The organism is Pseudomonas sp. BBP2017, from assembly GCF_003024385.1.
Taxonomy (GTDB): Bacteria; Pseudomonadota; Gammaproteobacteria; order Pseudomonadales; family Pseudomonadaceae; genus Aquipseudomonas.
The window spans coordinates 56,219-112,997 of sequence record NZ_PVZN01000014.1 but is presented as its reverse complement, the minus strand read 5'-3'; the positions used below and the strand labels follow the sequence as shown (position 1 = coordinate 112,997).

The window sequence follows — 56,779 nt, the reverse complement described above, 5'->3', positions numbered from 1 at the left end:
CCTCTTCCACGGCACGACCTGGACCATCTCGGTCAGGAACAATTCCTTACGGGTCTGCTTGCGCTTGCCGACGTGCTCGGCGTCGGCAAAGGACATCTGCTTCATCTGGCGCCTCGGCGATTGAGGTCGAGCATTTTGCCAAATCTGGAAGTCTTCTTCAGAGTTTCCTTAGCGAATGACCAGTAAGACGGAGAAATCGTAGTGTTGGACGGATCGAGACTAATGCATGCCTGCGAGGTAAGGCAACCGCGAGCTGGGCCATTTGCCAGTACTGAGTGCTGTCAGGCCACACGTCAACGCCTCTCCACTGCAAGCCCCACTCAGATCATTGAGATTGGCCAACGAGGTAGCTCGGTGCGGAAGCGATTGAAAAGAAGCGGAAAGGAAGGGAAAGCGCCGGACTCAAAAAACGCCGCCTCAGAAACGCAAAAAGCCCTGAATAGTCAGGGCTTTGAAGATGGCGGAAGCGTAGAGATTCGAACTCTAGGATAGTTGCCCATCACCAGCGGCGATCTTTTCGTCCAGGTCATCCATGATTCAGCTCCCTGTTAATTGGTCAGGGCAGTACAGGTCGCCTCGCACACAGTACCAACCGTGCGAATTTGGTCGACAGACCGCGAGAGGAAATAGCGGAACCTTACTATTAGCACAGTGCGTCTCTTATAAAAAATAGAAGCTCATAAAGAGTATCGTCACCCTTAAATTTATCGCGAAATACAGGAGATTTCGCTCGGCGCACTACCCCCATTAAAGTGCAAAGTGAAACTTCTCCGCCCCATCGCATAAGAAATAAATTGTAACAAAGACTTCTTGAAATACTCCAGACATCAAGAAATCAACATTTACTGACCAAGAATGAGAAACCTTGCCTTTTATAGCTGGATGGAAACCCAGTTCATTAAAGCCCCACCCAATGGTAACGTATGCTTTCGCATTGCTCAGCACAAGAAACAACACGAGCAAACTTGTTGGTTGAATAAAGGATTAACGAATGACTATCGAGCGAGAGATTTTCTCGGCCCTTATCGCGCAGAACGCATTTCAAGGTGAAAAGCCGAGCGTACAAAGCTACGCCCAGCTAGCCGTCGACAAGGGATTTAGAGCGCTTTCGTCAAAGCAACAGGCAGTGGTAAGCCCCTTCCTGCAAAAAAAATGCGAGGGTATGAAAAAACCAAATGAAAAACATAACAACTGCCAAAATATTATAGGCGGCCGTGAATTGCTTACAGCTCTTGAGAAATCCGAGCATTACAAAGGATGGCGCTGTGAGAGCTGCCGAAGTGCATCTTAAAAATAATAAAGCGATCTAGAACGTTATTGGAGCAGGCCGCCATAGGCCTGCTCGCAGGTCTTTCTCTTCTTTAGGCCCTGATCAGTACCCCCATCAAATCGCCGCTCACTCGTCACGCACTTGAGCGCTTCGGAAAAATTTTGCACGACGTAGCCAAATCCTTCTGCGTGTCTAATTTTTTAAGGAGAGAATAGTGCCCATATATCAAATATCACTGCTGGTTGTTTTCGGTATCGCCACACTCTGGTGGGGCTACCGATTGGATAAGAAGAACCGTCAAAAAGAGTTGGCCGCAAAAAGACAAAGCGAAACCCGAGCCTCCTAGGGTCGCTGGCAGACATCCCTGATATACGTCTGCGCCGCTCTCAAGGCTGCTTGGTCGGCGATGAGGTCTCTCCGTAACCAGCCTGAGGCCGTAGTGATCGAGAACGTTCAAGAGTTCATGGATTGGGCTCTGTACCCGGCCTGGCTTGCTGCAGTGCAAGCCCTCGGCTACCAGGTCGCTCCGCATGTGGTTGATTGCGCCGACTTGGGCGTGCCGCAGCACCGCGTGCGGCTATTCCTGGTCCTGACCCGCAGCAAGGCACCATTGATGCTCGAGCTGCACCGGCGCCAGCACGTGCCGGCCACCAGCTTCCTCGACTTCGACGCCGGGCGCTGGTCGCTGATCGAGAGGCCGGGTCGGGCCCAGACCACGCTCGACCGGGTGCGCAATGGCCGCCAGCGCTTCGGCGAACGCTTCATCATGCCGTACTACGGCAAAGGCTCCGGCACTACCGGGCGCGACATCAACCGCCCGATCGGCACCATCACCACCCTGGACCGATGGGCCTTGGTCGACGGCGATCGCATGCGGATGCTCAGCGCCGATGAGGCCCTGGCCGCTCAGTCGTTCCCGGCCGACACCCTGCGCCCGGACAACCACCGGCTGACCATGCACATGGCAGGCAATGCGGTACCGCCGCTGGCTGGGCAGCGAGTGATTGAGGCGCTGCTTAAAGCAGCGTGATCGACGACGCCGATTGGCCAATGTGAGCTGGGTGAACCACCAATCAAGCACGCTTTCAGAACGTAGGAAGATCGGCGATCCGCCTGCCTGGTATGCACTGATCCTCGATCAGGGACCCGTTGCCATCAGGAACAATTGAGCCAGCGAGTGTCCCTGGTGAGCGGAAAAACAAGTGGAAGCTGTCTCCGTCCTCCATCAACCCGAGCACCTCCGAAACGGAAAAATCGCGCACGTCTGTAGATAATTCAGGTAAGGCGGCTGGAGAGCCGTGCGTTTCTTGACCCTGAAGCGCAACCAGCTTTTCGTCCTCGTCATATCTAGCTGCAGTCACCGCGTAAGTAGTCATAGCCATTACCTCCCCATGAATCGTTAACTATAGCTGCCCACGAGGTATCCCCATGCCCACAGAAAACCGATCCAGCAACACAGAACAGATGGTCCGCGTGCCGCGCGAACTGATGCCGTGTCGGTTTTGCGGTGGTAAAGCTGATTCGCGCTGCACTGCCGGACCGTATCCAGACTGGTTCGTCGAATGCGTTGAATGCCTTGCGTCAGCCCCAGTGTTCAGCGAAGAAAAACTGGACGGATGGAATAACCGCGCCCAGCCAGCCGCCCAGCACCAGGAAGACCCGATGGGTATGCGGCTGCGACCAGGCGGGACGATCTCCAATGACATCCCGCCAGGGCAAGCAGGTCATATCGCCATTGGCCTCCTCGACTCCGCCCCACCAACCTCCGACGGCTTCAGCGCCGGTGACATGGCCGACCAGGGTGCCAAGGCGTTTGCTGCGCGGGATGGTGAAGTTCAGGAGTTACGCGCCAAGTTGGCCGAGGCCCAAGAAGTGCTCCGGGATTGCATTGAAGTCGGCGAGCTTGATGCAGAAACACAGTGGAAGGCCGAGCGGGTATCGAAGGGGCGTCGCTTGTACGTCGATGATCGCGCCTTGGCAAACGCGGCGCCAAGCGACCCTGAATGACCAAAGAGTATATTTGTACCCCCTTCATTCTTTGACTATTGAGCAGCCGCTCGGTCAGGCCTCATTTGGGATACGTCGCTTAATCTGCCTGGTATTGGAGGCGGCGAGTTTACGGGCCAACCCGACGCCCCAGCCCAGCGCCCTGGTCATCGACTCACCAGGTCGGGAGTTGTACGCCTCCTCATGCAAGGCCATTCCAGTTGACGCATAGATGCCGATGAACATTTGCGTGCCGCCGGTACGAAAAAGTCGAACTTGCACGTCGATCATTGTCCCGTCGTCAAGCGTTTCATCATGGGACCGGTGCTGTAGAGCTGGGTCAGCCCACCCCCAAAAAGCTTCACCACGTATTCTCATGTCGCCCTCCTACGACTTTAGTCCTATATGTGCAAAAGCCACCATAGACAAAGCCAAGTGACAAGCAACAACTCTCAACTGGTTTGATTGTTGAATCAGACAGCCGGCCGAAAACTCTGTACCGAACTTAATTCCCTGTACAACTTTCAGCCGCGATAGCGGCAAGGACGATGTCATGCCTGAAGAAATCAAACTGATCCAACCGGTGCCGGTCACCCGGGACGAAAGCGGGATGTTCTGGCACCCCGAACTGCCTCCTTTCGAGGAGGGCGAAGGTGAGAAGTGCAAGGCATGGCTTGCCCAGCAGGGACTGGTAGTCGGCATGGTCAGCCTGGAGTCTGCCGACGAGGAAATCGCCGACCGCTACTTCGAAAGCCACGACCCAGACTGCAGTTACTGGGAGCCTGATCGCCCTGAAGGTGAAGGCTGGTTTTGCCTGTCGATCAACGACACAGACGACGGCCCGGTGTGCTGGTGGGCCCGCCGCAAAGAGCCCGAGCAATGTGGCGCCTGCGATGGCTGCAACAACGGTTGCCAGCTCGACAAGGACAGTCCGGAGGACAGGCCATGATCCCCCTACCCATCGCCGCCCCGCTCTACTTTGGCTGGCTCACCTGGGAGGGGCCGAGGCCATGAGCTGTTACACGCTGTACGACGAGAACCGAAAGCCACGCGGCCATGTCTGCGGCGATCTTGGCCCCCATTGCTCTGGTTGCGGCGATGTCGCGGCCAACCTATGCGACTACCCAGTCGGTAACGGCAAGACCTGTGACCGCAACATGTGCGGCTACTGCTCGACTGAGGTCGCGCCTGATGTTCACTACTGCGCCGCGCATCACGCTGGATGGAAAGCCTTCCGCGATGCCGGCGGCGTGAAGCGAGTGCTCGAAAACGTCGTCCCGCTCAAGGGCGCTTAACCACTCCCCACCTCTGCCGCCATGCGCGGCGTGGAGCCTATCCCATGGAAACCGAAATCTTCTCGGACACAGAACTGGCCGAGCTGACCGGCTACAAGGCCAGGGGCTGGCAGCGCCGCTGGCTGGAAGAGCGCCGTTGGCACTTCATCGAGAGCCGCGGGGACCGACCGCTTGTTGGCCGGCAGTACGCCCGGATGAAGCTGGGCGTCACCTTGAAGTTGTGCCCGTGACACCGCCGCCAATGCCAGAGCCGACCTGGACCCCTGACTTTTCCCGAGTGAACTAAATGCGACCGCGAAAAACCGAGAATCGGGACCTGCCCCCGAACATGTACCGCCGCAAGCGGAAGCGCAAGAACGGCAAGGAGTGGGTCCGGTATTACTTCCGTGACCCGCAGGGCAAGGATATTCCCCTGGGCCCAGACCTCGACCAGGCCCGTTTGAAATGGGCTGAACTGGAGGCGAAGGAAAAACCGCAGGATCTACGCCCGATGAAAGCGATCTTCGACAGATACGAGCGGGACATTATTCCGAAGAAGGGGGCGCGCACGCAGAAGGACAACCTCTCGGAGCTGCGACAGCTTCGACCTGTGTTCGATAGCGCGCCAATCGAGGCGCTTACACCAGCAATGATTGCGCAGTACCGCGATGCCAGGTCGGCGAAGGTACGGGCAAATCGCGAGATTGCCACCCTCTCCCACGTATTCAATATGGCCAGGGAGTGGGGGCTTACCGCAAAAGAGAACCCCTGCCAGGGTGTTCGCAAAAACAAGGAGACGCCTCGGGACTTCTACGCCAATGACGCGGTATGGGATGCGGTCTACAAGAAAGCAGTACCGGAGCTGAAAGACGCCATGGACTTGGCGTATCTGACGGGCCAGCGTCCGGCGGACGTACTGGTGATGAGGAAGGATGACATCGAGAATAACGCCCTCGGCGTGACGCAGAAAAAGACCCACAAGAAGCTGCGGATTATGCTTGAAGTGGATGGGGCTGTGAGCGGCCTTGGCGTCCTAATCGGGGAGATCCTGAAGAGAAACGAAGCACACACATCACCGTACCTGATCCTGACGGACGGCGGCCTGCGAGTGACAGCGTCGATGCTTCGGCGGCGCTGGGATGATGCCCGGGAGGAGGCTGTGAAGGAAGCAACAGCCTGCGGCGACCAGGCCCTGGCCGGCCGCATCAGTCAGTTCCAATTCCGTGACATACGCCCCAAGGCTGCATCGGAAATCACTGATGTGGAGCACGCCAGCCTGTTGCTTGGACATACTAAAGGCGACATCACTGAGCGGGTTTACCGCCGCGTAGGAGCGCTGGCGAAGCCCACCAAGTAGCCGAAGTTTTGTCAGCGCTGACAAAATAAACCATTCCCAAGGGTGTTCCCATGGGTGGTTTTCCCATACCCAAAAAACGCAAAAAGCCCTGAATAATCAGGGCTTTGAAGATGGCGGAAGCGTAGAGATTCGAACTCTAGGATAGTTGCCCATCGACGGTTTTCAAGACCGTTGCCTTAAACCACTCGGCCACGCTTCCTCGTATTGCGGGCGCCATAATACCGAAATGAAACAAGCTGTCAAACTCTCTGTGTAGCTGGTTTGCAGACCTCTGTTATGATCTTTGCATCTGAACGTTTCAAACCCACAGGAGTGTCGCCATGCGCGAACAGGATTACGCCGTCAATCACGGTCAGCAGGTCGAGCAGCAGGAGGTCAGCCGGGTCCTGCGCAATACGTACGGGCTGCTGGCGATCACCCTCGCCTTCAGTGGCGTCATGGCTTTCATTGCGCAGCAAATGCGTGTCGGCTACCCGAACATCTTTGTGGTGCTGATCGGCTTCTATGGCCTGTTCTTCCTCACCAACAAGCTGCGTGATTCGGCCTGGGGCCTGGTGTCTACCTTTGCCCTCACCGGTTTCATGGGCTTCATCCTCGGCCCGATCCTCAACCGTTACCTGGGCATGGCCGGTGGCGCTGAGGTGGTCAGCTCGGCTTTCGCCATGACCGCGCTGGTGTTCGGTGGCCTGTCGGCCTATGTGCTGATCACCCGCAAGGACATGAGTTTCCTCGGTGGCTTCATCACCGCCGGTTTCTTCGTCCTGATGGGCGCGGTGCTGGCCAGCCTGTTCTTCCAGATCAGCGGCCTGCAGCTGGCGATCAGCGCCGGTTTCGTGCTGTTCTCGTCGGTCTGCATTCTGTTCCAGACCAGCGCGATCATCCACGGTGGCGAGCGTAACTACATCATGGCAACCATCAGCCTGTATGTATCGATCTACAACCTGTTCGTCAGCCTGCTGCAGCTGTTCGGCCTGATGGGTCGCGATGACTGATCGGATAGCTGGTCGGTTGTGAGAAAGCCCGCTTCGGCGGGCTTTTTTTATGGCTGTGGGGTTGGCAGCAATTGCCGTGCCGTCAGGTTTTGGCAAGGCTTTGCCTTGCATCGCTGGCAAGGACAACGCCTACAGAGACCGTGCTGGTCTGCGGCATCAATCACTACCCCAAATGGCTACAGCCCCGTAGAATGCGCTCCTTTTTTCTTCCGGGGCAGCACTCCCATGAGTTCAATCGAGCAAGGACCCGGCGCACTTGCGCAGGCCAATGAACTGGTCCTCGGCCTTGAAGACCGGCCGCAGCCGCTAATTGCAATGCTGGCAGCACTGCAGCATCTGCTGGCGATCATTGTGCCAATTGTGACGCCGGGCTTGCTGATCTGCCAGGCGCTGGGAGTTTCGCCACGCGATACCAACCTGATTGTGTCGATGTCGCTGGTGATCTCCGGGATCGCCACCTTTGTCCAGTGCCGGCGCTTCGGGCCGTTCGGCGCCGGGCTGCTGATTGTTCAGGGCACCAGTTTCAACTTTGTCGGGCCGCTGATCGCCGGTGGCGCGTTGATGGTCAAGCAAGGTACGCCGGTGGAAGCGGTGATGGCGGCGATTTTCGGTGTGGTGATTGCCGGCTCTTTCGTCGAAATGGGCATTTCGCGCATTTTGCCGTTCGTTAAGCGCCTGATCACCCCGCTGGTGACCGGTATTGTGGTATTGATGATCGGCCTGACCCTGATCAAGGTCGGTCTGATCAGCATGGGCGGTGGTTTTGCCGCCATGAGCAACGGCACCTTCGCCAACGGCGAGAACCTGCTGCTGTCGGGCGTGGTACTGGCCATTATTGTGGTACTCAACCGTATCCCTGTGGTGTGGATGCGCAGTTGCGCCATCGTTATTGCCCTGGCTGCGGGTTACGCCCTGGCTGGCTATCTGGGTCGCCTGGATTTCACCGGCATGCACCAGGCCGAGCTGTTCCAGGTGCCAATGCCACTGCATTTCGGCCTGGGCTTCTCCTGGGCGCTGTTCATTCCGATGCTGGTGATCTACCTGGTGACTTCGCTGGAAGCCATTGGTGATGTCACCGCTACCAGCAAAGTATCGCGCCAGCCGGTTGAAGGCCCGCTGTGGATGCAGCGGATCAAGGGCGGTGTACTGGTCAATGGTGCCAATTCGCTGCTGGCTGGGGTGTTCAATACCTTTCCAAGCTCGGTTTTTGCTCAGAACAACGGGGTGATTCAGCTGACCGGTATCGCCAGCCGGCATATCGGCGTGTGGATCGCAGCCATGCTGGTGATCCTTGGCCTGTTCCCGAGTGTTGCCGGAGTGATCCAGGCAGTGCCTGAGCCGGTGCTCGGCGGTGCGGCGATGGTGATGTTCGGGGCGGTGGCCGCTTCGGGGATCAATATACTGGCCAGCATCAGCCTGGATCGCCGCGCGCTGCTGATTATCGCGGTGTCGCTGGCGTTGGGCCTGGGTGTGGCGCAGGTGCCAGAGTTCCTGGCGCATATGCCGTCGGCACTGAGAAATGTGCTGGAGTCGGGCGTGGCGACCGGAGGGATTTGTGCCTTGGTACTGAATTGGTTCTTGCCGGAGCATAAAGAGAAGGTTTGAGTGAACGGGGGCGGGCCATCGCGGGGCAAGCCCGCTCCCACAATTTGCTTTATTATTGGCGCAGTTTTGCTGAATGAGCCTTCCATGAAGTTCGCCATTGCGGTTTTTTCTCCAGCCCACGCGCCCTCCTCGCGCCGCGCCTTGCTTTTCGCCCAAGCCGCGCTGGCCGGTGGGCACGAAATTATCCGGCTGTTTTTTTATCAGGACGGCGTGCACAGCGCCTCGGGCAATATTGTCATGCCACAGGATGAAGTGGATGTCGCTACCCAATGGCGATCCTTCATCAGTGAGCATCAGCTCGATGCGGTCGTGTGCATTGCCGCCGCCCTGCGCCGTGGCGTGCTCAATGCCGAAGAAGCTCAACGCTATCAGCGCCCGGCGGTGAACCTGCCGGCACCGTGGGAGCTGTCCGGCCTGGGTCAGTTGCATGAAGGCGCACAAAACGCCGAGCGCTTGATCTGTTTTGGAGGCGATTGAAATGGCCAAGTCTTTGCTGATTATCAGTCGCCAAGCGCCCTGGGCCGGCCCTTCTGCCCGCGAAGCGCTGGATATTGCCTTGGCCGGTGGTGCCTTTGATCTGCCGCTGGGCATGCTGTTTCTCGATGACGGAGTGTTCCAGCTTGCGCCCGGGCAACAACCCGGCCAACTGCAACAGAAGAACCTTGCCGCCAATCTGCAAGCCCTGCCGATGTTCGGTGTCGAAGAACTCTTTGTCGCCAGTAGCAGCCTGCAGGAACGTGGCTTAGCCGCAGAGACCCTGAGCTTGCCCGTGCAAGCGCTGGATGACGCCGCGCTGGCCGCGTTGATCGACCGTTTTGACCAGGTGATTACCCTCTGATGAGCACCTTGCACGTAATTTCCCACTCGCCCTTCGGCGACAATCGTCTGAACAGTTGTCTGCGCCTGCTTGGCAGCAAGGATGGCCTGTTGCTCTGCGGCGATGCGGTGTATGCCCTGCAGCCCGGCAGCGCGCCGCTGGCTAGCCTGCACGCCAGCAACCTGCAAGGCCGGCTGTTCGCCCTTGAAGAAGACCTGCAAGCACGCGCCATCGACACTGACGACAACATTCGGGCCATCGACTACCCGGCCTTTGTCGCCCTGTCGCTGGACTACGACAAGGTCAACAGCTGGCTATGAATACCCTGACTGTAGGCGAGCGCAGCATCGCCCTGGACAAGGATGGCTACCTGGTTGAACTCAGCGACTGGTCCGACGAAGTCGCCGCCGCTCTCGCCGCCCACGAGCAGCTGGAGCTGACCCCTGAACACTGGGAAGTGCTGACGCTGTTGCGTGCGTTCTACCGGGAGTTCGAGCTGTCGCCGGCAACCCGTCCGCTGATCAAGTACACCGCGCTCAAGCTGGGCCCGGAAAAAGGCAACAGCATGCACCTGAACCGCCTGTTCAAAGGCACTCCCGCCAAACTCGCCGCGAAGCTTGCGGGCCTGCCGAAGCCAACCAATTGCATATGACCGATCCTCGCCCGCTGATCACCGAAACCCCAGCCGAACACCCCTTTGCCCAGTTCGTGCGCATCCTTGGCAAGGGCAAGCGCGGCGCCCGCGGCCTGAACCGCGAGGAAGCTCGCGAAGCCATGGGCATGCTGCTCGACGGCAAGGTCGAAGAGACCCAATTGGGGGCTTTCCTGATGCTGCTACGACACAAGGAAGAAAGCCCCGAGGAACTGGCCGGTTTCACCGAAGCACTACGTCAGCGCCTGGACGCGCCGCAGATCGCGGTAGACCTCGACTGGCCGAGCTACGCTGGCAAGAAACGCCACCTGCCCTGGTACCTGCTGGCCGCCAAGTGCCTGGCCGCCAACGGTGTGCGCATCCTGCTGCACGGCGGCGGCGCCCATACCGCTGGCCGGCTGTACACCGAACAAGTGCTCGAACTGCTGCAGATCCCGCTGTGCCGTGACTGGAATGCCGTTGCCCAGGCCCTGGACAGCCAGCAGCTGGCGTTTATCCCTCTGCAGGACTGGGCACCACGCCTGCAACGGATGATCGACCTGCGCAACACCCTGGGCCTGCGCTCACCCATCCACTCCCTGGCCCGCGTGCTCAACCCACTGGGCGCTCGCTGCGGCCTGCAGAGTATTTTCCACCCTGGCTATCAGGCGGTGCATCGCGAAGCCAGCCGACTGCTCGGCGACACCGCTATCGTGGTCAAGGGCGATGGTGGTGAAATCGAGATCAACCCGGATACCACTAGCCACCTGTATGGCACAGCGGACGGCATTGAGTGGGACGAGGAATGGCCCGCCCTGGCAGCCCAGCGTCATGTCAAACCCGCTAGCCTTGATCCCGAACATCTGCTGACGGTTTGGCACGCCAAAGCCCATGACAGCTATGGCGAACTCGCCGTGGTTGCAACCATGGCCCTGGCCTTGCGCGGACTGGGTCACAACCGCGAAGAGGCCTTTGCACAGGCGCGAGGTTATTGGAATCAGCGCCAAGCGTAAGACAACCCATCTACAAAGTCGATTAAACAGGCGCATACTTTGCGCTATTCGTTCGAACTCAAGCTCGTACACTGGGCTCTATATTCGAACGAATCGCCAAGGAGCTCAGCATGGGCCTGTTGATCGACGGACGCTGGCATGACCAGTGGTATCAAAGCAGCAAAGACGGTGCGTTTCAGCGCGAAAACGCGCAGCGGCGCAATCAACTGCCTGCCGCTGAGGGCGGCCGCTACCACCTCTATGTCTCCCTGGCCTGCCCCTGGGCCCACCGCACCCTGATCTTTCGCAAGCTCAAGGGCCTGGAAAGCCTGATCGACGTATCGGTGGTCAGCTGGCTGATGGGTGAAAACGGCTGGACCTTCGATCAGAGCAAAGGCTCCACCGGCGATAAGCTCGAGCACCTGGACTTTCTCCATCAGCGCTATACCCGCGACGATCCGCACTACAGCGGCCGGGTCACGGTGCCGGTGCTGTGGGACAAGCAGGAACAACGCATCGTCAACAACGAGTCGGCGGAGATCATTCGCATCTTCAACCATGCTTTCGACGACTTGACCGGCAATCGCCTGGACCTCTATCCCGAGCCGCTACAGGCCGAGATTGATGCGTTGAACGAGCGGATCTACCCGGCCATCAACAATGGCGTATATCGCGCTGGCTTTGCCACCTCGCAGCAGGCGTACGAGCAGGCGTTTGATGAAGTGTTTGCCGAGCTGGACTGCCTGGAACAACACTTGGGCGAACGCCGCTATCTGGCCGGGGAATACCTGACCGAGGCGGATTGGCGGCTGTTTACTACGTTGATTCGTTTCGATGCGGTGTATCACGGGCACTTCAAGTGCAACCTGCGGCGCCTGGCTGATTATCCGAAGCTGTCGAACTGGCTACGGGAGCTGTATCAGTGGCCGGGAGTGGCCGAGACGGTGAATTTCGAGCATATCCAGAAGCATTACTACATGAGCCACAAGACCATCAATCCGAACGGGATTGTGCCTAAAGGGCCGCTGCAGGATTTTGCTGTGGCGCATGATCGGCAGCGTTTGCCGGGGCGGGGAATTTGGAGCCTGGCGGGAAACTAGGGTTGGATTTATCGCGGGGCAAGCCCGCTCCCACCCGGTGGGAGCGGGCTTGCCCCGCGATGATTTTCAGCCTTGAGAGCCTTCGAACCAAGCCAGCTTTTCGCGCAATTGAACCACTTCGCCGACGATCACCAGGGTCGGTGCATGGACTTCATGCTCAGCCACCAGGGTTGGCAGGTCAGCCAATGTACCAGTAAACACCCGCTGATTCGGCGTGGTGCCCTGCTGCACCAGTGCTGCTGGCGTATCAGCCGCACGGCCGTGGCGAATCAGCTCGGCACAGATGGTCGGCAAGCCAACCAGCCCCATGTAGAACACCAGGGTCTGCGCCGGTGCCACCAGGTCATCCCAAGGCAGGTTGCTGGTACCGTCCTTGAGGTGGCCGGTGACAAAGCGCACTGACTGCGCGTAATCACGATGCGTCAGCGGAATCCCGGCATACGCCGAGCAACCACTGGCTGCCGTAATACCCGGCACCACTTGAAACGGAATACCCTGCTCGGCCAACTCCTCGATCTCTTCGCCACCACGGCCGAAGATGAACGGATCACCGCCCTTGAGGCGCAACACCCGTTTGCCCTGACGCGCCAGGGTAACCAGTAACTGATTGATCTGATCCTGGGGAACGGCATGGTCAGCACGACGCTTGCCAACATAGATACGCTCGGCATCACGGCGGCACAACTCAATGATCGCCGGCGCGACCAAGCGGTCGTAGAGCACCACGTCAGCCTGCTGCATCAGGCGCAAGGCGCGGAAGGTCAACAGATCCGGATCACCCGGGCCCGCGCCAACCAGATACACCTCTCCTGGTGCCTGATAGCTGGCGCCGTCGATCTTGGCCTGCAGCAAACGTTCGGCCTCAGCGCCCTGCCCGGCCAGTTGCCGCTCGGCGATCGGGCCCTGGAACACATCTTCCCAGAAGCCGCGACGCTGATTGACGTCCGGATAGAGTGCCTTGACCTTGTCGCGAAAACGCGCGCCCAGCCCGGCCAGCTCGCCGTAGGTGGCAGGAATCCAGGTTTCCAGTTTGGCGCGGATCAACCGCGCCAGCACCGGCGCATCGCCACCGCTGGACACCGCGACTACCAAAGGCGAACGGTCGACGATGGCCGGGAAGATCACCGAGCACAGAGACGGCGCATCGACCACGTTGACCGGCACGCAGCGCTGGTGGGCGTCCGCCGAGACCTGGGCATTGAGCGCCTGGTCATCTGTCGCCGCGATGATCAACTGGCAACCGTCAAGGTCGCCCGGCTGATAACCACGGCTGAGGATTTCACCACCGCTGTGCCGGACGAGTTCCGCCAGTTGCACTTCGATCTCGGGCGCGACCACCCGCAGCACTGCACCGGCATCGGCCAGCAGACGCGATTTGCGCAGGGCAATTTCGCCTCCACCGACAACTAGCACACGGCTGCCGCGCAGTTTGTGGAACAGCGGCAGAAACTCCATTTAGGCGATGACCTCCAGGCCACCCATGTACGGTTTGAGTACTTCCGGCACGCGGATCGAACCGTCGGCCTGCTGGTAGTTTTCCAGTACCGCTACCAGGGTACGGCCTACCGCCAGGCCTGAACCGTTGAGGGTGTGGACCAGCTCCGGCTTGCCGGTTTCCGGGTTGCGCCAGCGCGCCTGCATGCGGCGCGCCTGGAAATCGCCACAATTGGAGCACGAGGAGATCTCGCGGTACTTGTCCTGGCTCGGCACCCAGACTTCCAGGTCGTAGGTCTTGACTGCGCTGAAGCCCATATCGCCGGTGCAAAGTGCCAGTACCCGGTATGGCAGCTCCAGCGCCTGCAACACGCGCTCGGCGTTGGCCGTCAGGCCTTCCAGGGCTTGCATGGACGTGCTCGGTTCGACGATCTGGACCATCTCGACCTTGTCGAACTGGTGCTGACGGATCATGCCGCGGGTATCGCGACCCGAGGCACCGGCTTCACTACGGAAGCATGGGGTGTGAGCGACGAACTTGACCGGCAGTTGCTTGGCATCGAGGATCTCGCCGGCGACGATGTTGGTCAGCGACACTTCGGCCGTCGGGATCAGGTAGAAGTCAGCCTCGCCGTCGCGGCTGATCTTGAACAGGTCTTCTTCGAACTTCGGCAGCTGGCCAGTGCCTTGCAGCGCCGGGGCCTGGACCATGTACGGGGTGTAGGCCTCTTCGTAGCCGTGTTCGCTGGTGTGCAGGTTGATCATGAACTGCGCCAGGGCACGGTGCAGGCGGGCGATCGGGCCGCGCAGCAGGGCGAAACGGGCGCCCGACAGCTTGGCTGCGGTTTCAAAATCCAGGCCGCCGCTCAACTCGCCGAGGGCCACGTGGTCCTTGATCTCGAAGTCGAAGCTGCGCGGAGTGCCCCAGCGGCGCACTTCGACGTTGTGATCTTCATCGGCACCGACCGGCACGCTTTCGTCCGGCAGGTTAGGGATTTCCAGCAGGATCGAATCCAGCTCGGCTTGAATGCCGTCCAGCTCGACCTTGCCGCTGGCCAGCTCATTGGCCATGCGCTCGACGTCAGCCATCAGCGGGGCGATGTCTTCGCCACGGGCCTTGGCCTGGCCGATGGATTTGGAACGGGCGTTACGCTCGGCCTGCAGTTGTTCGGTGCGGGTCTGCACCACCTTGCGGCGTTCTTCCAGTGCCTCGATGCGCGCGACATCCAGGCTGAAGCCACGGGAGGCCAGGCGGTCCGCCACTTCCTGAAGTTGGCCGCGTAACAGTTTGGAATCGAGCATATCGTTCTCTCGTTGGTTCAGAATTTGGTCAAAGACAGGCCGGCCCAGGTTGCGAGCAGCCCGCCGAATACGCTGATCCCGGCATAACCGAAGGCCAGCGGCGCCTGCCCGCTTTCGAGCAGGCGCACGGTATCCAGTGAAAAGGATGAAAATGTGGTCAGACCGCCGAGAAATCCGACGATCAGGCCGCCACGCAGCTCGACCGGCACCAGCGGGCGATGCAGAAACAACCCGTAGAGCAAGCCGATCAGCAGGCAGCCAATCAGATTGACCGCCAGCGTACCGAGATAGAAGTGGCGTGGCCAGTGGGCATTGACCCAATTGGCCGTGGCAAACCGCAACAAGGTTCCGGCAATGCCGCCCGCGCTGACCGCGGCGATCACGGCAATCATGGTTTTCTCCGTTGCCGCGGGCTCTTGCGGTCGAGCTCGGCCAGGTGTTTCAGCTTCTCGCCGATTTTCAGCTCCAGGCCACGCGGTACCGGTTGGTAGTAGTGGCGCGGTTCAAGGTTGTCGGGGAAGTAGTCTTCGCCGGCAGCGTAGGCATCCGGTTCGTCATGGGCGTAACGGTATTCGTCGCCATAACCCAGTTGCTTCATCAGTTTGGTCGGCGCATTGCGCAGGTGTAGCGGCACTTCCAACGAACCATGTTCGCCGGCTTCACGCAGCGCGGTTTTGAAACCCATGTACACCGCATTGCTCTTTGGCGCGCAGGCCAGATAGGTGATCGCCTGGGCTACCGCCAGCTCGCCTTCAGGGCTGCCCAGGCGCTCCTGTACATCCCAGGCCGCCAGGCACAGGCTGAGGGCGCGGGGATCGGCGTTACCGATGTCTTCGCTGGCCATGCGTACCACGCGCCGGGCGATATACAGCGGATCGCAGCCACCATCGAGCATGCGCGCGAACCAGTACAGCGCGCCGTCGGGGTTGGAGCCGCGCACTGACTTGTGCAGCGCCGAAATCTGGTCGTAAAAAGCTTCACCGCCCTTGTCGAAACGACGGCGGCTGTCCCCGAGCAGGCTTTGTAGCAGCTCGACAGCGATTTCGCTGCCGTCTTCGGCCAGGTCCGAGGCGTTCTCAAGGAAGTTGAGCATGCGCCGACCATCGCCATCGGCGGCGGCCATGAGCATCTGGAAGGCTTCATCGCCGACGCGCAACTGGCGCTTGCCCAGGCCACGCTCTTCAGTCAGGGCGCGATTGACCAGCTTGCGCAGTGCGGTTTCGTCGAGACTCTTGAGCACATAAACCCGCGCCCGTGACAGCAACGCGTTGTTCAGCTCGAACGAAGGGTTCTCGGTGGTGGCGCCGATGAAGATCAGCGTGCCGTCTTCCACATACGGCAGGAAAGCATCCTGCTGGGACTTGTTGAAGCAGTGCACTTCATCGACGAACAGTATCGTGCGGCGCCCGTACTGCCCGGCCTGCTGTTTGGCGATTTCCACGGCGTGGCGAATTTCTTTGACGCCGGCGAGCACCGCCGAAACCGTCTCGAAGTGAGCGTCACAGAACTGCGCCAACAGCCGCGCCAAAGTAGTTTTGCCGACCCCGGGCGGACCCCAGAAAATCATCGAATGCAGCGCGCCCTGTTCCAGTGCCTCACGCAGCGGCTTGCCGCGGGCCAGCAGGTGCTCCTGGCCGACGTACTCGTCCAGGTTGGCCGGGCGCAAGCGCGCGGCCAGGGGCTGGGCTACGGGGTCACTACGAAACAGGTCCATGGACGGCGCTACTACCTCTTACTCGGAAATGACATCCGCGCCTTTCGGGATATCGAACTTGAACTTGCTCGCCGGGATCGCCTCGTTGGCTTTGACCCCGGTGAACAGAATGTTAGTACGCTGGCCGACGCTGTCGATCAGCTGCATGTCATTGACCAGACCTTTGCGGAACGAAAGACGCAAGGAGTCGAACAGGGTGTCTTTGGTTTTCGGCTTGAGGGTGAAATCCATGACGTCACCCTGTTCCTTGGAGGTGATATCGAAGCTTTGGCTGATCTTCGACACATCGCCGGACAACAGCAATGCCGGGGTCTCGGTCAGGCGCTGATCAAGCTTCTTGATGGTTGCCTGCTCCAGGTCCGGATCCCACAGGGTGACGGTCTTGCCATCCGAAACCACCACCTGCTCCTGCGGCGCATCGGTATGCCAGTAGAACAGGCCAGGACGCTGTACCGACATCTGCCCTGCCGCTTCCTGAAGGCTGGTGCCACTGGCGTCCAGGGTCAGCTGGGAGAATCGGGCCTCGATGGTTCTGGATTTTTCCAGCAACTGGGTCAAGCGCGCCACATCCTGCTCGCCGGCAAATGCCGAAGCGCTGGACAGGGCCAAAGCGGAAACCAACATCATGCGAATCAGGCGCATGGCAATCCTCGTTGCAGTATGGATGGGCCTGTGGCCGATCGCTGGCCACAGGCTAGAGGGTTCATCAGTCGCGGGACGGCCCGGGGGCAATCACTTCACGCGAGCCGTTGGTGTTCATGGCGGTGACCACGCCGGCCATTTCCATCGCCTCGATCATCCGCGCGGCACGGTTGTAGCCGATCTTCAGCTTGCGCTGTACAGCGGAGATGGAAGCCCGGCGGCTTTCCAGGACGAACTGCACGGCTTCATCGTACAGCGCGTCGGTTTCGGCATCATCGTCGCCGCCACCGCCGCCGCCACCGTCGAAACCGCTACCGGCTTCTTCGACGCCGCTGAGGATATCCTCGTTGTAGTCCGGAGCACCGCGCAGTTTCCACGCCTCGACCACCCGATGGACTTCATCGTCGGACACGAAAGCGCCATGCACACGAATCGGCAGGCTGGTGCCCGGCGGCATGTAGAGCATGTCACCGTGACCGAGCAACTGCTCGGCGCCGCCCTGATCGATGATGGTCCGCGAGTCGATCTTGCTCGACACCTGGAAAGCCATACGGGTCGGAATGTTGGCCTTGATCAGACCGGTAATCACGTCCACCGAGGGCCGCTGGGTCGCGAGAATCAGGTGGATACCGGCGGCACGGGCTTTCTGGGCGATACGCGCGATCAACTCTTCGACCTTCTTGCCGACGATCATCATCATGTCGGCGAATTCGTCGACCACCACGACGATGGTCGGCAAGGTTTTCAGCAGCGGCGGCACGTCGTCCATGCTTTCGCGCTTGAACATCGGGTCGTAGATCGGCTCACCGGCCTCTTCGGCGTCCTTGACCTTGCGGTTGAAGCCCGCCAGGTTACGCACGCCCATGGCCGCCATCAGTTTGTAGCGCCGCTCCATCTCGGCAACGCTCCAGCGCAGCGCGTTGGCCGCGTCTTTCATGTCGGTGACCACAGGGCAAAGCAAGTGCGGGATGCCTTCGTAGATCGACAGCTCGAGCATTTTCGGGTCGATCATGATCAGCTTGGCGTCTTCCGGGCCGGACTTGAACAAGATCGACAGGATCATCGCGTTGACCCCCACCGACTTACCGGAACCAGTGGTACCGGCCACCAGCAGGTGCGGCATCTTGGCCAGGTCGGTAATCACCGGCTTGCCGCCGATGTCGTGCCCCAGGGCCATGGTGACCGGCGATTTGGCTTCGTCGTACTGCGGCGAGGACAGCACTTCGGAGAAGCGCACGATCTGCCGGTCTTCGTTGGGGATCTCGATACCGACAGTGGTCTTGCCGGGGATCACTTCAACCACACGCACGCTGGTCACCGCCAGGGAACGGGCGAGGTCTTTTGCCAGGTTGGCGATACGGCTGACCTTGACGCCAGCGGCTGGCTGGATTTCGTAACGGGTAATCACCGGACCGGGGTGGATAGAGTCAACCGAGACTTCAACACCGAACTCCTTGAGTTTGATTTCCAGCAGGTGGCCGACACCCGCCAGGGATTCGGGCGAGTAATTGACCTGCTTTTTCTCGGCAGGATCAAGGATCGAAATCGGTGGCAAAGTGCCTTCGATGGCGCTGTCGACGAACAGCGGTGCCTGCTTTTCCTTCTGCACACGCTTGCTCGGCTCCGGCACCTTGGCCGGAGCTGGCATGATCACCGGCGCAGGCTGCTGCGCGCGCTCGGCAACATGCTTGCTCAGGGCCTGGTCACGCTCGATGATGCGCTCCTTGGCCTTGGCCTGTTCACGACGATCCGCCACCACCGGGGCCACGACCTCATTGACCTGATCGTCGACTTCGCGCAGCTGCGCTACCAGACGCTTACGCTCGTTGCGCGCGGCCCACCAGCGATTGGCGGCGCCCTGAAACAGTTCAAACAGATCGAGGGTGATCTTGCCGGTCACATCCATGACCTTGAACCAGGACAGATCGGTAAATACCGTCAGGCCGAACAGGAACAAGGCAATGAACATCAGGGTACTGCCCTGCACGTTCAGGGCGTTCTTGGCCAGGTCGCCGAGGCTTTCGCCCAGCGCGCCACCGGCCGAAGCTGGCAGGCTGGCGGCCGAATGGAAGTGAATATGCGCCAGTGCCGCACCCGAGAGCACCAGGAACACCAGGCCGATCAGGCGCCAGGAAAACAGCCAGCCGCTCCACTGCCAGGGCTGGTGACGCTCGCGGAAGATCTGCCAGGTCTTGATCGCCAGCAACAGCGGAAAAATGTAGGCGAAATAACCCAACACCATGAACAGGACATCGGCGAAGTAAGCACCCGCACGCCCGGCGGCGTTCTGCACCTGCTCGACATTGCTGGTGTGGCTGAAGCCCGGGTCGGCCTGGTCGTAGGTCAGCAGCGCCATCCACAGGTACAGGCACAGCGCCCCCATGGCGATCAGCGCGCCTTCCTTGAGGCGATAATGCAACTGCTGGCGCCACTGGGGCACCGGCAAGGGATTCGATGTTGCGGTGGATTTCTTCAAAACGCGTCTATTCCTGCGCTCAATGCGCGTCCAACAGTGATTGACCTATGTGCACAGTCAACAAACCACTACTTTTAACATTACTGCCCGCCTACCGCCATGGCGGCACGCCAGAAACACGCGTAAACGGGGGCCAATTTCCTATATCGCAATTTGAGCACGCATTTTCTTTTGTGACAAAGGCTTATGCGGTGTTTTTATGCAAGTGTGACAACAAAGGCCCATGCAAGTTGCGAAGGCTCCGGAATGGAGCGATGCTGGACACCCTCCCCCACTCCGCCACTGAACGACGATGCTGACCTGGTTGAGCCGCAACTCCCTGACCTTCCCTGCACTGGAAAAAGCCCTGCGAGACCCCAATGGCCTGCTTGCAGCTGGTGGCGACCTCAGCGCCGAGCGCCTGGTGCAAGCCTACCGCCATGGCTGCTTTCCCTGGTACCAGGACGGCCAGCCGATCCTTTGGTGGTCGCCCGACCCGCGCACGGTCCTGTTTCCCGACGAATTGCACGTGTCACGCTCACTGCGAAAATTCATCCGCCAGGGCCATTACCAAGTCAGTTTCGACCAGGATTTTGCTGCCGTGATCAAAGCCTGCGCAGCCCCTCGCGACTACGCTGACGGCACCTGGATCACCGACAGCATGCAAGCGGCCTACCTCAAACTGCATCAACAAGGCTTTGCCCACTCAGTTGAAGTACGCCAGAACGGCGAACTGGTTGGCGGACTGTACGGCTTGGCCATGGGTCGGCTATTTTTCGGCGAGTCGATGTTCAGCCGTGCCGACAATGCCTCCAAGGTAGGCTTCGTGACCCTGGTAGAGCATCTGCAGCAGGCCGGCTTTGTCCTGATCGACTGCCAGATGCCGACTGATCACTTGCACAGCCTGGGGGCCCGAGCTATTGCCCGGGCAACCTTTGCCGACTACCTGCAACGCTACCTGGACCAACCCAGCAGCGCCAACTGGGTTTGCTAGCGAGTTTTTCCAGCTGGCTTACACTTAAATCTAAAGCACCTCCCGAGGGGTTGATCATGACAGAGCTGGCGCGGTTGAAGTTTTATGCCACTCAACCCCATTCCTGCAGCTACCTGCCAGACGAACAGGCCACCACGCTGTTTCTCGACCCGAGCCAGCCGATGGACGTGAATGTCTATGCAGACCTGTCGGAAATGGGCTTCCGGCGCAGCGGCGATCACCTGTATCGCCCGCACTGCCAAAACTGCAACGCCTGCGTACCGGCGCGGATTCCGGCTACACGCTTTGTGCCCAACCGCCAGCAAAAGCGCATCCTCAAACGCAATGCCGACTTGACCGTCAGCGCCGCACGCCCAGCGTTCAAGGAGGAGTATTTCGAGCTGTACCGCCGCTATATCGAGCAACGCCACGCTGACGGCGACATGTATCCGCCCAGCCGTGATCAGTTTGCCACCTTCCTGGTCCGCGACCTGCCGTTTTCACGCTTCTACGAGTTCCGCCTCAGTGGCCGCCTGGTCGCCGTAGCGGTCACCGACCTGCTGCCCAATGGCCTATCGGCGGTTTACACCTTCTACGACCCCGACGAAGAGCGCCGTAGTCTCGGGCGCTTTGCCATCCTCTGGCAGATCACCGAAGCCCTGCGCCAAGGACTCGATGCGGTCTACCTCGGCTACTGGATCAAAAACTGCAAAAAGATGAACTACAAAACACAGTACCGCCCCATAGAGCTGTTGATCAATCAGCGCTGGGTAACCCTGAACTGAAATCATTGGCTTAAAATCCAGTTTTCGGGCACAATGCACGCCACTTTTTTTGCCTGGCGCAGTTGTGCACCGGGCCATTAACTGGACACCGAGGGCTTTACTGCATGTCGAAAGAAGACAGCTTCGAAATGGAAGGCACTGTCGTCGACACCCTGCCCAACACCATGTTCCGTGTGGAGTTGGAAAATGGGCACGTCGTTACCGCGCATATCTCCGGAAAAATGCGCAAGAACTACATTCGTATTCTGACCGGTGACAAGGTCCGCGTCGAACTGACGCCTTACGACCTGAGCAAGGGGCGCATCACCTACCGCGCCCGCTAAGCGACACCAACAAAAACGCCCGGCTATATGCCGGGCGTTTTTGTTGGTACTCAAAAAGCATCGCCGACAAGACCACCCCCACAGCCATGGCATGCACCAACCTGTAGAAGCAGACCTTGCCAGCAAAGGGCTGCCTGGCAGCCCCGATTTGCCTTAGGCCATCTCAGCCGTGGTCTCGAACTCGAACACCAGCTCGCCATCGCGAATGTCGATGTGCACCACACCGCCATGCTCGGCCAGCTCGCCGAACAGGATCTCTTCGGCTAATGGCCGCTTGATCTTGTCCTGGATCAGCCGCGCCATTGGCCGTGCGCCCATCTGCGCATCATAACCACCGGCAGCCAGCCAGCTGCGCGCCGCATCGCTCACCTCCAGCAGGACGCGCTTGTCTTCCAGTTGCGCCTGCAGCTCGATGAGGAACTTGTCCACCACGCTCTTGATCGTCTCGTGACTGAGACGGCCAAACTGGATGATCGTGTCCAGACGGTTGCGAAACTCCGGCGTGAAGCTCTTCTTGATCACTTCCATCGCGTCGGAAGAGTGATCCTGCTGGGTGAAGCCGATCGAGGCTCGCGCAGCAGTTTCAGCACCGGCGTTGGTGGTCATGATCACGATGACGTTGCGGAAGTCCGCTTTACGCCCGTTATTGTCGGTCAGGGTACCGTGGTCCATCACCTGCAGCAGCAGGTTGAAGACTTCCGGATGGGCCTTCTCGATTTCATCGAGCAGCAATACGCAATGCGGCTGCTTGGTGATCGCCTCAGTGAGCAAGCCGCCCTGATCGAAACCGACATAGCCTGGAGGCGCACCGATCAACCGCGATACGGTATGCCGCTCCATGTACTCGGACATGTCGAAACGCACCAGCTCGACGCCCAAGGCCTTGGCCAGCTGACGCGCCGCCTCGGTTTTACCGACACCGGTAGGGCCGGCGAACAGGAACGAGCCCACAGGCTTGTCCGGCGACTTCAAGCCGGCGCGCGACAGCTTGATTGCGGTTGCCAGCGAATCGATCGCCGCGTCCTGACCGAACACGGTCAATTTCAGATCACGCTCAAGGTTACGCAGCAGCTCTTTGTCGGAGCTGGTGACGTGTTTTGGCGGAATCCGCGCGATTTTCGCGACGATGTCCTCGACTTGCGGCACATCGATACGCTTGACGCGCATCTCCACCGGTTGCAGGCGCTGGTAGGCACCGGCTTCATCGATGACATCGATAGCCTTGTCGGGCATGTGCCGATCATTGATATAACGCGCTGCCAGCTCGGCAGCGGCGCGTAGGGCTTCATCACTGTATTCGATATTGTGATGCGACTCGAAACGCCCCTTGAGGCCACGCAGGATACCCACGGTGTCTTCCACCGACGGCTCGCTGACATCGACCTTCTGGAAACGCCGCGCCAGGGCGCGATCCTTCTCGAAGATCCCGCGGAACTCCTGGAAGGTGGTCGAACCGATGCAGCGGATATCACCCGAAGACAGCAACGGCTTGAGCAGATTGGAGGCGTCCATGACGCCACCGGAGGCTGCACCCGCGCCGATAATGGTGTGAATTTCGTCGATAAACAGGATTGCCTGCGGACGCTTGCGCAACTCGTTGAGCAGCGCCTTGAAGCGCTTCTCAAAGTCACCGCGGTACTTGGTACCGGCCAGCAAAGCGCCCAGATCCAGGGAATAGACCACGCTTTGCGCCAGCAGGTCAGGTACCTGACCATCGACGATACGCTTGGCCAGGCCCTCGGCAATGGCGGTCTTGCCGACACCGGCCTCACCGACCAGCAGCGGGTTGTTCTTGCGCCGACGGGCAAGGATCTGCGCCACGCGTTCGACTTCAAGCTCGCGACCGACCAGCGGATCGATACGCCCTTGGCGGGCCTGCTCGTTGAGGTTGCTGGCATAGGCATCCAGCGGATTGCCCGACGATGAAGTTTCGCCGCCATCCTCATCCTGCATATCCTGCTCGCCCTCGGAGTGCTCACCATGGCCCGGCACCTTGGAGATGCCATGGGCGATGTAATTGACCACGTCGATACGCGCCACGCTCTGCTGCTTGAGCAGGAACACGGCCTGGCTTTCCTGTTCGCTGAAAATCGCTACCAGCACATTGGCACCGGTGACTTCACGCTTGCCCGAGCTCTGGACATGAAAGACTGCGCGCTGCAACACCCGCTGGAAGCCCAGGGTTGGCTGGGTTTCACGATCCTCGTCATGCACGGGAATCAACGGCGTGGTGGAGTCAATGAACTCCTGCAGGTCGTGTTTGAGTTTGTCGAGGTTCGCGCCGCAGGCGCGCAGAACGGTCGCGGCGGCCTCATTATCCAATAGTGCCAGCAGCAGGTGCTCGACGGTCATGAACTCATGACGTTTCGAGCGCGCCTCCTTGAAGGCCAGATTGAGGGTGACTTCGAGCTCGCGGTTTAACATAGCTTCACCTCATACCCAAGTGGCCGGCGATTAACCGTCCTTCTCGATTTCACAGAGTAGCGGATGCTGGCTTTCCCTTGCGTATTGGTTGACCTGCATGGCCTTGGTCTCGGCGATGTCACGGGTAAACAATCCGCATACTGCCCGTCCTTCTGTATGGACGGCCAGCATGACCTTGGTCGCCAGCTCGCGATTCAGGTTAAAAAACACCTCGAGCACTTCGACGACGAAATCCATCGGTGTGTAGTCATCGTTGAACAAAACCACCTTGTACATGGGTGGCGCCTGCAGGGCCGGTTTGGCCTCCTGTACCGCCAGGCCAGAACCATCGTCCTCATGCGATTGCGGGCGATCCTGATTGAATGTTAGTCGAATCTGGCTATGTGCATGCATGGAAAGAATTTCATCATTTCGACAGGTTGGATTATGGATTGACCGCACAGGCGACGCGGGATTGCCGTCACCTCACCTTGACTATCGGCAAAACGGTGTTACAACCAATAAGAACCCACCGTGGTCGATTAAGATCCGCGCAGTCAACCAGAATTTTCGCAGGTTCATATGCGGATGGAGTGGATGATACTCCAGTGATGGAGTCCTTTGCAGAGGGATATGAGGATGGCAAGCGGTAAAGTCAAGTGGTTCAACAATGCCAAGGGCTATGGTTTCATCAATGAAGACGGGAAAACAGAGGATCTGTTTGCACACTACTCGGCCATCCAGATGGACGGCTATAAAACATTGAAAGCCGGCCAACCCGTCAGCTTCGACATTATCCAGGGCCCCAAAGGCTTGCACGCGGTGAATATCGCCAGTGCAACCGCTCACCCCACTGCCGCCCCCACCACCAGTTCGGAAACGGCCCAGGCCTGATCCGCAAGACAAAAAAAACCGGCCAGCCCTCAGGGGCTGGCCGGTTTTTTGTGTTGATTACATGTGTTTAATCAGCGCCTCACCAAAACCGGAGCTGCTGACCAGCGTCGCGCCGTCCATCAGGCGCTCGAAATCATAGGTCACCGTCTTGGCAGCGATGGCACCATTGGTACCCTTGATGATCAGATCAGCCGCCTCGGTCCAGCCCAAGTGACGCAGCATCATTTCAGCCGAAAGAATCACCGAGCCCGGGTTGACCTGATCCTTGCCGGCGTATTTCGGCGCGGTACCATGGGTGGCTTCGAACATGGCCACGGTGTCGGACAGGTTGGCACCCGGCGCAATACCGATACCCCCCACTTCTGCCGCCAGGGCATCGGAGAGGTAATCACCGTTGAGGTTGAGAGTGGCAATCACATCGTATTCGGCAGGGCGCAGCAGGATCTGCTGGAGCATGGCGTCAGCGATGGCGTCCTTGACGATGACTTCACGACCGGTTTTCGGGTTCTTGAACTTCATCCACGGCCCGCCATCGAGCAGCTCGGCACCGAATTCGTTCTTGGCCACTTCGTAGCCCCAATCCTTGAAGGCACCTTCGGTGAACTTCATGATGTTGCCCTTGTGCACGATGGTCAGCGACTTGCGGTCGTTGTCCACTACATACTGCAGGGCCTTGCGCACCAGGCGCTGGGTGCCTTCCTTGGAAACCGGCTTGATGCCGATACCGCAATCCTGGTCAAAGCGGATCTTGGTGACGCCCATTTCCTCTTTGAGGAACTTGATGACCTTGGTCGCCTCGGGCGACCCGGCCTTCCATTCGATACCGGCATAAATGTCTTCGGAGTTTTCGCGAAAGATCACCATGTCGACGTCACCCGGCCTTTTCACCGGACTTGGCACACCCTGGAACCACACCACAGGACGCAGGCAGACATACAGGTCCAGTTGCTGGCGCAGGGCAACGTTAAGGGAGCGAATACCTCCGCCGACCGGGGTGGTCAGCGGACCTTTGATGGAGACGACGTAATCTTTGACCGCATCCAGGGTTTCCTGGGGCAGCCAGGTGTCCTGGTCATACACCTGGGTGGCCTTTTCACCGGCGTAGACTTCCATCCAGGAAATCTTGCGCCTACCCCCATAGGCCTTCTCTACAGCAGCATCGACCACTTTGATCATGACGGGACTGACGTCTACGCCGATGCCGTCGCCTTCGATGAACGGGATGATCGGATTATCAGGAACATTGAGAGAATGGTCCGCATTGACGGTGATTTTGTCGCCGACTGCCGGAACCTTGATTTTCTGGTATCCCATGCTGCACTCCGTTTTTTTTGGTGTGGTACGTCATCTGGATGCCCCAGAGCGTACCCCAGTTGCACGGTAACGGGAACCATGGCCGTACATGCACCAAATTGGGGCCATAGCGCCTACATCTTTGGTCTAAAAAAGCCGCTGTTACACGTTGGTCTTGATGATTACGACCAAGGATTTGATATACTCCGCCGGTGACCAAAGGGTCACTGGGGCGAACCGTCTGCAACGCGACCCCGACCTGACTGGGCTGTTACCGCAGTTCAGCCGCTTGACACTCGACTGATGCAATCCACCATCACCGCACAGAACCCTCGACCTTCTGCTCATAGATGTGTCTGAGCGAAGCGCCTACCCTGCGCACTTCGAGATTCTGCGCACGCTCAGCAAAACAGAGAGTTAACCCGAATATGCCCACCCGATCCAAGATCATCTACACCTTCACCGACGAAGCCCCTGCCCTCGCCACCTATTCACTGCTCCCCATCGTCGAAGCCTTCACCGCTTGTGCCGACATCGCCGTAGAAACCCGGGACATCTCTCTGGCCGGCCGCATCCTTTCTGCCTTCCCTGAACAGCTCGGCGCCGACAAGCAAGTGGCCGACCACCTGGCAGAACTGGGCCAACTGGCAACCACGCCAGAAGCCAACATCATCAAGCTGCCGAACATCAGCGCCTCGGTCCCGCAGCTCAAGGCCGCGATCAAGGAACTGCAAGCCAAAGGCTTCAACGTTCCTGACTACCCTGAAGCCGCCGCTACCGATGCCGAGAAAGAAGCCAAGGCTCGCTACGACCGCATCAAGGGCAGCGCCGTAAACCCGGTTCTGCGCGAAGGCAACTCCGACCGCCGCGCACCGCTGTCGGTCAAGAACTACGCACGCAAGCACCCGCACAAAATGGGCGCCTGGGCTGCCGACTCCAAGTCCCACGTGGCACACATGAGCCAGGGCGACTTTTACGGCAGCGAGAAAGCCGCGCTGATCGAAGCCGATGACAGCCTGCGCATCGAACTGCTGGACAAGAACGGCACCACCACCGTTCTGAAAGAAAAAACCTCGGTAAAAGCCGGCGAGATCATCGACTGCGCAGTGATGAGCACCAAAGCCCTGCGCAAGTTCATCGCCGCTGAAATCGAAGATGCCAAGGCCAAGGGCGTACTGCTGTCGGTACACCTGAAAGCCACCATGATGAAGGTCTCCGACCCGATCATGTTCGGCCAGATCGTTGCCGAGTACTACCAGGACGCGCTGAACAAGCACGCCGACGTACTGGAGCAGATTGGTTTCAACCTGAACAACGGTATCGGCGACCTGTATGCCCGTATCAAGGCGCTGCCAGCTGAACAGCAGGCGCAGATCGAAGCTGACGTCAAAGCCGTCTACGACGTGCGTCCGGCGCTGGCCATGGTCAACTCCGACAAGGGCATCACCAACCTGCACGTGCCAAGCGACGTCATCGTCGACGCCTCGATGCCGGCGATGATCCGCGACTCGGGCAAGATGTGGAACACCGAAGGCCAGCTGCAAGACACCAAGGCCGTGATCCCGGATCGTTGCTACGCGACCATCTATCAGGCCGTTATCGACGACTGCAAGCAGCACGGCGCCTTCGATCCGACCACCATGGGCAGCGTACCGAACGTTGGCCTGATGGCGCAGAAAGCCGAAGAGTACGGCTCGCACGACAAGACCTTCCAGGCCAAGGCCGACGGTGTGATCCGTGTGGTTGACGGCAAGGGCAACCTGCTGCTGTCGCAGGAAGTCGAAGCCGGCGACATCTTCCGCATGTGCCAGGTTAAAGACGCGCCGATCCAGGACTGGGTCAAACTGGCCGTCAACCGCGCCCGCGCCAGCAACACCCCGGCGCTGTTCTGGCTCGACCCACAGCGCGCCCACGACGGCGTGCTGATCGAGAAGGTTCAGAAGTACCTGAAAGACCACGACACCGCTGGTCTGGACATCCGTGTCCTGTCGCCTGTCGAGGCCATGAAGGTTTCCCTGCAGCGCATCCGTGCTGGCCAGGACACCATCTCGGTAACCGGTAACGTACTGCGCGACTACCTGACCGACCTGTTCCCGATCATGGAGCTGGGTACCAGCGCCAAGATGCTGTCGATCGTGCCACTGATGAACAACGGCGGCCTGTTCGAAACCGGCGCTGGCGGCTCGGCACCGAAACACGTACAGCAACTGGTCGAAGAGAACTTCCTGCGCTGGGATTCGCTGGGCGAATTCCTGGCCCTGGCCGCCTCCCTGGAGCACCTGGGCACTGCCTACGCCAACCCGAAAGCCAAGGTACTGGCGGCGACCCTGGACCAGGCCACCGGCCAGTTCCTGGACACCAACAAGTCCCCTGCGCGCAAGGTTGGCGGTATCGACAACCGTGGCAGCCACTTCTACCTGACCCTGTACTGGGCCCAGGCACTGGCTGCACAGAGCGACGACGCTGCCCTGCAGGCGCGCTTCGCCCCACTGGCAAAAGCCCTGGCCGAGAACGAAGCGACCATCGTCGCCGAACTCAACGCCGTTCAGGGCAAGCCGGCTGAAATCGGTGGTTACTACTACCCGGATGCCGAGCTGACCAGCAAAGTGATGCGCCCAAGCCAGACCTTCAACAGCGCGGTTGCCGCACTGTAAGGTTCGCTTGAGGTAACAACGGAAGCCCCGGCCACGCACCGGGGCTTCTGCTTTTCCGGGCTTGCCCCGCGATACAAACACAGGACCGACCGCATGACCTGGCAACCGCACATCACCGTCGCCACCATCGTCGAAGACCAGGGCCGCTTCCTCATGGTCGAGGAATTCAAAGCCGGTAAACACGTCTTCAACCAGCCCGCCGGACACCTGGAAGCCAACGAGAGCCTGCTCGACGCCGCCCGCCGTGAAACCCTCGAAGAAACCGCCTGGGAAGTCGAATTGACCGGCATGGTTGGCATCTACCTCTATACCGCCCCGAGCAATGGCGTGACCTACCAGCGCGTGTGCTTCGCCGCCCACACGCTCAAGCACCACCCCGAGCGTACCCTGGACAGCGATATCGTCCGCGCCGTATGGCTAACCCGCGAGGAGCTACTGGCAGACCCCGCACGCTGGCGCAGCGAGCTAGTGCCCCGCTGTATCGACGACTACCTGTCCGGCCCGCTGCACAGCCTGGCCTTGATCCGCGACTGACAGTGACGATGCCTTGAAGGCCACAGCCTGATAGAATCGTTGTCTTTTTCCAGATACACAGCCGGTACCTATGACCAGTCCAGCACTTTACGAACCCGAAAAGACACGCGTTATTGTCGGCATGTCCGGCGGCGTGGACTCTTCCGTCTCCGCCCTCCTGCTGATGGAGCAGGGCTACCAGGTGGAAGGCCTGTTCATGAAGAACTGGGAAGAGGACGACGGCACCGAATACTGCACCGCCCGCGAAGACCTCGCCGACGCTCAGGCCGTGTGCGACCGCATTGGCATCAAGCTGCATACCGCCAACTTTGCTGCCGAATACTGGGACAACGTCTTCGAACATTTCCTGGCCGAGTACAAGGCCGGCCGCACGCCGAACCCGGACATCCTGTGCAACCGCGAAATCAAGTTCAAGGCGTTCCTCGACTACGCCCTGATGCTCGGCGCCGACCTGATCGCCACCGGTCACTATGTGCGCCGCCGCGACACTGACGGTCGCACCGAACTGCTCAAGGGCCTGGACCCGAACAAGGATCAGAGCTACTTCCTGCACGCTGTCGGCGGCAAGGAAATTGCCCGCACCCTGTTCCCGGTTGGTGAACTGGAAAAGCCTGAAGTACGCGCCATTGCCGAGAAACACGGCCTGGCCACAGCGAAGAAGAAAGACTCAACCGGCATCTGCTTTATCGGTGAACGCCGCTTCAGCGATTTCCTCAAGCAGTACCTGCCAGCACAGCCTGGTGAAATCCAGACCACTGAAGGCGAAGTAATCGGTCGCCATCACGGCCTGATGTATCACACCATCGGCCAGCGCCAGGGCCTGGGCATCGGCGGCCTCAAGGACGCCGGCGACGAGCCGTGGTACGTGCTGGAAAAAGACCTCACCCGCAACGTGCTGGTAGTTGGACAGGGCAATGAACATCCGTGGCTGTTTTCCCGCGCCTTGCTCGCGTCGGAGATCTTCTGGGTCAACCCGATCGACCTGTCCAGCCCACTGCGCCTGACCGCCAAGGTGCGTTACCGCCAGAGTGATCAGGACTGCACCCTGGAGCTGACCGCCAGCGGCTACCGCGCCGTATTCGACGAGCCGCAGAGGGCTGTGACCCCAGGCCAGTCGGTGGTGTTTTATGACGGTGAAATCTGCCTGGGCGGCGGCGTGATCGAAACGGCCGAGCCGTGGAGCGCACGCTGATGAGCTCGATTCAAGAGCAGTTGATCGCCCTCGGTGGCGTGTTCCAGGCCGCGGTACTGGTGGATCGCATCGCCCGCACCGGCCAGGCCAGCGAGGCAAACCTGGGCTGCATGCTCGGCAGCCTGCTGGTGCGCGACCCCAAGGACACCCTGGAGGTGTTCGGCGGCGACGACCTGAACCTGCGCGACGGCTACCGCGCCCTGGCCAGCGCCCTGGAGCGCGACCCGGGCAGCCTGCAGCGCGAACCGCTGCGCTACGCGCTGTCGATGCTTGGCCTTGAGCGCCAATTGGCCAAGCGCGGCGATATGCTTGATGTGATCGGCAATCGACTGCCACAGATCCAGTCCCAGGCTGAGCATTTCGGTCTGGTGCACGAGAACGTCATCGCCTCCAGCGGTGCCCTGTATCAGGACACCTTGAGTACCTTGCGCCAGCGCATTCAGGTACACGGCGACATGCGCCACCTGCAACAGCCAAGCAACGCCTCGAAGATCCGCGCCCTGTTGCTCGCCGGCATTCGTGCCGCGCGCCTGTGGCGGCAGCTGGGCGGGCATCGCTGGCAGTTGGTAGTTAGCCGGCGCAGATTGCTCAAAGAGCTGTATCCGATGCTGCGTGGCTGATAGCCATCGCGAGGCAAGCCCGCTCCCGCAGGCAAAAGGTGATCGCTGTGGGAGCGGGCTTGCCCCGCGAAAAAACACACAGAATTACCGGCAGACCATTGGTCAGCCACCCGACCCGGGCGCGTTTTTCATGTATGATATGCGCCCTCTTCAAAGCCTGACTGTCCGAGAACACCCCATGCAGCTTTCCTCGCTCACTGCGGTTTCCCCTGTTGACGGCCGTTATGCCGGCAAAACCCAGGCCCTGCGCCCTATTTTCAGCGAATACGGCCTGATCCGTTTCCGCGCCATGGTCGAGGTTCGCTGGTTGCAGCGCCTCGCCGCTCATCCGCAAATCGCTGAAGTTCCAGCGTTTTCCGCCGAAGCCAATGCGCTGCTCAATGGTCTGGCCGATGAGTTCGCCCTCGAGCACGCCGAGCGCGTGAAAGAAATCGAGCGCACCACCAACCACGACGTCAAAGCCATTGAGTATCTGCTCAAAGAGCAGGCTGCCAAGCTGCCGGAACTGGCCAAGGTCAGCGAGTTCATCCACTTCGCCTGCACCAGCGAAGACATCAACAACCTGTCCCACGCCCTGATGCTGCGTGAAGGCCGCGATACCGTTCTGTTGCCGCTGATGCGCCAGATCGCCCAGGCCATCCGTGAGCTGGCTCACCGTTTCGCCGACGTACCAATGCTGTCGCGCACCCACGGCCAACCGGCGTCGCCGACCACCCTGGGTAAAGAGCTGGCCAACGTTGTCTATCGCCTTGAGCGCCAGATCGCTCAGGTCGCTGCGGTCCCGCTGCTGGGCAAGATCAACGGCGCCGTGGGCAACTATAACGCCCACCTGTCGGCCTATCCGCAGATCGACTGGGAAGCCAACGCCCGCGCCTTCATCGAAGACGAACTGGGCCTGGTGTTCAACCCGTACACCACGCAGATCGAGCCGCACGACTACATCGCCGAGCTGTTCGACGCTATCGCCCGCTTCAACACCATCCTGATCGACTTCGACCGCGATATCTGGGGCTACATCTCCCTGGGTTACTTCAAACAGCGCACCATCGCTGGCGAAATCGGCTCCTCGACCATGCCGCACAAGGTCAACCCGATCGACTTCGAAAACTCCGAAGGCAACCTGGGTATCGCCAACGCACTGTTCCAGCACCTGGCCAGCAAGCTGCCGATCTCGCGCTGGCAGCGCGACCTGACCGACTCTACCGTGCTGCGTAACCTGGGCGTCGGTTTCGCTCACAGCGTGATCGCCTACGAGGCCAGCCTCAAAGGCATCAGCAAGCTGGAAATCAACGAAGCCCGCATCGCCGAAGACCTGGACGCCTGCTGGGAAGTCCTGGCCGAGCCAATCCAGACCGTTATGCGCCGCTACGACATCGAGAACCCGTACGAGAAGCTCAAGGAGCTGACCCGTGGCAAAGGTATCAGCCCAGAAGCACTGCTGACCTTCATCGATGGCCTGGACATGCCGGCCGAAGCCCGCGCGGAGCTGAAAAAGCTGACCCCGGCCTCCTACATCGGTAACGCTGCGGCTCAAGCCAAACGCATCTAATCTGCGCCCTGCGCGTTAACGCCCGGCTCAGCCGGGCGTTTTTATTACCGAAAGAAAATTACTTTTTTTCAATAGGTTACACATGAATCCTGATACTCCTCTGCAGCTTCTGGGCGGCCTCACTGCCCGCGAATTCATGCGCGACTACTGGCAGAAAAAACCTCTGCTGGTGCGCCAGGCCTTCACCGACTTCGAAAGCCCGATCGACGCCGACGAACTGGCCGGCCTGGCCCTTGAAGAAGAAGTCGAATCGCGCCTGGTCATCGAACACGGCGAGCGTCCATGGGAATTGCGTCGCGGCCCATTCGAAGAGGACACCTTCAGCACCCTGCCCGAGCGTGACTGGACCCTGCTGGTGCAGGCGGTGGACCAGTTTGTGCCCGAAGTCCACGAACTACTGGAACACTTCCGCTTCCTGCCGAGCTGGCGCATCGACGACGTCATGATCAGCTTCGCCGCTCCAGGTGGCAGCGTCGGTCCGCACTTCGACAACTACGATGTGTTCCTGCTGCAAGGCCAGGGCAAGCGCAACTGGAAAATCGGCCAGATGTGCGACAGCGACAGCCCGCTGCTCGAGCACGCCGATTTGCGCATCCTGGCTGAGTTCGAGCAAAGCGAAGAGTGGACCCTGGAACCGGGCGACATGCTTTACCTGCCGCCGCGCCTGGCCCACTACGGCATCGCCGAAGACGACTGCCTGACCTACTCGGTGGGCTTCCGCGCACCAAGCGCCGCTGAAGTACTGACCCACTTCACCGACTTCCTCAGCCAGTTCCTGCCTGACGAAGAGCGCTACACCGACGCCGACGCCCAGCCGGTCGGCGACCCGCACCAGATCCAGCACGATGCCCTCGGCCGCCTGAAGAACCTGCTGAGCGAGCACATGGGCGACGAACGTCTGCTGCTGACCTGGTTCGGCCAGTTCATGACCGAGCCACGCTACCCGGAACTGGTCAGCGGCGAACCGCTGGACGAAGCAGAACTGATCGAGAGCCTGGCCCAGGGCGCGATCCTGATCCGCAACCCGAGCGCCCGCCTGGCCTGGTCGGAAGTCGATGACAACCTGCTGCTGTTCGCCAGCGGTCAGAGCCGTCTGCTGCCAGGTGACCTGCGCGAATTGCTGAAACTGATCTGCGCCGCCGATGCCTTGCATATTGAGAACCTTGAGCAGTGGCTTGAAAACGACCAAGGCATTACCTTGATCTGCGAACTGGTCAAACAAGGAAGCTTGGGGTTTGCCAATGAATAAGATCCGGGTCCGCCTCGCCGACTGGCACAAAGACAACGCCGACATCCGCCGCATCCGCGAAGCCGTGTTCATCGCCGAACAATGCGTACCGCCAGAACTGGAGTGGGATGCCGACGACGACAGCGCCGTGCACTTCCTCGCCCTGGAAGGCGACTACGCCATCGGCACAGCCCGCCTGCTGGCCGACGGCCAGATTGGTCGGGTATCGGTACTCAAGGACTGGCGCGGCCTGAAAGTCGGCGATGCGCTGATGCAGGCGGTTATCGTCGAAGCACAGAACCGCGACCTCAAGCAGCAAATGCTCAGCGCCCAGGTGCAGGCTACGCCGTTCTACGAGCGCCTTGGCTTCAAGGTGGTCAGCGAAGAATTCCTCGAAGCGGGCATTCCGCACGTGGACATGGTTCGCGAATCGCGCGAACTGGCCTGACTACCCATCGCGGGGCAAGCCCGCTCCCACCGGCCCTGGTGGGCGGGCTTGCCCCGCGATGAACCCAGCAAAACCCCTACAAATTTGCCATCATGTCCACTCCACCCGCGGAGATCATGGACATGCCGCTACGCCCCCTACTTGCCTCCCTGCTTCTGTCGTTCAGCCTGAGTGCGCTGGCCGCCACTGAAGTCCTGCCGCTGAACCACCGCACCAGCGCCGAACTGCTCCCCACTGCACAATCGTTCATCGGCAAGAATGGCAGCGTCAGTGCCTTTGAAAACAAGCTGATCGTCAACGCCGACTCCGAGCGCATCGACGACCTGCGTACCCTGCTGCAACAACTGGATACTGCACCACGACGCCTGATGATCAGCGTCGACAACAACGACAGCAACTTCCAGGATAACCGCGGCAACGCCCGCGTCATCCGCTACGGCACCGCCAACCGTGACGGTGGCCTGCAGCAGGTACAAGCCACCGAAGGCAGCCCGGCACTGATCCAGGTCGGCCAGAGTATTCCAATCACCAGCACCAGCACCGATGGCTTTGGCCGTGTGCAAAGTGACACCGAATACCGCAACGTCACTCAGGGCTTTTACGTCACTGCAAGCGTCAGCGGCGACGCTGTTAACCTGAGCATCAGCACCAACAATGACCGTATGAGTCTGGAACGCCCTGATGTAGTGAAGGTTCAAAGTACCGACACAAAAGTCAGCGGCAAGCTCGGTGAATGGATCACCCTCGCCGGTGTCAACCAGCAGAGCCAGTCCGAACGCAGTGCTTCAGCCCTCAGTTACAGCACTCAGCGCGGCGAGAACATGACTTTGCGGGTAAAAGTCGACGCATTGGACTGAACCCAGACAAATCAAGGCCTCGACCAAAGGCCTCGGAACTGACTGGTGAGTCGTATTAGACCAAAGATGTAGTGGATTGAAAAAAGCACTACAAAACATTTGACGACCTCAAACCGTCGAGGCATGATGGCCCCGCTCCCGCTAATCAGAGGCCCTGGCAAGGGCCTTCGAGCCGCGCTCTAACCTACCCACCTGAGCCGACTCGTGTCTGTACAGCCCACAAGGCAGTTTGACGAGATTGCGACTGGAACGAAGTTGTCCCGAGGGACGGAAGCGCATCAAAAGGCACCCGGCAGCACTGTTCACTGCAATTCGGCAACCACGAGCCACCCTGCAGCGAAAACCCGCCAACGCCTGCTCACTTCCTCTCTTCGAGCCCATCGTTCGACCGTCGCAACTTTCGCTGAACATGACTTACGCCAGGCTTCTGATCTGCGCTGTGTGAGCGAGAATTTTTACCCAAGACCGATGCGACGAGGTTTATTTCCATGGCACTGACACGCGAACAGCAAATTGCAGCCCTCGAAAAAGACTGGGCCGAGAACCCGCGCTGGAAAGGCGTGACCCGTACCTACACCGCCGCCGATGTCGTACGTCTGCGTGGCTCGGTCCAGCCTGAGCACACCCTGGCCCGCATGGGTGCCGAGAAGCTGTGGAAGCTGGTCACCCAGGGTGCACACCCGGCCTTCCGCCCGGAAAAAGATTTCGTCAACTGCATGGGCGCCCTGACCGGCGGCCAGGCGGTACAACAGGTTAAAGCCGGTATCCAGGCGATCTACCTGTCCGGCTGGCAAGTGGCCGCCGACAACAACTCGGCTGAGTCCATGTACCCAGACCAGTCGCTGTACCCGGTGGACTCGGTTCCAACCGTGGTCAAGCGCATCAACAACTCGTTCCGTCGCGCCGACCAGATCCAGTGGAAAGCCGGCAAGAACCCAGGTGACGACGGCTACATCGACTACTTCGCGCCGATCGTGGCTGACGCTGAAGCCGGTTTCGGCGGCGTCCTGAACGCCTACGAGCTGATGAAGAACATGATCGAAGCAGGCGCTGCCGGCGTTCACTTCGAAGACCAACTGGCCTCAGTGAAAAAATGCGGTCACATGGGCGGCAAGGTACTGGTGCCAACTCAGGAAGCCGTACAGAAGCTCAGCGCTGCCCGCCTGGCTGCTGACGTTGCTGGCGTACCGACCATCATCCTGGCCCGTACCGATGCCAACGCCGCAGACCTGCTGACCAGCGACTGCGACCCGTACGACCAGCCATTCGTGGTGGGCGAGCGCACCCAGGAAGGTTTCTACAAGGTACGTGCCGGCCTCGACCAAGCCATTGCTCGCGGCCTGGCCTACGCCCCGTACGCCGACCTGATCTGGTGCGAAACCGCCAAGCCGGACCTGGACGAAGCCCGTCGCTTCGCCGAAGCGATCAAGAAGGAATACCCGGACCAGATCCTGTCCTACAACTGCTCGCCTTCTTTCAACTGGAAGAAGAACCTGGACGACGCGACCATCGCCAAGTTCCAGCGCGAACTGTCGGCCATGGGCTACAAGCACCAGTTCATCACCCTGGCCGGTATTCACAACATGTGGCACGGCATGTTCAACCTGGCGCACGACTACGCCCGCAACGACATGACCGCCTACGTGAAACTGCAGGAACAAGAGTTCGCTGACGCCTCGAAAGGCTACACCTTCGTGGCCCACCAGCAAGAAGTCGGCACTGGCTACTTCGACGACATGACCACCGTGATCCAGGGTGGCAAGTCTTCGGTAACCGCACTGACCGGCTCGACTGAAGAAGAGCAGTTCCACTGATCAGTGATCGGTTGCTGAAATTCGGGTAACAGTCAAAACCCGGAGCCTGTGATGGGGCTCCGGGTTTTGTTTTCTGTGGCAGCCAGCCCACACAGCGCCCCTCGATTCGGCCGATTCGGCACTTTCCTATAATTCCCCATTGGCTATGCTAGGTGCACAACAACACCAAGGACTGGCCATGTTCCGCCCCTTCACCCTGCTCTTCCTGGCACTACTGGGCGCAACCTTCTATATATATGCCCTGGCCAGCGAGGATGCCCTGCTCGGCCTTGCGGTCAAACCGATTCCGGTGCTGGCCCTGATTGACTGGCTCTGCACCGCCGCACCCTCCCGCTACCGGCGCTGGATCATGATCGGCCTGGGCTTCTCGCTTCTGGGTGACATCCTTTTGGCCGTGCCTGGCGATCTGTTCGTGTTCGGCCTGGCGGCCTTCCTCTGCGCACACCTGGCCTACCTGCGCGGCTACCTGAGCGAAACGCGGCTACCGGCGATCTGGGCCCTGACCATCTCGCTGATTGTTGGCATGGCATTGCTGTCTTTGCTGATCAGTCATGGCCTGGGCGAGCTGCTGATCCCGGTAACGGTGTACGCCCTGGCCATTAGCGCCATGCTCTGGCGCGCCCTGGCCTGTGGTGGCATTGCCGCGCTGGGCGCCATCGCCTTCGTATTTTCCGACAGCCTGATCGGCATCGACCGCTTTGTCGGACAGTTCCAGGCCGCGCCCTACCTGATCATCCTCGCCTATTGGCTGGGACAGTGGGCAATTGCCGCCTCGGCCTACACCAGCCGACCAGCAAAAACCTTGATCCAGACCGCGGCAGGCCAGGATAAATTCGGTTAAAACACAGGGCCTGAAAACTTGCAGGTAACGCCAATGTCGCACAACTTTGTAGTTGACCTGAACAGTAGGACGAATTGCACACCAATAAATGATACCGATTATCATTTCGATATTGCGCATTCATTACGCATTGCAAGAAACATAATTAACAAAACCCGAGACAATGCCCGCCCCATGCGGCCTGCAGCGAGTTACGAAAGATTTTTGTTCTTAATCCTACGAATAAATTTGCTGCAGAAATTTTACTTGCACCGGGTTTACCCATAAAATCAGCACGATAGATTCCGCTGCGACATATCGTCACTGCTTTACTACTTTCCAAGCCGCAGAGACTGGTCTCTGTATAAGGATTTTCAGCATGCCCGATTCGACAGGACTCATCGCCCACAACTGGGGCTTTGCCATTTTCCTTTTGGGTGTCGTTGGCCTGTGCGCCTTCATGCTCGGTCTGTCCGCCCTGCTCGGCAGCAAGGCCTGGGGCCGCAGCAAGAACGAACCCTTCGAGTCCGGCATGCTGCCTACTGGCGGCGCACGCTTGCGCCTGTCAGCCAAATTCTATCTGGTCGCGATGCTCTTCGTGATTTTCGATATCGAAGCCCTCTTTCTCTTTGCATGGTCTGTGTCCGTCCGCGAAAGCGGCTGGACCGGATTCGTCGAAGCTCTCGTTTTCATAGCAATTCTGTTGGCAGGTCTTGTCTACCTTTGGCGCGTCGGGGCACTTGATTGGGCTCCCGAAGGTCGTCGCAAGCGGCAAGCGAAGCTGAAACAATGAGGCTTTGGCAATGCAATACAATCTCACCAGAATCGACCCGGATGCTCCCAACGAGCAATATCCAATCGGAGAGCGGGAAACCGTCTCCGATTCGCTGCTAGAGGACCAGGTCCACAAGAACATCTTCATGGGCAAACTTGAAGATGTGCTCAGTGGCGCGGTCAACTGGGGGCGTAAAAACTCCCTGTGGCCTTACAACTTCGGCCTCTCCTGCTGCTACGTGGAAATGACCACGGCTTTCACGGCACCCCACGACATCGCCCGCTTCGGCGCCGAAGTCATCCGGGCATCGCCGCGTCAGGCCGACTTCATGGTCGTCGCCGGTACCTGCTTCATCAAGATGGCGCCGATCATCCAGCGCCTGTACGAGCAGATGCTTGAACCCAAGTGGGTCATCTCCATGGGTTCGTGCGCCAACTCCGGTGGCATGTACGACATTTACTCGGTCGTTCAGGGGGTCGACAAGTTCCTCCCCGTGGATGTCTATGTCCCTGGTTGCCCGCCTCGCCCTGAAGCCTTCCTGCAAGGCCTGATGTTGTTGCAGGAGTCGATTGGCCAGGAGCGTCGTCCTCTTTCCTGGGTTGTCGGTGATCAAGGCATTTACCGTGCCGAGATGCCGTCGCAGAAAGAGCAACGCCGTGAACAGCGCATCCAGGTCACCAACCTGCGCAGCCCCGACGAAGTCTGATCCAGCTATCTGTTGCCTGCGCGTGCGCGACAGGCAGCCTGGCTTCATTCTCTACGTTGACCGAAAGCGACCGAGACCATGACAGCGGACACCGCTATTTATATCCCGCCTTACAAGGCTGACGACCAGGATGTGGTTGTCGAACTGAACAACAAGTTTGGCCCCGAGGCGTTCGTCGCCCAGGAAACCCGCACCGGCATGCCGGTGCTTTGGGTTACCCGTGCCAAACTCAAGGAAGTCCTGAGCTTCCTGCGCAATGTCGCCAAACCGTACAGCATGCTCTACGACCTGCATGGTGTGGACGAACGTCTGCGCACCCAGCGCCGTGGCCTGCCAGGTGCCGACTTCAGCGTGTTCTACCACCTGCTCTCGGTGGAACGGAACAGCGACGTGATGATCAAGGTGGCCTTGAGCGAAGGCGACCTGAACCTGCCGACCGTGACCGGTATCTGGCCGAACGCCAACTGGTACGAGCGCGAAGTCTGGGACATGTTCGGCATCGATTTCGCCGGCCACCCGCACCTGACCCGGATCATGATGCCGCCGACCTGGGAAGGTCACCCGCTGCGCAAAGACTACCCGGCGCGCGCCACCGAGTTCGATCCGTACAGCCTGACCCTGGCCAAACAACAGCTCGAGGAAGAAGCCGCGCGCTTCAACCCTGAAGCCTGGGGCATGAAGCGTTCTGGCGCCAACGAGGACTACATGTTCCTCAACCTCGGCCCGAACCACCCTTCGGCCCACGGTGCCTTCCGTATCGTCCTGCAGCTGGACGGTGAAGAGATCGTCGACTGCGTTCCGGACATCGGTTACCACCACCGTGGTGCCGAGAAGATGGCCGAGCGTCAGTCCTGGCACAGCTTCATTCCCTACACCGACCGTATCGACTACCTCGGCGGGGTAATGAACAACCTGCCGTACGTATTGGCAGTCGAGAAGCTGGCCGGCATTCAGGTGCCGCAGAAAGTCGACGTGATCCGCATCATGCTCGCCGAGTTCTTCCGGATCACCAGCCACTTGCTGTTCCTGGGTACCTACATCCAGGACGTCGGCGCGATGACCCCGGTGTTCTTCACCTTTACCGACCGTCAACGCGCCTACACCGTGATCGAAGCCATCACCGGTTTCCGTCTGCACCCGGCCTGGTACCGCATCGGTGGCGTCGCCCACGATCTGCCGCGCGGCTGGGAAAAACTGGTGAAAGACTTTGTCGATTGGCTGCCAAAGCGCCTCGACGAATACACCAAGGCAGCCCTGCAGAACAGCATTCTCAAGGGCCGGACCATAGGCGTTGCCCAGTACAACACCAAAGAAGCGCTGGAATGGGGCGTCACCGGTGCCGGCCTGCGTTCCACCGGTCTGGACTTCGACCTGCGCAAAGCCCGCCCTTACTCCGGCTACGAGAACTTCGAGTTCGAAGTACCGCTGGCCCACAACGGCGATGCCTACGATCGCTGCATGGTCCGTGTCGAGGAGATGCGCCAGAGTATCCGCATCATCGACCAGTGCCTGCGCAACATGCCGGAAGGCCCGTACAAAGCGGATCACCCGCTGACTACGCCGCCACCGAAAGAGCGCACCCTGCAGCACATCGAAACCCTGATCACCCACTTCCTGCAGGTTTCGTGGGGCCCGGTAATGCCGGCCAACGAATCCTTCCAGATGATCGAGGCGACCAAGGGCATCAACAGTTACTACCTGACGAGCGACGGCGGCACCATGAGCTACCGCACCCGGATTCGCACCCCGAGCTACCCGCACCTGCAGCAGATCCCTTCGGTGATCCGCGGCAGCATGGTCGCGGACCTCATTGCGTACCTGGGCAGTATCGACTTCGTTATGGCTGACGTGGACCGCTAAGCATGAACAACACGCTTATCCAAACCGACCGTTTCGCCCTGAGCGAAACCGAGCGCTCGGCCATCGAGCACGAGATGCATCACTACGAGGACCCGCGCGCGGCGTCCATCGAAGCCCTGAAGATCGTTCAGAAGGAGCGCGGCTGGGTGCCGGACGGCGCCATCTATGCCATCGGCGAAGTGCTCGGCATTCCCGCCAGCGACGTCGAAGGCGTAGCAACCTTCTATAGTCAGATCTTCCGTCAGCCGGTTGGCCGGCACATCATTCGCGTGTGCGACAGCATGGTCTGCTACATCGGCGGCCACGAGTCCGTGGTCAGCCAGATCCAGAGCGAGCTGGGTATTGGCCTGGGCCAGACCACCGCCGACGGTCGCTTCACCCTGCTGCCAGTGTGCTGCCTGGGTAACTGCGACAAGGCCCCGGCGCTGATGATCGACGACGACACCTTTGGCGATGTCCAGCCTGCTGGCGTCTCCAAGTTGCTGGAGGGTTACGTATGACCATCACTTCCTTCGGCCCGGCCAACCGCATTGCCCGCAGCGCCGAGACCCATCCGCTGACCTGGCGCCTGCGCGACGACGGCGAGCCGGTCTGGCTGGACGAGTACCAGGCCAAGGACGGCTACAGCGCCGCCCGCAAGGCCTTGGCGCAGATGTCCCAGGACGATATCGTCCAGACCGTAAAAGACTCCGGCCTCAAGGGCCGTGGCGGTGCGGGCTTCCCGACGGGCGTCAAATGGGGCCTGATGCCCAAAGACGAATCGATGAACATCCGCTACCTGCTGTGCAACGCGGATGAAATGGAGCCCAACACCTGGAAAGACCGCATGCTGATGGAGCAACAGCCCCATCTGCTGGTCGAGGGTATGCTGATCAGCGCCCGTGCGCTGAAGGCCTACCGTGGCTACATCTTCCTGCGTGGTGAATACACCACCGCAGCGAAGAACCTCAACCGCGCCATCGATGAAGCCAAGGCCGCAGGCCTCTTGGGCAAGAACATCCTCGGCAGCGGCTTTGACTTCGAGCTGTTCGTGCACACCGGTGCCGGGCGTTACATCTGCGGTGAAGAAACCGCACTGATCAACTCCCTCGAAGGCCGCCGCGCCAACCCACGCTCCAAGCCGCCCTTCCCGGCCGCTGTCGGCGTCTGGGGCAAGCCGACCTGCGTCAACAACGTCGAGACCCTGTGCAACGTGCCGGCCATCGTCGGCAACGGCGTCGACTGGTACAAGTCGCTGGCTCGCGAAGGCTCTGAAGACCACGGCACCAAGCTGATGGGCTTCTCCGGCAAGGTCAAGAACCCGGGCCTGTGGGAACTGCCATTTGGCGTTACCGCCCGTGAGCTGTTCGAAGACTACGCCGGCGGCATGCGCGACGGTTACAAGCTCAAGTGCTGGCAGCCTGGCGGCGCCGGTACCGGTTTCCTGCTGCCCGAGCACCTCGATGCACAGATGTATGCCGGTGGCATTGCCAAGGTCGGCACCCGCATGGGTACTGGCCTGGCCATGGCGGTGGACGACAGCATCAACATGGTCTCGCTGCTGCGCAACATGGAGGAGTTCTTCGCCCGCGAGTCGTGCGGCTGGTGCACCCCGTGCCGCGATGGCCTGCCGTGGAGCGTGAAGATGCTGCGCGCCCTGGAGAAGGGACAAGGCAAGGCGGAAGACATCGAGACCCTGCTGGGCCTGGTCAATTTCCTCGGCCCTGGCCGCACCTTCTGTGCTCACGCACCGGGTGCCGTAGAGCCGCTGGGCAGTGCCATCAAGTATTTCCGTCCGGAGTTCGAGGCCGGCGTCGCACCTGTTACAGGCAGCGAAGCCTTGCGCCCGAACCTGGCCAAGCCGATCCCGGCCGGGCCGATAGTCGTCGGCGCATAACAAATGAAATGCGGGGGGTCCGTGCCACCCGCTGCCTCGACGGCTCGCCAGGTAGTCCCTGCGCGGGCCGCAGGCACACAGCTTTCCATTAGCCACGCCCGCAGACGCGGGCCAACGAAGAACTTTGAACCATGGCCACTATCCACGTAGACGGCAAAGCGCTCGAAGTCAACGGTGCAGACAACCTGTTACAGGCGTGTCTGTCGCTCGGCCTCGACATCCCCTATTTTTGCTGGCACCCGGCGCTCGGTAGCGTCGGCGCCTGCCGCCAGTGCGCGGTCAAGCAGTACACCGACGAGAACGACACCCGCGGTCGTATCGTCATGTCCTGCATGACCCCAGCCACCGATGGCACCTGGATTTCCATCGACGACGAAGAGTCCAAGGCGTTTCGCGCCAGCGTCGTCGAATGGCTGATGACCAACCACCCGCACGACTGCCCGGTCTGTGAGGAAGGCGGTCACTGCCACCTGCAAGACATGACGGTAATGACCGGCCACAACGAGCGCCGCTACCGCTTCACCAAGCGTACCCACCAGAACCAGGAGCTCGGCCCGTTCATCGCCCACGAGATGAACCGCTGCATCGCCTGCTACCGCTGTGTGCGTTACTACAAAGACTACGCCGGTGGTACGGACCTTGGCGTGTACGGTGCTCACGACAACGTCTACTTCGGTCGCGTTGAAGACGGCACCCTCGAGAGCGAGTTCTCCGGTAACCTCACCGAGGTCTGCCCGACCGGTGTGTTCACCGACAAGACCCACTCCGAGCGCTACAACCGTAAATGGGACATGCAGTTCGCCCCGAGCATCTGCCATGGCTGCTCCAGCGGTTGCAACATCAGCCCGGGTGAGCGTTACGGCGAACTGCGCCGCATCGAAAACCGCTTCAACGGTTCGGTCAACCAGTACTTCCTCTGCGACCGTGGCCGTTTCGGCTATGGCTATGTCAACCGCGAAGACCGTCCACGTCAGCCCCTGCTGGCCGATGGCACCAAGCTGAGCCTGGACGCGGCGCTGGATAAAGCCGCCGACATGCTGCGCGGTCGCAACATCGTCGGTATCGGCTCGCCGCGTGCCAGCCTGGAAAGCAACTACGGCCTACGCGAGCTGGTCGGTGCCGAGCACTTCTACTCGGGTATGGAAGCCGGTGAACTGGCTCGCGTGCGCCTGGCCCTGCAGGTCCTCAACGACAGCCCGCTGCCGGTCCCAACCCTGCGCGAAATGGAAGACCACGACGCGGTGTTCGTCCTCGGCGAAGACCTGACCCAGACCGCTGCCCGCGTGGCCCTGGCCCTGCGCCAGTCGGTCAAGGGCAAGGCCGAAGCCATGGCCGATGCCATGCGTGTTCAGCCATGGCTGGATGCTGCAGTGAAGAACATCGGCCAGCACGCCATGTACCCACTGTTCATCGCCAGCCTGGCCGAAACCAAGCTCGATGACGTCGCCGAAGAATGCGTCCACGCAGCACCGGACGACCTGGCCCGTATCGGTTTCGCCGTGGCCCACGCCATCGACCCGAGCGCGCCAGCTGTCGAAGGCCTGGACGCCGAAGCCCTGGCCCTGGCCAAGCGCATCGCCGATGCCCTGGTTGCCGCCAACCGTCCGCTGGTGGTCGCCGGTACGTCGCTGGCCTCCAGTGCATTGATCGAAGCCGCCGCCAACATCGCCAAAGCCCTGAAGCTGCGTGAGAAGAACGGTTCCCTGAGCCTGGTGGTGCCTGAGGCCAACAGCCTGGGTATGGCCATGCTCGGTGGCGAGTCCGTCGACGCTGCTCTGGACGCAGTGATTAGCGGCAAGGCTGACGCTATCGTCATCCTCGAAAACGATCTGTACAGCCGCGTGCCTGCAGCCAAGGTCGACGCTGCCCTGGCCGCCGCCAAAGTGGTGATCGTCGCCGATCACCAGAAAACCGCGACCGTCGAGCGCGCTCACCTGGTACTGCCAGCCGCCACCTTCGCCGAAGGCGACGGTACCCTGGTCAGCCAGGAAGGCCGTGCCCAGCGTTTCTTCCAGGTGTTCGATCCAACCTACCTGGACAGCAGCATCCTGGTTCATGAAGGCTGGCGCTGGATGCACGCCCTGCGTTCAACCCTGCTCAACAAGCCGGTGGACTGGACCCAACTGGACCACGTTACCAGCGCTTGCGCCTCTGCCGCACCGCAACTGTCGGGTATCGTCAACGCCGCGCCGTCCGCGTCGTTCCGCATCAAGGGCATGAAGCTTGCGCGTGAGCCGCTGCGCTACTCCGGCCGCACCGCAATGCGCGCCAACATCAGCGTGCACGAGCCGCGGACCCCGCAAGACAAAGACAGCGCCTTCGCCTTCTCCATGGAAGGTTACTCGGGTTCGGCCGAACCGCGTTCGCAAGTGCCGTTCGCCTGGTCTCCGGGCTGGAACTCGCCGCAAGCCTGGAACAAGTTCCAGGACGAGGTCGGTGGTCACCTGCGTGCAGGCGACCCAGGCACCCGCCTGATCGAAACCGAGGGCGACAAGCTGAACTGGTTCGCCAGCGTACCGGCAGCCTTCTCCCCGGCCCGTGGTACCTGGCAGGTCGTGCCGTTCTACCACCTGTTCGGTAGCGAAGAGAACTCCTCGCGCGCCGCCCCAGTACAAGAGCGCATCCCGCAGGCCTATGTGGGCCTGGCCAAGTCCGAAGCCGACCGTCTGGGCGTCAACGAAGGTGCGATGCTCAGCTTGAACGTGGCAGGCCAGACCCTGCGTCTGCCATTGCGCATCAATGAAGAACTGGGCGCAGGCCTGGTTGCCCTGCCCAAAGGCCTGGCCGGCATCCCGCCTGCCATCTTCGGTGCATCCGTCGAAGGCCTGCAGGAGGCAGCACAATGACCTGGTTCACCCCTGAAGTGATCGACGTGATCATTACTGTCGTCAAGGCCGTCGTTATCCTGCTGGCCGTGGTGGTCTGCGGTGCGCTGCTCAGCTTTGTCGAGCGGCGTCTGCTGGGCTGGTGGCAGGACCGTTACGGTCCGAACCGCGTCGGCCCGTTCGGCATGTTCCAGATTGCAGCCGACATGCTGAAGATGTTCTTCAAGGAAGACTGGAACCCGCCCTTCGTCGACAAGATGATCTTCACCCTGGCGCCGGTCGTGGCCATGAGTGCCTTGCTGATCGCCTTCGCCATCATCCCGATCACCCCGACCTGGGGTGTCGCGGACCTGAACATCGGCGTGCTGTTCTTCTTCGCCATGGCCGGTCTGTCGGTGTACGCGGTACTGTTCGCCGGTTGGTCGTCGAACAACAAGTACGCCCTGCTCGGCAGCCTGCGGGCCTCGGCCCAGACTGTGTCGTACGAAGTGTTCATGGGCCTGGCGCTGATGGGTATCGTTGCCCAGGCCGGCTCGTTCAACATGCGCGACATCGTTGACTACCAGGCCCAGAACCTGTGGTTCATCATTCCGCAGTTCTTCGGTTTCTGCACCTTCTTCATCGCTGGCGTCGCCGTGACTCACCGTCACCCGTTCGACCAGCCGGAAGCAGAACAGGAACTGGCCGACGGCTACCACATTGAATATGCCGGCATGAAATGGGGCATGTTCTTCGTCGGTGAGTACATCGGCATCATCCTGGTATCGGCGCTGCTGGTAACCCTGTTCTTCGGTGGCTGGCACGGTCCGTTCGGCATCCTGCCGCAGATCCCGTTCATCTGGTTCGCCCTGAAGACCGCGTTCTTCATCATGCTGTTCATCCTGCTGCGCGCCTCGATCCCGCGCCCGCGCTATGACCAGGTGATGGACTTCGGCTGGAAGTTCTGCCTGCCGCTGACCCTGATCAATTTGCTGGTGACCGCTGCGCTCGTGTTGCTCAACACGCCAGCTGTTGCGGCCCAGTGAGGATTTGACCCATGTTCAAGTATATTGGCGACATCGTTAAGGGCACAGGCACCCAGCTGCGCAGCCTGGTGATGGTGTTCTCTCACGGTTTTCGCAAACGTGACACCCTGCAGTACCCCGAAGAGCCAGTCTACCTGCCGCCACGCTACCGTGGCCGCATCGTCCTGACCCGCGACCCGGATGGCGAAGAGCGCTGTGTAGCGTGCAACCTGTGTGCCGTGGCTTGCCCGGTCGGTTGCATCTCGCTGCAGAAAGCCGAAACAGAAGACGGTCGTTGGTACCCGGAGTTCTTCCGTATCAACTTCTCCCGTTGCATTTTCTGCGGCCTCTGCGAGGAAGCCTGCCCGACCACCGCGATCCAGCTGACGCCGGATTTCGAAATGGCCGAGTTCAAACGTCAGGATCTGGTGTACGAGAAAGAAGATCTGCTGATCTCCGGCCCCGGCAAGAACCCTGACTACAACTTCTACCGTGTTGCAGGTATGGCTGTTGCCGGCAAGCCGAAAGGTGCCGCGCAGAACGAAGCCGAGCCGATCAACGTGAAGAGCTTGCTCCCTTAAGGAAGAAAGATGGAATTCGCTTTCTATTTCGCATCCGGTGTTGCTGTGGTGTCCACCCTTCGGGTGATCACCAACACCAACCCCGTGCACGCCCTGCTCTACCTGATCATTTCGCTGATCTCCGTGGCGATGACCTTCTTCGCCCTCGGCGCTCCGTTCGCCGGTGTCCTGGAAGTGATCGCCTACGCTGGCGCCATCATGGTGCTGTTCGTCTTCGTGGTGATGATGCTCAACCTCGGGCCGGCTTCGGTCGCCCAGGAACGTGGCTGGCTCAAGCCGGGTATCTGGCTGGGACCAGTGGTCCTCGCCGCGCTGCTGCTGCTTGAGTTGCTGTACGTGCTGTTTGGCAACGAAAGTGGTGCCGGCATCGGCCACACCACGGTCGACGCCAAGGCCGTCGGCATCAGCCTGTATGGTCCTTACCTGCTGGTGGTGGAACTGGCCTCGATGCTGCTGCTCGCCGCAGCGGTGACGGCTTTCCACCTCGGCCGCAACGAGGCGAAGGAGTAATCACATGACTGCAATTCCTCTCGAGCATGGGCTGGCAGTCGCCGGCATCCTGTTCTGCCTCGGCCTGGTCGGCCTGATGGTGCGCCGCAACATTCTTTTCGTGTTGATGAGCCTGGAAATCATGATGAACGCCTCGGCACTGGCGTTCATCGTCGCCGGTAGCCGTTGGGCGCAGCCGGATGGACAGATCATGTTCATCCTGGTGATCAGCCTGGCAGCCGCCGAGGCCAGTATTGGCCTGGCGATCCTGCTGCAGCTGTATCGCCGCTTCCACACTCTCGACATCGATGCAGCCAGTGAGATGCGCGGATGAACCTTATCTTTCTGACGTTCCTATTCCCCCTGATCGGCTTCTTGCTGCTGTCGTTCTCACGCGGTCGCTGGTCCGAGAACCTATCGGCGCTGGTCGGCGTCGGTTCGGTGGGCCTCTCGGCCGCCGTGGCCGCCTACGTGATCTGGCAGTTCAACGTCGCACCGCCGCAAGGCGGTGCGTACAGCCAACTGCTGTGGCAGTGGATGTCGGTGGACGGCTTTGCGCCAAACTTCACCCTGTACGTGGATGGTCTGTCGATCACCATGCTCGGCGTGGTCACTGGTGTCGGCTTCCTGATCCACCTGTTCGCGTCCTGGTACATGCGTGGTGAAGCCGGCTATTCGCGCTTCTTCGCCTACACCAACCTGTTCATCGCCAGCATGCTGTTCCTGGTGCTGGGCGACAACCTGCTGTTCATCTACTTCGGTTGGGAAGGCGTGGGCCTGTGTTCTTACCTGTTGATCGGTTTCTACTACAGCAACCGCAACAACGGTAACGCCGCACTCAAAGCCTTCATCGTCACCCGTATCGGCGACGTGTTCATGGCCATCGGCCTGTTCATTCTGTTCGCCCAGCTCGGCACCCTGAACGTGCAAGAGCTGCTGGTACTGGCGCCGCAGAAGTTCCAGGCCGGTGATTTCTGGATGGTTCTGGCCACCCTGATGCTGCTCGGTGGTGCGGTCGGTAAATCGGCACAGCTGCCGCTGCAGACCTGGCTTGCGGACGCGATGGCCGGCCCTACCCCGGTTTCGGCACTGATCCACGCCGCAACCATGGTAACCGCCGGTGTCTACCTGATCGCCCGTACCCACGGCCTGTTCGCCCTGGCCCCTGACATTCTGCACCTGGTCGGTGTGGTTGGCGGTGTGACCCTGGTGCTGGCCGGCTTCGCGGCGCTGGTTCAAACCGACATCAAGCGTATCCTCGCCTACTCGACCATGAGCCAGATCGGCTACATGTTCCTGGCCCTTGGCGTTGGTGCCTGGGAAGGCGCGATCTTCCACCTGATGACCCACGCCTTCTTCAAGGCCCTGCTGTTCCTTGCCTCCGGTGCGGTGATCGTTGCCTGCCACCACGAGCAGAACATCTTCAAGATGGGCGGCCTGTGGAAGAAACTGCCACTGGCCTACGCCAGCTTTATCGTCGGTGGTGCCGCTCTGGCTGCCCTGCCGCTGCTGACTGCCGGTTTCTACTCCAAGGACGAGATCCTTTGGGAAGCCTTCGCCAGCGGCAACAACGGTCTGCTATATGCCGGTCTGGTCGGTGCTTTTATGACTTCGCTGTACACCTTCCGCCTGATCTTCATTGCCTTCCACGGCGAAGCCAAAACCGAAGCTCACGCTGGCCACGGGATCTCCCACTGGCTGCCGCTGGGCGTACTGATCGTACTGTCGACCTTCGTCGGTGCCTGGATTCATCCGCCACTGGCCGGTGTCCTGCCGCAAAGCGTCGGCCATGCCGGCGGCGAAGCCAAGCACAGCCTGGAAATCGCCTCGGGCGCCATCGCCATTGCCGGTATCCTCCTGGCCGCGGTGCTGTTCCTCGGCAAGCGTCGTCTGGTGACTGCGATCGCGGGCAGCGGCATCGGTCGTGTGCTGTCGGCCTGGTGGTTCGCCGCCTGGGGCTTCGACTGGATCTACGACAAGCTGTTCGTCAAACCTTACCTGCTGATCGCCCACATCCTGCGCAAGGATCCGGTTGACCGCAGTATTGGCCTGATTCCGCGTATGGCAAAAGGCGGTCATGCCGCCATGAGCAAAACCGAAACCGGTCAGCTGCGCTGGTACACCGCGTCGATCGCCGTAGGTGCCGTGCTTGTGCTCGGCGCCGTTGTAATGGCTGCGATCTGATATGAACCTTGCGACTTTGCGAAAGGAATTGAGCCCGTCATGATTTTGCCTTGGCTGATCCTGATCCCCTTTATCGGCGGCCTGCTGTGCTGGCTGGGTGAGCGCTTCGGCGCCACCCTGCCACGCTGGATTGCGCTGCTGACCATGTCCCTGCTGCTTGGTATCGGCCTCTGGCTGTGGGCCAACGGGGACTACACTCTGGCCCCTGCTCCAGGCGCTGCGCCTGAGTGGGCAGTCGAATTCAAAGTGCAGTGGATCGAGCGCTTCGGCATCAGCCTGCACCTGGCCCTCGACGGCCTGTCGCTGCTGATGATCCTGCTCACCGGCCTGCTCGGTGTACTTTCGGTACTGTGTTCCTGGAAAGAGATCCAGCGTCACGTCGGCTTCTTCCACCTCAACCTGATGTGGATTCTGGGCGGCGTGGTCGGTGTGTTCCTGGCCCTGGACCTGTTCCTGTTCTTCTTCTTCTGGGAAATGATGCTGGTGCCGATGTATTTCCTCATCGCGCTCTGGGGTCACAGCTCCTCCGACGGCAAGAAGACCCGGATCTACGCCGCCACCAAGTTCTTCATCTTCACTCAGGCCAGCGGCCTGATCATGCTGGTGGCGATTCTCGGTCTGGTACTGGTCAACTACAGCAACACCGGTGTGATCACCTTCGACTACACCCAGTTGCTCAAGGCCGAACTGCCGGCCGGCACCGAATACGTGCTGATGCTCGGCTTCTTCATCGCCTTCGCGGTCAAGCTGCCGGTGGTGCCGTTCCACTCCTGGCTGCCGGACGCGCACGCCCAGGCACCGACCGCAGGTTCGGTGGACCTCGCCGGTATCTTGCTGAAAACCGCGGCCTACGGCCTGCTGCGTTTCGCCCTGCCGCTGTTCCCGAATGCCTCGGCCGAATTCGCGCCGATCGCCATGACCCTGGGTCTGATCGGGATTTTCTACGGTGCCTTCCTGGCGTTCGCCCAGACCGACATCAAGCGTCTGGTCGCCTTCTCCAGCGTTTCGCACATGGGCTTCGTGCTGATCGGTATCTACTCCGGCAGCCAGCAAGCGCTGCAAGGTGCGGTGATCCAGATGCTGGCTCACGGCCTGTCGGCGGCGGCACTGTTTATCCTCGCCGGCCAGCTGTACGAGCGCCTGCACACCCGTGACATGCGTGAGATGGGCGGCCTGTGGCATCGCATCGCTTACCTGCCGGCCATCAGCCTGTTCTTCGCGGCAGCGTCGCTGGGCCTGCCGGGCACCGGTAACTTCGTTGGCGAGTTCCTGATCCTGATCGGCAGCTTCGTCGCCTCGCCATGGGTCACCGTCATCGCCACTTCCGGCCTGGTGTTCGGTTCGGTCTACTCGCTGATCATGATTCACCGTGCCTACTTCGGCCCGGCGAAGTCGGACGAAGTCCTGGCTGGCATGGATACCCGCGAAATGATCATGGTACTGGGCCTGGCTGGCCTGCTGATCTTGCTGGGCGTCTACCCGCAGCCGTTCCTGGACACTTCCGCCGCCACCATGAGTGGTGTGCAGCAGTGGTTCGGCTCCGCTTTCACTCAACTCGCTTCGGCCCGGTAAGAGCGCTATGGACCTGACGATTCAACACTTTATCGCGCTTGCGCCGCTGCTGATTACCACCATCACCGTTGTCGTGGTGATGCTGGCAATCGCTTGGCGGCGCAACCACTCGCAAACCTTCCTGCTGTCGATCGTGGGCCTGAACCTGGCCCTGCTGTCGATCCTGCCGGTACTCAAAGTCGTGCCACTGGCGGTCACTCCGCTGCTGACCATCGACAAATTTGCCTGCCTGTACATGGCGCTGATCCTGGTCGCCACCCTGGCCTGTGTAACCCTCGCCCATGCCTATCTGGGTGACGGCGGCAAAGGCTACCCGGGCAACCGCGAAGAACTGTACCTGCTGATCCTGATGGCTGCCCTGGGTGGCCTGGTACTGGTCAGCGCGCAGCACCTGGCTGGCCTGTTCATTGGCCTGGAGCTGCTCTCGGTACCGGTCTATGGCCTGGTCGCTTATGCCTTCTTCAACAAGCGTTCGCTGGAAGCCGGCATCAAGTACATGGTGCTGTCGGCCGCCGGTTCCGCCTTCCTGCTGTTCGGTATGGCACTGCTGTATGCCGACGCTGGCAGCCTGAGCTTCGACGGTATCGGTAAAGCCCTGGCAGCCACCAACATGCCAAGTCTGCTGGCTCAGCTGGGCCTGGGCATGATGCTGGTGGGCCTTGCGTTCAAACTGTCGCTGGTGCCTTTCCACCTGTGGACCCCGGACGTCTACGAAGGTGCTCCGGCGCCGGTCGCCGCCTTCCTGGCCACTGCCAGCAAGGTCGCGGTGTTTGCCGTTGTCGTGCGTCTGTTCATGCTCTCCCCTGCTGCCAGCAGCGGCGTGCTGACCACCGTGCTGTCGGTAATCGCTGTCGCCTCGATCCTGATCGGTAACCTGCTGGCACTGACCCAGAGCAACCTCAAGCGTCTGCTCGGTTACTCGTCGATCGCCCACTTCGGTTACCTGCTGATCGCCCTGGTGGCGAGCAAGGGTCTGGCCGTCGAAGCCATTGGCGTGTACCTGGTCACCTACGTGATCACCAGCCTGGGCGCGTTCGGTGTCATCACGCTGATGTCCTCGCCGTACAACGGCCGTGACGCAGATGCCCTGTACGAGTACCGCGGCCTGTTCTGGCGCCGTCCATACCTGACCGCAGTACTGACCGTGATGATGCTGTCGCTGGCCGGTATCCCACTGACCGCAGGCTTCATCGGCAAGTTCTACATCATCGCTACCGGCGTCGAGTCGCAGCTGTGGTGGCTGGTCGGTGCCCTGGTGATCGGTAGTGCCATCGGCGTGTTCTACTACCTGCGGGTGATGGTCACCCTGTTCCTGATCGAACCGAACCTGCGTCGTCACGATGCCCCGCTGAACTGGGAACAGCGCACCGGTGGCGTCATGCTGCTGGCGATCGCGATCCTGGCCTTTGTGCTGGGTGTGTACCCGCAGCCGTTGCTGGACATGGTCCAGCATGCAGGTTTGCAACTGATCGGCTGATCGATCCTGCAATAACAGACACCCCGCCTTAGCGGGGTGTTTTGTTTCCTGCCCCTGTAGGATCACCGCGACTGTAGAGCCCTGACTGTGCTTCGTCTGATAGTTGCGACGTCAGATACCCGCTCACAGTCCCGGAACTCCTTCGATGCGTCCCCCCCTACCCCGCTCCTCCCTTGCCCTGTTGATTTCCTGCGCCGCTTCAGTCCAGGCCAGCGATGGCATTGAACTTGGCCAGATCCTTATCCAGGAACAGGAGCAGAGCGAGCTGCAGGACGCTCGCGAACGTCTGAATCAGGTACCAGGCGCCAGCAACCTGATTGACATGCAACGGGTGGAGCAAGGTCGAGTCGCCAGCAATCAGGATGTACTCGCCTACCAGCCGGGCGTGTTTGCCCAATCTGCCGGCAACGACGGTATCAAGTTGTCGATCCGCGGTTCGGGCATCAACCGTGCGCCGGGTAGCCATGGTTCAGGCGTCTATACGATGTTTGACGGCCTGCCGCTGACCGGTCCTGGCGGCACTCCATATGAGTTGTTCGAACCGTTGTGGCTGAGCCGCGCCGAAGTCCTGCGCGGCGCCAACGGCTTCGACCGCGGCGCCCTGGCTCTGGGCGGTGCCATCGACTACATCACCCATACCGGCCATGATGCCGCGCCCTTGCAAGTACGCTATGAGCTGGGCAGCCGTGGCTATGCCAAACGCCAGATCAGCTCCGGCCAGGTGCTGGGTGAGCTGGACTACTACGTGGCCCTGACCGATTCTGAGTACGATGGTTACCAGGAGCACAGCAGCGGCAGCAGCAAGGGCATCGCCGCCAATGTCGGTTATCGCTTCAACCCGAGCCTTGAAACCCGCTTCTACCTGCGCTATCGGGAAACCGAGAATGAGCTGGCCGGGCGCCTGACCCAGGAACAGATCAAGCATCACCCACGCGACGCCAACCCGGCCTACCTGACCCGTGATGACAGCCGCCCGCAACCGGGCAGCACCTGGGTGGGCAACAAGACCACTTCCTATCTGGACGACGACTCCCGGCTGGAAACCGGGCTGGTCTACCACGACTACCCGATGGACCTGCGCGAAGGCCCGATGCGCCTCAAGGTCGCCTATACCGACGTCAGCGGCACACTGAATTATTTCCGTGCAGACACCCTATTCGGACACCAGAGCAAGTCGACCGTAGGCTGGCGGACCACCAAGCACCTGCCCAACAGCGGTGCTTCACAGTTTGCCCGGATAGACGACATCACTGGCGCCCGGACCCGAGACTTCAGCTACCAGGGCTCGGACACCGTGGTACACATCGGCAACGAGCTAGAGCTGATCCCTGATCTGTGGCTGACCAGCGGCCTGGCGATGATCTACACCCGGCGCGAAAGTGAGGTGACCTACCCGGAGAATGGTGGCAAGGTCAGCCAGCACGACTGGGACTACGCCCCACGCCTGGGCCTGCGTTACGACATCAGCCCTCGGTTGCAGGTCTATGGCAACCTGAGTCGCTCGGTGGAGCCGCCGCATCCGTGGTCGCTGATCTGGAGCTCGACCAGCGCCACCCTGCCTATCGAAATGCAGAACCAGACCGCCACCACCCTGGAGCTGGGTGCACGCGGCGAGTCGTCCATCGGCCGCTGGGACCTGGCCTGGTACTACTCGGACGTGCGCCACGAGCTGTTAGCCGTGGAGGTCGTGCAAGGCCTGCCCGCCAAGGAGTTCAACGCCAGCCCAACCGTGCACCAGGGCATCGAGGCCGGGCTGGACAGCCTGCTCTGGGAACGCGCTGCCGTCGGCAAGCTGTCCCTGCGTCAGGCCTATACCTTCAGTGACTTCCACTACCGCGACGACGAGGTCTTCGCTGACAACCGTCTACCCGGTATCCCGATGCACTACTACCAGGCCGAACTGCGCTTTGACCTGCCGAGTGGCTTTTTCGCCGGGATCAATACGCAGATGGCTTCCAAGGTCCAGGTCGACTACGCCAACAGCTATCCGACCGACGCCTACACCCTGCTCGGCGCTACCTTGGGCTACAACGCGCCGAAACAGGACTGGCAGACCTGGATCGACCTGCGCAACCTGACCAACAAGCGCTATGCCGCCACAGTCACCCCCGGCTACAACGACAACGGCAAGGACATTGCCCACTCAACCCCCGGCGAAAGCTTCGGGGTATACGCCGGGGTGTCCTACAGCTTCCGCTAACTGGGTAGTTGATACCGCCGAGGGGCCCCTGGGTTTAAGCCAGGTCGTCACTGTCATTGCTTGCATCGTTCGCGCTTGCATGCCCCTGGGCACCGGCATAGTCAACGCCACTTGGCGCCACGTCGTACCAGGCCCTCTGACCGAGTGACGTACTCCAGGTCGTCAAACTGCGCAGCTCCGGGTTGGTGAAGATGAACGTGCAGTTGCTCACACCCGTCAGGTTCTGCCCTTTCCAGTTCCAGCGGTAGGTGGTGTCCACCTGCGCTCGTTCATTCAAGGTGTAATGCGGTTCAAAGTCGGGACGTGAATCCGTAGGCTGCGCAATCGTGACGGACCAAGGTCCATGCGAAAGAATCAAAGTCATCTAGGGTCCTTGAGGCAGGCTGAGCACTGCCATTGATCCATCGGCTAGTTGATAGGCTGAATGGGTTGGAGAATGCGCACCTGTTTGCCGTCCACTTCGATCTGACCATTTTGCTGGAGACGGGTGAACACCCGGGAAACAGTCTCTCCGGCCAGCCCCAGGTAATTGCCAATTTCGTTACGTGAGATGCTCAAGTGCAGTTGATTGGCTGCGTATCCCAGGGTGTGAAAGCGTGCAGCCAGGTTAACCAGCAAGGAAACAACCCGTGCATCGGCGGCTTTTTTCGAATGCAACCGGGTCATTTGTTGTGTATTGCGAATCTCACTGCTCATCGCTCGCATCAGAAGCCGGCGTATCTGCGGCAATCGGATCAACAATTCATCGAGAGGTGCGAAAGGGAGCTCGCACACCTCAGTGGTTTCCAGCGCCTGGACTGACACCGGATAGGCTTCGGAACCCAGTCCTGACAGACCTATCGGCTCGCCAGGTAGATGGATACCGATGATCTTTTCTTCACCGGTTTCACTCAGGCAAACAGACTTTAGTACGCCGGACCGTATCAAGTAGATCGAGCTGAAACGGTCACCCTGGCGAAACAGAAACTCATCCTCTTTCAGGGCCCGGACATGTTTGACCACGTCATCGAGCATGTCGATTTCTTCGGGGCTCGCCGAACCAGGCAGGCACAGCGGCGCGAGACTGCAGGTTTTGCAGTGCGTCTGGCGGTAAGCTGGCAATCGAATGGGCTCAGGCATTTATCGGGTCCTTATGGCGGAACACACTGTGCACCTGGGCTGTTTCCATCAAGCGCACTTTACGGGCTAGACCAGTGTCCCGTGAGCCGACTTCAAACGCTCCTCAATAATCGTTATTTGATATCAAATCATTGATTTTATTGAATAAATGCA

53 protein-coding genes, 1 tRNA gene and 4 pseudogenes (1 of these 58 only partly in view) are annotated in these 56,779 nt (G+C 60.2%); 43 read left to right on the top strand and 15 right to left on the bottom strand.

From position 1 onward, the window contains the following. Positions 1-105: pseudogene (locus tag C6382_RS17400) on the bottom strand (transposase); its annotated part reaches 454 nt to the left of the window's first position; the annotation flags it as partial. Between the two features lie 886 nt (positions 106-991). Here C6382_RS17400 and C6382_RS17390 point away from each other — a divergent pair. Both C6382_RS17390 and C6382_RS17385 read left to right on the top strand, forming a co-directional pair. Beyond that, on the top strand, positions 992-1,291 hold the full coding sequence (locus C6382_RS17390) for a hypothetical protein (protein WP_107025608.1): 300 nt from the start codon (positions 992-994) through the stop codon (positions 1,289-1,291). A 406-nt stretch (positions 1,292-1,697) separates the two neighbouring features. Continuing rightward, a pseudogene (locus C6382_RS17385) lies at positions 1,698-2,300 on the top strand (DNA cytosine methyltransferase); the annotation flags it as partial. Positions 2,301-2,355: 55 nt separating this feature from the next. On the opposite strand, the gene C6382_RS17380 reads toward C6382_RS17385, so the two are convergent. Beyond that, the gene (locus C6382_RS17380) at positions 2,356-2,646 is read right to left on the bottom strand and encodes a hypothetical protein (protein ID WP_146146916.1); all 291 of its coding nucleotides are present in this window, start codon (positions 2,644-2,646) and stop codon (positions 2,356-2,358) included. Between the two features lie 52 nt (positions 2,647-2,698). Between C6382_RS17380 and C6382_RS17375 the strand changes: the two genes are divergently transcribed. Beyond that, positions 2,699-3,277 carry a hypothetical protein gene (locus C6382_RS17375; protein WP_107025605.1) on the top strand — a complete coding sequence of 193 codons (579 nt, stop codon included), beginning with the start codon at positions 2,699-2,701 and terminating at the stop codon, positions 3,275-3,277. Between the two features lie 54 nt (positions 3,278-3,331). Here C6382_RS17375 and C6382_RS17370 read toward each other — a convergent pair whose 3' ends face one another. Next, entirely contained in the window at positions 3,332-3,634 is a 303-nt protein-coding gene (locus C6382_RS17370) for a hypothetical protein (protein WP_107025604.1), read from the bottom strand. A gap of 175 nt (positions 3,635-3,809) precedes the next feature. Between C6382_RS17370 and C6382_RS17365 the strand changes: the two are divergent. The 4 genes and pseudogenes from C6382_RS17365 to C6382_RS17350 form a co-directional block, all read left to right on the top strand. Further along, positions 3,810-4,124: pseudogene (locus C6382_RS17365) on the top strand (hypothetical protein); the annotation flags it as partial. A gap of 142 nt (positions 4,125-4,266) precedes the next feature. Continuing rightward, positions 4,267-4,551, top strand: coding sequence for a hypothetical protein (locus C6382_RS17360; RefSeq protein ID WP_107025603.1), 285 nt, complete (start codon positions 4,267-4,269; stop codon positions 4,549-4,551). Between the two features lie 44 nt (positions 4,552-4,595). Continuing rightward, positions 4,596-4,837 (top strand): annotated as a pseudogene (locus C6382_RS17355) (DUF4224 domain-containing protein). Continuing rightward, positions 4,838-5,887, top strand: a complete 1,050-nt coding sequence (locus C6382_RS17350) for a tyrosine-type recombinase/integrase (RefSeq protein ID WP_107025602.1) — start codon at positions 4,838-4,840, stop codon at positions 5,885-5,887. It begins immediately after the preceding pseudogene. Between the two features lie 111 nt (positions 5,888-5,998). Here the strand turns inward: C6382_RS17350 and C6382_RS17345 are convergent. After that, positions 5,999-6,086: transfer RNA gene (locus C6382_RS17345), tRNA-Ser, on the bottom strand. A 121-nt stretch (positions 6,087-6,207) separates the two neighbouring features. On the opposite strand from C6382_RS17345, the gene C6382_RS17340 reads away from it, so the two are divergent. The 8 genes from C6382_RS17340 (at position 6,208) to C6382_RS17305 (ending at position 12,024) form a co-directional block, all read left to right on the top strand. Then, positions 6,208-6,879, top strand: coding sequence for a Bax inhibitor-1/YccA family protein (locus C6382_RS17340; protein ID WP_107025601.1), 672 nt, complete (start codon positions 6,208-6,210; stop codon positions 6,877-6,879). Between the two features lie 225 nt (positions 6,880-7,104). Next, the gene (locus tag C6382_RS17335; RefSeq protein ID WP_107025600.1) at positions 7,105-8,484 is read left to right on the top strand and encodes a nucleobase:cation symporter-2 family protein; all 1,380 of its coding nucleotides are present in this window, start codon (positions 7,105-7,107) and stop codon (positions 8,482-8,484) included. A gap of 84 nt (positions 8,485-8,568) precedes the next feature. Continuing rightward, entirely contained in the window at positions 8,569-8,961 is a 393-nt protein-coding gene (tusD, locus tag C6382_RS17330) for a sulfurtransferase complex subunit TusD (protein WP_107025599.1), read from the top strand. A gap of 1 nt (position 8,962) precedes the next feature. Next, on the top strand, positions 8,963-9,322 hold the full coding sequence (gene tusC / locus C6382_RS17325; protein WP_107025598.1) for a sulfurtransferase complex subunit TusC: 360 nt from the start codon (positions 8,963-8,965) through the stop codon (positions 9,320-9,322). Further along, a complete protein-coding gene (tusB, locus tag C6382_RS17320; protein ID WP_107025597.1) occupies positions 9,322-9,621 on the top strand; it encodes a sulfurtransferase complex subunit TusB in 300 nt (99 codons plus the stop codon). Before tusC ends, tusB begins: the two co-directional genes overlap by 1 nt. After that, positions 9,618-9,953: a TusE/DsrC/DsvC family sulfur relay protein gene (locus C6382_RS17315; RefSeq protein ID WP_107025596.1), complete on the top strand. Its 336-nt coding sequence runs from the start codon at positions 9,618-9,620 to the stop codon at positions 9,951-9,953. The genes tusB and C6382_RS17315 overlap by 4 nt, the downstream gene beginning before the upstream one ends. Further along, a complete protein-coding gene (locus tag C6382_RS17310; RefSeq protein WP_107025595.1) occupies positions 9,950-10,945 on the top strand; it encodes a glycosyl transferase family protein in 996 nt (331 codons plus the stop codon). The genes C6382_RS17315 and C6382_RS17310 overlap by 4 nt, the downstream gene beginning before the upstream one ends. 110 nt (positions 10,946-11,055) lie before the next feature. Further along, positions 11,056-12,024 carry a glutathione S-transferase family protein gene (locus C6382_RS17305; protein WP_107025594.1) on the top strand — a complete coding sequence of 323 codons (969 nt, stop codon included), beginning with the start codon at positions 11,056-11,058 and terminating at the stop codon, positions 12,022-12,024. Between the two features lie 66 nt (positions 12,025-12,090). Here the strand turns inward: C6382_RS17305 and cysG are convergent, their stop codons facing one another. The 6 genes from cysG to ftsK all read right to left on the bottom strand — a co-directional run bounded on the left by cysG (position 12,091) and on the right by ftsK (position 19,592). Then, a complete protein-coding gene (cysG, locus tag C6382_RS17300; protein ID WP_107025593.1) occupies positions 12,091-13,479 on the bottom strand; it encodes a siroheme synthase CysG in 1,389 nt (462 codons plus the stop codon). After that, positions 13,480-14,760, bottom strand: coding sequence for a serine--tRNA ligase (gene serS / locus C6382_RS17295; protein WP_107025592.1), 1,281 nt, complete (start codon positions 14,758-14,760; stop codon positions 13,480-13,482). A gap of 17 nt (positions 14,761-14,777) precedes the next feature. Next, positions 14,778-15,152 carry a fluoride efflux transporter CrcB gene (gene crcB, locus C6382_RS17290; RefSeq protein ID WP_107025591.1) on the bottom strand — a complete coding sequence of 125 codons (375 nt, stop codon included), beginning with the start codon at positions 15,150-15,152 and terminating at the stop codon, positions 14,778-14,780. Further along, complete coding sequence (locus C6382_RS17285) at positions 15,149-16,474, bottom strand: replication-associated recombination protein A (RefSeq protein ID WP_107025590.1); 1,326 nt, start codon at positions 16,472-16,474, stop codon at positions 15,149-15,151. Before C6382_RS17285 ends, crcB begins: the two co-directional genes overlap by 4 nt. A gap of 18 nt (positions 16,475-16,492) precedes the next feature. Continuing rightward, complete coding sequence (lolA, locus tag C6382_RS17280) at positions 16,493-17,116, bottom strand: outer membrane lipoprotein chaperone LolA (RefSeq protein ID WP_107025589.1); 624 nt, start codon at positions 17,114-17,116, stop codon at positions 16,493-16,495. 64 nt (positions 17,117-17,180) lie between these two features. Continuing rightward, entirely contained in the window at positions 17,181-19,592 is a 2,412-nt protein-coding gene (gene ftsK, locus C6382_RS17275; protein WP_107025588.1) for a DNA translocase FtsK, read from the bottom strand. Positions 19,593-19,884: 292 nt separating this feature from the next. On the opposite strand from ftsK, the gene aat reads away from it, so the two are divergent. The 3 genes from aat to infA all read left to right on the top strand — a co-directional run bounded on the left by aat (position 19,885) and on the right by infA (position 21,652). Next, positions 19,885-20,565, top strand: a complete 681-nt coding sequence (gene aat / locus C6382_RS17270; protein WP_107025587.1) for a leucyl/phenylalanyl-tRNA--protein transferase — start codon at positions 19,885-19,887, stop codon at positions 20,563-20,565. A gap of 56 nt (positions 20,566-20,621) precedes the next feature. Then, positions 20,622-21,329: an arginyltransferase gene (locus C6382_RS17265; protein ID WP_107025586.1), complete on the top strand. Its 708-nt coding sequence runs from the start codon at positions 20,622-20,624 to the stop codon at positions 21,327-21,329. Between the two features lie 104 nt (positions 21,330-21,433). After that, positions 21,434-21,652, top strand: a complete 219-nt coding sequence (infA, locus tag C6382_RS17260; RefSeq protein WP_002553999.1) for a translation initiation factor IF-1 — start codon at positions 21,434-21,436, stop codon at positions 21,650-21,652. A gap of 153 nt (positions 21,653-21,805) precedes the next feature. Here infA and clpA read toward each other — a convergent pair whose 3' ends face one another. Together clpA and clpS are read right to left on the bottom strand one after the other, a co-directional pair. Further along, entirely contained in the window at positions 21,806-24,076 is a 2,271-nt protein-coding gene (gene clpA / locus C6382_RS17255; RefSeq protein ID WP_038612792.1) for an ATP-dependent Clp protease ATP-binding subunit ClpA, read from the bottom strand. A 30-nt stretch (positions 24,077-24,106) separates the two neighbouring features. Continuing rightward, positions 24,107-24,469, bottom strand: coding sequence for an ATP-dependent Clp protease adapter ClpS (clpS, locus tag C6382_RS17250; RefSeq protein WP_009400967.1), 363 nt, complete (start codon positions 24,467-24,469; stop codon positions 24,107-24,109). 225 nt (positions 24,470-24,694) lie between these two features. Between clpS and cspD the strand changes: the two genes are divergently transcribed. Then, positions 24,695-24,949 (top strand): cold shock domain-containing protein CspD, encoded by a 255-nt coding sequence (gene cspD, locus C6382_RS17245; RefSeq protein WP_146146915.1) that lies wholly within the window; start codon positions 24,695-24,697, stop codon positions 24,947-24,949. A gap of 57 nt (positions 24,950-25,006) precedes the next feature. On the opposite strand, the gene icd is transcribed toward cspD, so the two are convergent. Then, on the bottom strand, positions 25,007-26,263 hold the full coding sequence (gene icd / locus C6382_RS17240; protein WP_107025584.1) for an NADP-dependent isocitrate dehydrogenase: 1,257 nt from the start codon (positions 26,261-26,263) through the stop codon (positions 25,007-25,009). A gap of 407 nt (positions 26,264-26,670) precedes the next feature. Here icd and C6382_RS17235 point away from each other — a divergent pair, with 407 nt between their 5' ends. The 24 genes from C6382_RS17235 to C6382_RS17120 all read left to right on the top strand — a co-directional run bounded on the left by C6382_RS17235 (position 26,671) and on the right by C6382_RS17120 (position 55,507). Next, positions 26,671-28,896, top strand: a complete 2,226-nt coding sequence (locus tag C6382_RS17235) for an NADP-dependent isocitrate dehydrogenase (protein ID WP_107025583.1) — start codon at positions 26,671-26,673, stop codon at positions 28,894-28,896. Between the two features lie 93 nt (positions 28,897-28,989). Next, positions 28,990-29,430 (top strand): NUDIX hydrolase, encoded by a 441-nt coding sequence (locus C6382_RS17230; RefSeq protein ID WP_107025582.1) that lies wholly within the window; start codon positions 28,990-28,992, stop codon positions 29,428-29,430. A gap of 70 nt (positions 29,431-29,500) precedes the next feature. After that, complete coding sequence (gene mnmA, locus C6382_RS17225; RefSeq protein WP_107025581.1) at positions 29,501-30,622, top strand: tRNA 2-thiouridine(34) synthase MnmA; 1,122 nt, start codon at positions 29,501-29,503, stop codon at positions 30,620-30,622. Beyond that, positions 30,622-31,242 carry a high frequency lysogenization protein HflD gene (hflD, locus tag C6382_RS17220; RefSeq protein ID WP_107025580.1) on the top strand — a complete coding sequence of 207 codons (621 nt, stop codon included), beginning with the start codon at positions 30,622-30,624 and terminating at the stop codon, positions 31,240-31,242. Before mnmA ends, hflD begins: the two co-directional genes overlap by 1 nt. A 178-nt stretch (positions 31,243-31,420) precedes the next feature. Continuing rightward, entirely contained in the window at positions 31,421-32,791 is a 1,371-nt protein-coding gene (gene purB / locus C6382_RS17215) for an adenylosuccinate lyase (RefSeq protein ID WP_107025579.1), read from the top strand. A gap of 82 nt (positions 32,792-32,873) precedes the next feature. Continuing rightward, the gene (locus C6382_RS17210) at positions 32,874-34,040 is read left to right on the top strand and encodes a cupin domain-containing protein (RefSeq protein ID WP_107025578.1); all 1,167 of its coding nucleotides are present in this window, start codon (positions 32,874-32,876) and stop codon (positions 34,038-34,040) included. Further along, complete coding sequence (locus C6382_RS17205) at positions 34,033-34,467, top strand: GNAT family N-acetyltransferase (RefSeq protein WP_107025577.1); 435 nt, start codon at positions 34,033-34,035, stop codon at positions 34,465-34,467. The genes C6382_RS17210 and C6382_RS17205 overlap by 8 nt, the downstream gene beginning before the upstream one ends. Positions 34,468-34,589: 122 nt before the next feature. Further along, complete coding sequence (locus C6382_RS17200; protein ID WP_256589125.1) at positions 34,590-35,324, top strand: secretin N-terminal domain-containing protein; 735 nt, start codon at positions 34,590-34,592, stop codon at positions 35,322-35,324. A 488-nt stretch (positions 35,325-35,812) separates the two neighbouring features. Then, a complete protein-coding gene (gene aceA, locus C6382_RS17195) occupies positions 35,813-37,138 on the top strand; it encodes an isocitrate lyase (protein WP_107025575.1) in 1,326 nt (441 codons plus the stop codon). 178 nt (positions 37,139-37,316) lie between these two features. Further along, on the top strand, positions 37,317-37,979 hold the full coding sequence (locus tag C6382_RS17190) for a lysoplasmalogenase (protein ID WP_107025574.1): 663 nt from the start codon (positions 37,317-37,319) through the stop codon (positions 37,977-37,979). A gap of 358 nt (positions 37,980-38,337) precedes the next feature. After that, positions 38,338-38,751 (top strand): NADH-quinone oxidoreductase subunit A, encoded by a 414-nt coding sequence (locus tag C6382_RS17185; protein ID WP_010220397.1) that lies wholly within the window; start codon positions 38,338-38,340, stop codon positions 38,749-38,751. A 10-nt stretch (positions 38,752-38,761) separates the two neighbouring features. Continuing rightward, on the top strand, positions 38,762-39,439 hold the full coding sequence (locus tag C6382_RS17180) for an NADH-quinone oxidoreductase subunit B (RefSeq protein WP_107025573.1): 678 nt from the start codon (positions 38,762-38,764) through the stop codon (positions 39,437-39,439). A gap of 78 nt (positions 39,440-39,517) precedes the next feature. Continuing rightward, on the top strand, positions 39,518-41,299 hold the full coding sequence (nuoC, locus tag C6382_RS17175; RefSeq protein ID WP_107025572.1) for an NADH-quinone oxidoreductase subunit C/D: 1,782 nt from the start codon (positions 39,518-39,520) through the stop codon (positions 41,297-41,299). A gap of 2 nt (positions 41,300-41,301) precedes the next feature. Beyond that, the gene (nuoE, locus tag C6382_RS17170; RefSeq protein WP_045188416.1) at positions 41,302-41,799 is read left to right on the top strand and encodes an NADH-quinone oxidoreductase subunit NuoE; all 498 of its coding nucleotides are present in this window, start codon (positions 41,302-41,304) and stop codon (positions 41,797-41,799) included. Beyond that, a complete protein-coding gene (gene nuoF / locus C6382_RS17165; RefSeq protein ID WP_107025571.1) occupies positions 41,796-43,175 on the top strand; it encodes an NADH-quinone oxidoreductase subunit NuoF in 1,380 nt (459 codons plus the stop codon). Before nuoE ends, nuoF begins: the two co-directional genes overlap by 4 nt. Positions 43,176-43,306: 131 nt before the next feature. After that, entirely contained in the window at positions 43,307-46,021 is a 2,715-nt protein-coding gene (gene nuoG / locus C6382_RS17160) for an NADH-quinone oxidoreductase subunit NuoG (protein WP_107025570.1), read from the top strand. Then, positions 46,018-47,025: an NADH-quinone oxidoreductase subunit NuoH gene (nuoH, locus tag C6382_RS17155; protein WP_107025569.1), complete on the top strand. Its 1,008-nt coding sequence runs from the start codon at positions 46,018-46,020 to the stop codon at positions 47,023-47,025. Before nuoG ends, nuoH begins: the two co-directional genes overlap by 4 nt. Positions 47,026-47,036: 11 nt before the next feature. Further along, positions 47,037-47,585: an NADH-quinone oxidoreductase subunit NuoI gene (gene nuoI / locus C6382_RS17150; RefSeq protein WP_009400993.1), complete on the top strand. Its 549-nt coding sequence runs from the start codon at positions 47,037-47,039 to the stop codon at positions 47,583-47,585. 9 nt (positions 47,586-47,594) lie between these two features. Continuing rightward, positions 47,595-48,095: an NADH-quinone oxidoreductase subunit J gene (gene nuoJ / locus C6382_RS17145; RefSeq protein ID WP_107025568.1), complete on the top strand. Its 501-nt coding sequence runs from the start codon at positions 47,595-47,597 to the stop codon at positions 48,093-48,095. A gap of 4 nt (positions 48,096-48,099) precedes the next feature. After that, positions 48,100-48,408 carry an NADH-quinone oxidoreductase subunit NuoK gene (nuoK, locus tag C6382_RS17140; RefSeq protein WP_107025567.1) on the top strand — a complete coding sequence of 103 codons (309 nt, stop codon included), beginning with the start codon at positions 48,100-48,102 and terminating at the stop codon, positions 48,406-48,408. Further along, complete coding sequence (gene nuoL / locus C6382_RS17135; protein WP_107025566.1) at positions 48,405-50,258, top strand: NADH-quinone oxidoreductase subunit L; 1,854 nt, start codon at positions 48,405-48,407, stop codon at positions 50,256-50,258. The genes nuoK and nuoL overlap by 4 nt, the downstream gene beginning before the upstream one ends. Before the next feature lie 39 nt (positions 50,259-50,297). Further along, entirely contained in the window at positions 50,298-51,830 is a 1,533-nt protein-coding gene (nuoM, locus tag C6382_RS17130) for an NADH-quinone oxidoreductase subunit M (protein ID WP_107025565.1), read from the top strand. A gap of 7 nt (positions 51,831-51,837) precedes the next feature. Then, entirely contained in the window at positions 51,838-53,307 is a 1,470-nt protein-coding gene (gene nuoN, locus C6382_RS17125; protein ID WP_107025564.1) for an NADH-quinone oxidoreductase subunit NuoN, read from the top strand. Positions 53,308-53,452: 145 nt separating this feature from the next. After that, positions 53,453-55,507: a TonB-dependent receptor domain-containing protein gene (locus C6382_RS17120; RefSeq protein ID WP_107025563.1), complete on the top strand. Its 2,055-nt coding sequence runs from the start codon at positions 53,453-53,455 to the stop codon at positions 55,505-55,507. Positions 55,508-55,541: 34 nt separating this feature from the next. Here C6382_RS17120 and C6382_RS17115 read toward each other — a convergent pair whose 3' ends face one another. Both C6382_RS17115 and C6382_RS17110 read right to left on the bottom strand, forming a co-directional pair. Further along, positions 55,542-55,766: a hypothetical protein gene (locus C6382_RS17115; RefSeq protein WP_107025562.1), complete on the bottom strand. Its 225-nt coding sequence runs from the start codon at positions 55,764-55,766 to the stop codon at positions 55,542-55,544. Between the two features lie 149 nt (positions 55,767-55,915). Next, positions 55,916-56,626, bottom strand: a complete 711-nt coding sequence (locus C6382_RS17110; RefSeq protein WP_107025561.1) for a cyclic nucleotide-binding domain-containing protein — start codon at positions 56,624-56,626, stop codon at positions 55,916-55,918. Positions 56,627-56,779 lie beyond the last annotated feature (153 nt).

Excerpts from the sequence above, each read along its gene's own strand:
- C6382_RS17390 (WP_107025608.1), top strand. The coding sequence starts at position 992 with ATGACTATCGAGCGAGAGATTTTCTCGGCCCTTATCGCGCAGAACGCA.
- C6382_RS17380 (WP_146146916.1), bottom strand. The coding sequence starts at position 2,646 with ATGACTACTTACGCGGTGACTGCAGCTAGATATGACGAGGACGAAAAG.
- C6382_RS17375 (WP_107025605.1), top strand. The coding sequence starts at position 2,699 with ATGCCCACAGAAAACCGATCCAGCAACACAGAACAGATGGTCCGCGTG.
- C6382_RS17370 (WP_107025604.1), bottom strand. The coding sequence starts at position 3,634 with ATGAGAATACGTGGTGAAGCTTTTTGGGGGTGGGCTGACCCAGCTCTA.
- C6382_RS17360 (WP_107025603.1), top strand. The coding sequence starts at position 4,267 with ATGAGCTGTTACACGCTGTACGACGAGAACCGAAAGCCACGCGGCCAT.
- C6382_RS17350 (WP_107025602.1), top strand. The coding sequence starts at position 4,838 with ATGCGACCGCGAAAAACCGAGAATCGGGACCTGCCCCCGAACATGTAC.
- C6382_RS17340 (WP_107025601.1), top strand. The coding sequence starts at position 6,208 with ATGCGCGAACAGGATTACGCCGTCAATCACGGTCAGCAGGTCGAGCAG.
- C6382_RS17335 (WP_107025600.1), top strand. The coding sequence starts at position 7,105 with ATGAGTTCAATCGAGCAAGGACCCGGCGCACTTGCGCAGGCCAATGAA.
- tusD (WP_107025599.1), top strand. The coding sequence starts at position 8,569 with ATGAAGTTCGCCATTGCGGTTTTTTCTCCAGCCCACGCGCCCTCCTCG.
- tusC (WP_107025598.1), top strand. The coding sequence starts at position 8,963 with ATGGCCAAGTCTTTGCTGATTATCAGTCGCCAAGCGCCCTGGGCCGGC.
- tusB (WP_107025597.1), top strand. The coding sequence starts at position 9,322 with ATGAGCACCTTGCACGTAATTTCCCACTCGCCCTTCGGCGACAATCGT.
- C6382_RS17315 (WP_107025596.1), top strand. The coding sequence starts at position 9,618 with ATGAATACCCTGACTGTAGGCGAGCGCAGCATCGCCCTGGACAAGGAT.
- C6382_RS17310 (WP_107025595.1), top strand. The coding sequence starts at position 9,950 with ATGACCGATCCTCGCCCGCTGATCACCGAAACCCCAGCCGAACACCCC.
- C6382_RS17305 (WP_107025594.1), top strand. The coding sequence starts at position 11,056 with ATGGGCCTGTTGATCGACGGACGCTGGCATGACCAGTGGTATCAAAGC.
- cysG (WP_107025593.1), bottom strand. The coding sequence starts at position 13,479 with ATGGAGTTTCTGCCGCTGTTCCACAAACTGCGCGGCAGCCGTGTGCTA.
- serS (WP_107025592.1), bottom strand. The coding sequence starts at position 14,760 with ATGCTCGATTCCAAACTGTTACGCGGCCAACTTCAGGAAGTGGCGGAC.
- crcB (WP_107025591.1), bottom strand. The coding sequence starts at position 15,152 with ATGATTGCCGTGATCGCCGCGGTCAGCGCGGGCGGCATTGCCGGAACC.
- C6382_RS17285 (WP_107025590.1), bottom strand. The coding sequence starts at position 16,474 with ATGGACCTGTTTCGTAGTGACCCCGTAGCCCAGCCCCTGGCCGCGCGC.
- lolA (WP_107025589.1), bottom strand. The coding sequence starts at position 17,116 with ATGCGCCTGATTCGCATGATGTTGGTTTCCGCTTTGGCCCTGTCCAGC.
- aat (WP_107025587.1), top strand. The coding sequence starts at position 19,885 with ATGCTGACCTGGTTGAGCCGCAACTCCCTGACCTTCCCTGCACTGGAA.
- C6382_RS17265 (WP_107025586.1), top strand. The coding sequence starts at position 20,622 with ATGACAGAGCTGGCGCGGTTGAAGTTTTATGCCACTCAACCCCATTCC.
- infA (WP_002553999.1), top strand. The coding sequence starts at position 21,434 with ATGTCGAAAGAAGACAGCTTCGAAATGGAAGGCACTGTCGTCGACACC.
- clpA (WP_038612792.1), bottom strand. The coding sequence starts at position 24,076 with ATGTTAAACCGCGAGCTCGAAGTCACCCTCAATCTGGCCTTCAAGGAG.
- clpS (WP_009400967.1), bottom strand. The coding sequence starts at position 24,469 with ATGCATGCACATAGCCAGATTCGACTAACATTCAATCAGGATCGCCCG.
- cspD (WP_146146915.1), top strand. The coding sequence starts at position 24,695 with ATGGCAAGCGGTAAAGTCAAGTGGTTCAACAATGCCAAGGGCTATGGT.
- icd (WP_107025584.1), bottom strand. The coding sequence starts at position 26,263 with ATGGGATACCAGAAAATCAAGGTTCCGGCAGTCGGCGACAAAATCACC.
- C6382_RS17235 (WP_107025583.1), top strand. The coding sequence starts at position 26,671 with ATGCCCACCCGATCCAAGATCATCTACACCTTCACCGACGAAGCCCCT.
- C6382_RS17230 (WP_107025582.1), top strand. The coding sequence starts at position 28,990 with ATGACCTGGCAACCGCACATCACCGTCGCCACCATCGTCGAAGACCAG.
- mnmA (WP_107025581.1), top strand. The coding sequence starts at position 29,501 with ATGACCAGTCCAGCACTTTACGAACCCGAAAAGACACGCGTTATTGTC.
- hflD (WP_107025580.1), top strand. The coding sequence starts at position 30,622 with ATGAGCTCGATTCAAGAGCAGTTGATCGCCCTCGGTGGCGTGTTCCAG.
- purB (WP_107025579.1), top strand. The coding sequence starts at position 31,421 with ATGCAGCTTTCCTCGCTCACTGCGGTTTCCCCTGTTGACGGCCGTTAT.
- C6382_RS17210 (WP_107025578.1), top strand. The coding sequence starts at position 32,874 with ATGAATCCTGATACTCCTCTGCAGCTTCTGGGCGGCCTCACTGCCCGC.
- C6382_RS17205 (WP_107025577.1), top strand. The coding sequence starts at position 34,033 with ATGAATAAGATCCGGGTCCGCCTCGCCGACTGGCACAAAGACAACGCC.
- C6382_RS17200 (WP_256589125.1), top strand. The coding sequence starts at position 34,590 with ATGCCGCTACGCCCCCTACTTGCCTCCCTGCTTCTGTCGTTCAGCCTG.
- aceA (WP_107025575.1), top strand. The coding sequence starts at position 35,813 with ATGGCACTGACACGCGAACAGCAAATTGCAGCCCTCGAAAAAGACTGG.
- C6382_RS17190 (WP_107025574.1), top strand. The coding sequence starts at position 37,317 with ATGTTCCGCCCCTTCACCCTGCTCTTCCTGGCACTACTGGGCGCAACC.
- C6382_RS17185 (WP_010220397.1), top strand. The coding sequence starts at position 38,338 with ATGCCCGATTCGACAGGACTCATCGCCCACAACTGGGGCTTTGCCATT.
- C6382_RS17180 (WP_107025573.1), top strand. The coding sequence starts at position 38,762 with ATGCAATACAATCTCACCAGAATCGACCCGGATGCTCCCAACGAGCAA.
- nuoC (WP_107025572.1), top strand. The coding sequence starts at position 39,518 with ATGACAGCGGACACCGCTATTTATATCCCGCCTTACAAGGCTGACGAC.
- nuoE (WP_045188416.1), top strand. The coding sequence starts at position 41,302 with ATGAACAACACGCTTATCCAAACCGACCGTTTCGCCCTGAGCGAAACC.
- nuoF (WP_107025571.1), top strand. The coding sequence starts at position 41,796 with ATGACCATCACTTCCTTCGGCCCGGCCAACCGCATTGCCCGCAGCGCC.
- nuoG (WP_107025570.1), top strand. The coding sequence starts at position 43,307 with ATGGCCACTATCCACGTAGACGGCAAAGCGCTCGAAGTCAACGGTGCA.
- nuoH (WP_107025569.1), top strand. The coding sequence starts at position 46,018 with ATGACCTGGTTCACCCCTGAAGTGATCGACGTGATCATTACTGTCGTC.
- nuoI (WP_009400993.1), top strand. The coding sequence starts at position 47,037 with ATGTTCAAGTATATTGGCGACATCGTTAAGGGCACAGGCACCCAGCTG.
- nuoJ (WP_107025568.1), top strand. The coding sequence starts at position 47,595 with ATGGAATTCGCTTTCTATTTCGCATCCGGTGTTGCTGTGGTGTCCACC.
- nuoK (WP_107025567.1), top strand. The coding sequence starts at position 48,100 with ATGACTGCAATTCCTCTCGAGCATGGGCTGGCAGTCGCCGGCATCCTG.
- nuoL (WP_107025566.1), top strand. The coding sequence starts at position 48,405 with ATGAACCTTATCTTTCTGACGTTCCTATTCCCCCTGATCGGCTTCTTG.
- nuoM (WP_107025565.1), top strand. The coding sequence starts at position 50,298 with ATGATTTTGCCTTGGCTGATCCTGATCCCCTTTATCGGCGGCCTGCTG.
- nuoN (WP_107025564.1), top strand. The coding sequence starts at position 51,838 with ATGGACCTGACGATTCAACACTTTATCGCGCTTGCGCCGCTGCTGATT.
- C6382_RS17120 (WP_107025563.1), top strand. The coding sequence starts at position 53,453 with ATGCGTCCCCCCCTACCCCGCTCCTCCCTTGCCCTGTTGATTTCCTGC.
- C6382_RS17110 (WP_107025561.1), bottom strand. The coding sequence starts at position 56,626 with ATGCCTGAGCCCATTCGATTGCCAGCTTACCGCCAGACGCACTGCAAA.